At 70.5% G+C, this 57671-nt stretch carries 43 protein-coding genes; 17 read left to right on the top strand and 26 right to left on the bottom strand.

The features are described from left to right. Positions 1-77: 77 nt before the first annotated feature. The 9 genes from ABZX90_RS16920 to ABZX90_RS16880 form a co-directional block, all read right to left on the bottom strand. Positions 78-1040: a nitronate monooxygenase gene (locus ABZX90_RS16920; RefSeq protein WP_355205586.1), complete on the bottom strand. Its 963-nt coding sequence runs from the start codon at positions 1038-1040 to the stop codon at positions 78-80. A gap of 107 nt (positions 1041-1147) precedes the next feature. Next, a complete protein-coding gene (locus ABZX90_RS16915) occupies positions 1148-1765 on the bottom strand; it encodes a TOPRIM nucleotidyl transferase/hydrolase domain-containing protein (RefSeq protein WP_355205583.1) in 618 nt (205 codons plus the stop codon). Positions 1766-1909: 144 nt separating this feature from the next. Continuing rightward, the gene (locus tag ABZX90_RS16910) at positions 1910-2581 is read right to left on the bottom strand and encodes a DUF4232 domain-containing protein (protein ID WP_351121195.1); all 672 of its coding nucleotides are present in this window, start codon (positions 2579-2581) and stop codon (positions 1910-1912) included. Positions 2582-2977: 396 nt separating this feature from the next. Next, a complete protein-coding gene (locus ABZX90_RS16905; protein ID WP_351121197.1) occupies positions 2978-3565 on the bottom strand; it encodes a hypothetical protein in 588 nt (195 codons plus the stop codon). Between the two features lie 661 nt (positions 3566-4226). Further along, positions 4227-6209, bottom strand: coding sequence for a hypothetical protein (locus ABZX90_RS16900; RefSeq protein ID WP_355205579.1), 1983 nt, complete (start codon positions 6207-6209; stop codon positions 4227-4229). Further along, a complete protein-coding gene (locus ABZX90_RS16895) occupies positions 6206-9874 on the bottom strand; it encodes a DUF5682 family protein (RefSeq protein ID WP_355205576.1) in 3669 nt (1222 codons plus the stop codon). The genes ABZX90_RS16900 and ABZX90_RS16895 overlap by 4 nt, the downstream gene beginning before the upstream one ends. Continuing rightward, positions 9871-11031 (bottom strand): AAA family ATPase, encoded by a 1161-nt coding sequence (locus tag ABZX90_RS16890; RefSeq protein WP_351121202.1) that lies wholly within the window; start codon positions 11029-11031, stop codon positions 9871-9873. The genes ABZX90_RS16895 and ABZX90_RS16890 overlap by 4 nt, the downstream gene beginning before the upstream one ends. A 95-nt stretch (positions 11032-11126) precedes the next feature. Continuing rightward, on the bottom strand, positions 11127-16040 hold the full coding sequence (locus ABZX90_RS16885) for a DNA-binding protein (protein WP_355205573.1): 4914 nt from the start codon (positions 16038-16040) through the stop codon (positions 11127-11129). Further along, positions 16037-16903, bottom strand: coding sequence for a DUF4132 domain-containing protein (locus ABZX90_RS16880; protein ID WP_355205570.1), 867 nt, complete (start codon positions 16901-16903; stop codon positions 16037-16039). The genes ABZX90_RS16885 and ABZX90_RS16880 overlap by 4 nt, the downstream gene beginning before the upstream one ends. 385 nt (positions 16904-17288) lie before the next feature. Between ABZX90_RS16880 and ABZX90_RS16875 the strand changes: the two genes are divergently transcribed. The 3 genes from ABZX90_RS16875 to ABZX90_RS16865 all read left to right on the top strand — a co-directional run bounded on the left by ABZX90_RS16875 (position 17289) and on the right by ABZX90_RS16865 (position 19513). Beyond that, positions 17289-17858, top strand: a complete 570-nt coding sequence (locus tag ABZX90_RS16875; RefSeq protein WP_355205567.1) for a hypothetical protein — start codon at positions 17289-17291, stop codon at positions 17856-17858. 302 nt (positions 17859-18160) lie between these two features. After that, positions 18161-18976 carry a spermidine synthase gene (locus tag ABZX90_RS16870; RefSeq protein WP_355205564.1) on the top strand — a complete coding sequence of 272 codons (816 nt, stop codon included), beginning with the start codon at positions 18161-18163 and terminating at the stop codon, positions 18974-18976. 132 nt (positions 18977-19108) lie between these two features. Then, positions 19109-19513, top strand: coding sequence for a hypothetical protein (locus tag ABZX90_RS16865; protein ID WP_355205561.1), 405 nt, complete (start codon positions 19109-19111; stop codon positions 19511-19513). A gap of 112 nt (positions 19514-19625) precedes the next feature. On the opposite strand, the gene ABZX90_RS16860 is transcribed toward ABZX90_RS16865, so the two are convergent. From ABZX90_RS16860 to ABZX90_RS16840, 5 genes are all read right to left on the bottom strand, one after another. Beyond that, complete coding sequence (locus ABZX90_RS16860; protein ID WP_355205558.1) at positions 19626-20933, bottom strand: hypothetical protein; 1308 nt, start codon at positions 20931-20933, stop codon at positions 19626-19628. Continuing rightward, a complete protein-coding gene (locus tag ABZX90_RS16855) occupies positions 20930-26035 on the bottom strand; it encodes an AAA family ATPase (RefSeq protein WP_355205555.1) in 5106 nt (1701 codons plus the stop codon). The genes ABZX90_RS16860 and ABZX90_RS16855 overlap by 4 nt, the downstream gene beginning before the upstream one ends. Then, on the bottom strand, positions 26026-28104 hold the full coding sequence (locus ABZX90_RS16850) for a CHAT domain-containing protein (RefSeq protein WP_355205552.1): 2079 nt from the start codon (positions 28102-28104) through the stop codon (positions 26026-26028). Before ABZX90_RS16850 ends, ABZX90_RS16855 begins: the two co-directional genes overlap by 10 nt. A 19-nt stretch (positions 28105-28123) precedes the next feature. Then, positions 28124-28942 carry a hypothetical protein gene (locus tag ABZX90_RS16845; RefSeq protein WP_355205549.1) on the bottom strand — a complete coding sequence of 273 codons (819 nt, stop codon included), beginning with the start codon at positions 28940-28942 and terminating at the stop codon, positions 28124-28126. Positions 28943-29264: 322 nt separating this feature from the next. Continuing rightward, positions 29265-29810: a PH domain-containing protein gene (locus ABZX90_RS16840; protein ID WP_351121222.1), complete on the bottom strand. Its 546-nt coding sequence runs from the start codon at positions 29808-29810 to the stop codon at positions 29265-29267. 283 nt (positions 29811-30093) lie between these two features. Here ABZX90_RS16840 and ABZX90_RS16835 point away from each other — a divergent pair, with 283 nt between their 5' ends. From ABZX90_RS16835 to ABZX90_RS16815, 5 genes are all read left to right on the top strand, one after another. Next, complete coding sequence (locus tag ABZX90_RS16835) at positions 30094-30633, top strand: hypothetical protein (protein WP_351121224.1); 540 nt, start codon at positions 30094-30096, stop codon at positions 30631-30633. A gap of 288 nt (positions 30634-30921) precedes the next feature. Continuing rightward, positions 30922-31938 carry a GlxA family transcriptional regulator gene (locus tag ABZX90_RS16830; protein ID WP_355205545.1) on the top strand — a complete coding sequence of 339 codons (1017 nt, stop codon included), beginning with the start codon at positions 30922-30924 and terminating at the stop codon, positions 31936-31938. Then, complete coding sequence (locus ABZX90_RS16825) at positions 31935-33716, top strand: thiamine pyrophosphate-binding protein (protein WP_355205542.1); 1782 nt, start codon at positions 31935-31937, stop codon at positions 33714-33716. Before ABZX90_RS16830 ends, ABZX90_RS16825 begins: the two co-directional genes overlap by 4 nt. Next, positions 33688-34344, top strand: coding sequence for an SRPBCC family protein (locus ABZX90_RS16820; protein ID WP_351121227.1), 657 nt, complete (start codon positions 33688-33690; stop codon positions 34342-34344). The genes ABZX90_RS16825 and ABZX90_RS16820 overlap by 29 nt, the downstream gene beginning before the upstream one ends. Then, the gene (locus ABZX90_RS16815) at positions 34341-35360 is read left to right on the top strand and encodes a ketoacyl-ACP synthase III family protein (RefSeq protein ID WP_351121229.1); all 1020 of its coding nucleotides are present in this window, start codon (positions 34341-34343) and stop codon (positions 35358-35360) included. The genes ABZX90_RS16820 and ABZX90_RS16815 overlap by 4 nt, the downstream gene beginning before the upstream one ends. Before the next feature lie 68 nt (positions 35361-35428). Here the strand turns inward: ABZX90_RS16815 and ABZX90_RS16810 are convergent, their stop codons facing one another. The 5 genes from ABZX90_RS16810 to ABZX90_RS16790 are packed head-to-tail and all read right to left on the bottom strand — an operon-like array spanning position 35429 to position 40722. Next, complete coding sequence (locus tag ABZX90_RS16810; protein ID WP_355205538.1) at positions 35429-36328, bottom strand: STM4011 family radical SAM protein; 900 nt, start codon at positions 36326-36328, stop codon at positions 35429-35431. 7 nt (positions 36329-36335) lie between these two features. Then, complete coding sequence (locus ABZX90_RS16805; protein ID WP_355205536.1) at positions 36336-37691, bottom strand: STM4012 family radical SAM protein; 1356 nt, start codon at positions 37689-37691, stop codon at positions 36336-36338. After that, entirely contained in the window at positions 37688-38494 is an 807-nt protein-coding gene (locus tag ABZX90_RS16800; RefSeq protein ID WP_355205913.1) for an STM4013/SEN3800 family hydrolase, read from the bottom strand. Before ABZX90_RS16800 ends, ABZX90_RS16805 begins: the two co-directional genes overlap by 4 nt. A 58-nt stretch (positions 38495-38552) precedes the next feature. Then, the gene (locus tag ABZX90_RS16795) at positions 38553-39716 is read right to left on the bottom strand and encodes an STM4014 family protein (protein ID WP_355205533.1); all 1164 of its coding nucleotides are present in this window, start codon (positions 39714-39716) and stop codon (positions 38553-38555) included. 37 nt (positions 39717-39753) lie between these two features. Then, positions 39754-40722, bottom strand: coding sequence for an STM4015 family protein (locus ABZX90_RS16790; protein WP_355205530.1), 969 nt, complete (start codon positions 40720-40722; stop codon positions 39754-39756). Positions 40723-41052: 330 nt separating this feature from the next. Here ABZX90_RS16790 and ABZX90_RS16785 point away from each other — a divergent pair, with 330 nt between their 5' ends. Then, positions 41053-41379 carry a hypothetical protein gene (locus tag ABZX90_RS16785; protein ID WP_355205527.1) on the top strand — a complete coding sequence of 109 codons (327 nt, stop codon included), beginning with the start codon at positions 41053-41055 and terminating at the stop codon, positions 41377-41379. 140 nt (positions 41380-41519) lie between these two features. Then, the gene (locus ABZX90_RS16780; RefSeq protein ID WP_351121240.1) at positions 41520-42545 is read left to right on the top strand and encodes a DUF6745 domain-containing protein; all 1026 of its coding nucleotides are present in this window, start codon (positions 41520-41522) and stop codon (positions 42543-42545) included. Positions 42546-42686: 141 nt separating this feature from the next. Here the strand turns inward: ABZX90_RS16780 and ABZX90_RS16775 are convergent, their stop codons facing one another. Together ABZX90_RS16775 and ABZX90_RS16770 are read right to left on the bottom strand one after the other, a co-directional pair. After that, positions 42687-43487 (bottom strand): class I SAM-dependent methyltransferase, encoded by an 801-nt coding sequence (locus ABZX90_RS16775; protein ID WP_355205524.1) that lies wholly within the window; start codon positions 43485-43487, stop codon positions 42687-42689. A gap of 729 nt (positions 43488-44216) precedes the next feature. Then, positions 44217-44729 (bottom strand): hypothetical protein, encoded by a 513-nt coding sequence (locus ABZX90_RS16770; protein WP_355205521.1) that lies wholly within the window; start codon positions 44727-44729, stop codon positions 44217-44219. Positions 44730-45273: 544 nt separating this feature from the next. On the opposite strand from ABZX90_RS16770, the gene ABZX90_RS16765 reads away from it, so the two are divergent. From ABZX90_RS16765 to ABZX90_RS16750, 4 genes are all read left to right on the top strand, one after another. After that, positions 45274-46503 carry a glycosyltransferase family 4 protein gene (locus tag ABZX90_RS16765; protein WP_351121245.1) on the top strand — a complete coding sequence of 410 codons (1230 nt, stop codon included), beginning with the start codon at positions 45274-45276 and terminating at the stop codon, positions 46501-46503. A gap of 397 nt (positions 46504-46900) precedes the next feature. Then, positions 46901-47749: a calcium-binding protein gene (locus ABZX90_RS16760; protein ID WP_355205518.1), complete on the top strand. Its 849-nt coding sequence runs from the start codon at positions 46901-46903 to the stop codon at positions 47747-47749. A gap of 232 nt (positions 47750-47981) precedes the next feature. After that, the gene (locus ABZX90_RS16755; RefSeq protein WP_355205515.1) at positions 47982-49010 is read left to right on the top strand and encodes an endonuclease/exonuclease/phosphatase family protein; all 1029 of its coding nucleotides are present in this window, start codon (positions 47982-47984) and stop codon (positions 49008-49010) included. A gap of 507 nt (positions 49011-49517) precedes the next feature. Then, complete coding sequence (locus ABZX90_RS16750; protein ID WP_351135170.1) at positions 49518-50732, top strand: MFS transporter; 1215 nt, start codon at positions 49518-49520, stop codon at positions 50730-50732. An 89-nt stretch (positions 50733-50821) separates the two neighbouring features. On the opposite strand, the gene ABZX90_RS16745 is transcribed toward ABZX90_RS16750, so the two are convergent. The 3 genes from ABZX90_RS16745 to ABZX90_RS16735 form a co-directional block, all read right to left on the bottom strand. Beyond that, a complete protein-coding gene (locus ABZX90_RS16745) occupies positions 50822-52093 on the bottom strand; it encodes an aromatic ring-hydroxylating dioxygenase subunit alpha (protein WP_355205511.1) in 1272 nt (423 codons plus the stop codon). Positions 52094-52416: 323 nt separating this feature from the next. Beyond that, the gene (locus tag ABZX90_RS16740) at positions 52417-53454 is read right to left on the bottom strand and encodes an alcohol dehydrogenase catalytic domain-containing protein (RefSeq protein ID WP_355205509.1); all 1038 of its coding nucleotides are present in this window, start codon (positions 53452-53454) and stop codon (positions 52417-52419) included. 66 nt (positions 53455-53520) lie between these two features. After that, a complete protein-coding gene (locus ABZX90_RS16735; protein ID WP_351135164.1) occupies positions 53521-53892 on the bottom strand; it encodes a DUF2255 family protein in 372 nt (123 codons plus the stop codon). A 330-nt stretch (positions 53893-54222) separates the two neighbouring features. Between ABZX90_RS16735 and ABZX90_RS16730 the strand changes: the two genes are divergently transcribed. The 3 genes from ABZX90_RS16730 (at position 54223) to ABZX90_RS16720 (ending at position 55546) form a co-directional block, all read left to right on the top strand. Further along, positions 54223-54489 (top strand): TetR/AcrR family transcriptional regulator C-terminal domain-containing protein, encoded by a 267-nt coding sequence (locus ABZX90_RS16730; RefSeq protein ID WP_355205506.1) that lies wholly within the window; start codon positions 54223-54225, stop codon positions 54487-54489. 53 nt (positions 54490-54542) lie between these two features. Beyond that, the gene (locus tag ABZX90_RS16725; RefSeq protein WP_355205503.1) at positions 54543-54710 is read left to right on the top strand and encodes a TetR/AcrR family transcriptional regulator C-terminal domain-containing protein; all 168 of its coding nucleotides are present in this window, start codon (positions 54543-54545) and stop codon (positions 54708-54710) included. A 155-nt stretch (positions 54711-54865) separates the two neighbouring features. Next, entirely contained in the window at positions 54866-55546 is a 681-nt protein-coding gene (locus ABZX90_RS16720; RefSeq protein WP_351135160.1) for a hypothetical protein, read from the top strand. 119 nt (positions 55547-55665) lie between these two features. Here ABZX90_RS16720 and ABZX90_RS16715 read toward each other — a convergent pair whose 3' ends face one another. Next, positions 55666-57246 (bottom strand): hypothetical protein, encoded by a 1581-nt coding sequence (locus tag ABZX90_RS16715; RefSeq protein ID WP_355205500.1) that lies wholly within the window; start codon positions 57244-57246, stop codon positions 55666-55668. A 254-nt stretch (positions 57247-57500) separates the two neighbouring features. Continuing rightward, positions 57501-57671, bottom strand: a 171-nt coding sequence (locus ABZX90_RS16710) for a glycoside hydrolase family 19 protein (RefSeq protein WP_355205910.1), incomplete at its 5' end; no start/stop codon positions are given.

Genomic DNA, 57671 nt, shown 5'->3' with positions numbered 1-57671 from the left:
GTCGCGGGGTGGGCTCGGCCATCGCTGCTCCTGGAGTGCGGGCTCCTGGAGTGCCGGCTCCTGGAGTGCTGCTCCAGTCAGTGCCCTCTCGCTCGGGCCAGGGCGTTGTCGGCCTCGGACGCCAGGGCGGCGACAAGCTCGGCTGCCGGTGGCAGGTCGGTGATGAGGTCGACGGCCTCGCTCGCCCAGACCGGCAACGGCGGCACAGCCTTGCGTGCCACGTCAGCCTGATATTCCAGGCGGGCCGCCTCGGGCTCCGCCGCGAGTTCCGCTTCCCGGCCCCGCCATCGGTCGAGGTACGGGTGGCCCAGAGTGCGAGCCGTGTACTTCGACGGCCATCGGGCGCTTCGGACGATGTCGAGGATGCGGTTGCGCTCCGTGTCCTGCCCGCGTCCCTCGACGAGCGCCTTGGCGACCGAAGGATCGACGAGGGCCTCGGCCGTGGCCTGGAAGCGGGTGCCGATGACTGCCCCGGCGGCGCCCAGCGCCAGGGCGGCGGCCAGGCCCCTGCCGTCCGCGATCCCACCGGCCGCCAGCACCGGAACGGGTTCCGCCAGGTCCACCACGATCGGTACGAAGGTCAGCGTGGATCGCCCGTGCCGGGCGCCGTGGCCTCCGCTCTCGGTGCCCTGCGCCACGATGACGTCGGCGCCCAGGTCCACCGCCTGCCTGGCTTCCTCCAGATCGGTGACCTGAATGATCACCGCCGCACCAGCCTCACGGACCCGTTCAACCAACGGGCTCGGATCCCCGAAGGAGAACATCACCGCTCTGGGGCTGTACTCCAAGGCCTGCTCGATCACGTCCATGGTGGCAGCCCAGCTCTGGAACCCGACACCCCACGGTTTCCCGGCCCCCGCCACGATCGGCAGCTCGCTCGCCAACCAGTCCGGGTTGCCGCCTCCGGCGCCCAGCAGGCCGAGCCCGCCACCGTGCGAGACGGCCGCCGCCAGCTCGCCCCCGGCCGATCCGCCCATCGGAGCCAACGCGATCGGATGCTGGACACCGAACAACTTCGTGAACGCAGTCGACAATGTCATGGCTGCAATCATCGACGTTCTCGGTATGCGGGGACAGACCGACGCAGCGGCGCCGGGCGCGGCGAGCGACCGCGCGCATGGCTGGTGCCCCGGGGTACGCCCGCCGGTCAGAGGCTGCTGAACAAGTCGTCGAGCGGGGCGGGTACGCGGTCGGGGTCGAGGGCCTCGACGAGGACACGGCCGTAGCGGATCTTGCGCCCCTTCTTCGTGCCGAGGAAGCGCCGCAACTGCTGCTCCGAGGTGCGGCCCCGCTGCGCGGGCTGGCGCAGGAAGGTCCGCAGGGCGCGCAGGTCACCCTCCGCCCGGACGAGCTCCGCCACCCGAGTCACGCCCAGTGCGCGGATGAGCTCGTCCTCCAGATCCGCCGCGCAGACGAAGAACTCTTGCTGTGCCGCACTCGATTGCTCCAGGGCGCGGGCGTAGTAGGGACGCTCCCTCTCGTCGCACAGGCCCGTGAGGCGGAGGCCCAGGCCGGATGGCCCGAGGAGGCGGGCATAGCGCCCGACGCTCATCGCACCGCCCATCGGCAGGACGCAGACGCCTTCGGCCGCCAGGTCCCGGCCGCGTCTGTCGGCCAGCGCGTCGACTGCTGCGGCGTCGCTCGGCCCTTCGAGCAGAACCACTGTCCGGACGGACAGCCGCGCGGCCAGCTCGCGCGCGGGGTCACTGGGGCCACCCGCGGCCCATGCGGTGACCGCTTCCCGGAACGAACCCATGTCAGCCACGAGACGAGTCTGCGCCCTGCCCGGCCATCTCGGTAGGGAATTTCCGCCGGCGAGCAGAGCGTCCAGGCGGCCCGCGTCCAGGCGGCCCTGCCTGCTGGAGATCTCGTCTGGTCCAGGAGGCAGGGCCCTTCCGCCGCGGAGCGATCAGTAGGTGAGCGCGTCCTCGGCGGTGCCGAAGAAGCTGGTGACCTGGCCGTCGTTGACCGTGACGGGGCCACCGTTGATCGTTACCGTCGTCGGGCTCTCGGAAGCGGTGAGTGCGACCTCCATCTTGTCGGCACTCTTGCCGCCCGCGGTGTCGGCGCGCGAGAACATGATCCCGGCGTAGGCGCGCTCGCCGGTCTTCAGAATCCAGTCCTTGCCGTCAGGTCCCATGTGCTCGGCGGCGCCGTCGAGCCCCGGAATCGTGATCACCAGATCGTTCGCCGACAGCAGGCAGGGGTCGCTGCCCTTGTTGGTCGCGGTCAGCAAGGCGTGGTTGACGGGCCTGGACGCGACGGTGACGTTGTAGCTCAAGTCAGCCGTCTCGCACATGCCCACACCTCCGTCCTGACCGTCGTCGGACCCGGGCTCCGATGACGGCGGGGTGCTGGGGCTGTCGGAGGACTTCCCGCTGTCGCTGTCGCTGCCAGCGTCATCCGAGCTGGCAGCGGGCGAGGGCGTGTCGGCACCCTTGTCCGTACTTCCGGCCGACGGGCTCGCCTGCGCACCCGTGTCCTTCTCGCCGTCGCCGTTGCATGCGGTGAGTGCCAGGATGCCGAGCGACAGAGCGGCGAGTACGGCGGTGGTACGGCGTGAACGAGCTGCGTAAGCCATGAGAAGCCCCCCGGGATTCGGAATGTCCCGGTGATCGTGCCTCATGGGAGCGACACTTCCGCCCGCTCACACCGAGAGGGAACGGTCTTCGAACAGTGTTGTGACACTGTGACAGCGGCCATGGCGAAGGAGTACCGGGCAAGGAGCGGTGGCCGCGGCCGCAGCAGCCGACACGTCACGGCGCGGCCCCGAGCATGGAGTGCCTGGCGGGCACAGGCCCCGAGTGGCTGCTCGCCTTGCTGACTTGCTCTGGAGCGTGGTGCTCCGTCGCGGACGCGGAGGCAGTCGCCGAAGGTACGGCGACCGATTCGCACCAGAAGACCGTCCGGCGCTGGATGTCTCTCATCGAGGCATCGCCGACACTCTGGGCGCAATTTGTTCCGGACCGCCGGTGATTCAGATACCGCGGGCGTCGGCGAGGATGCTCGCCTGCTCCAGCATGCGTGTCGGTTCACGGCCGTTGGCCCAGGCGTCGTTGAAGGACGGTACCGACTCCACGTGGGGGCCGAAGCGTCTGCGGATCGCTTCCAGCAGCACGCCCATGGCCTGTGCCTCCAGGTGGCGGTCACCGTGGGACTCCATGCGGATCGCGCCCTGCGAACACAAGCGCCCCTCTTCGTCGGTGAGTGCTCCCGTGCACCAGCCACCTTCCTGTAGTCGCAGAGAGGCGCGGTGAAGCAGAGCCGCGATGGGCGTGGCGCACGGGCCCGGGGTCGGGACCGGTGCGGCGGGGGCTGGTGCGATGGGAGCCGACGGCGTTACGACGTGGAACCAGTCGACGGGGGTCGTCTCGATGTGCGCGGTGTTGACCTCGTAGGCGACGGCAGCCAACGCGAGCCGGGCGTCCATGTCGGTCATGACTGCGGCCATACGGGCCTCAAGCCCCTGGACGGGACGCCGTACCGGCTTCGCGTCGGCGGTTGGGGCGCCGTCCGGGGACTCGGCGGGGGCTTGTGCGGCTGCGGCGTGCGTCGAGGGCTGCATGACGGATGGATTCCTCGTGCACGGCTGCGCCCAGCGCCGCCGAATGGGTACTCGGCGCAGGAGGCGACAGAGGCAGGGGTGTGGGCGAGGCCCGTCCACGGTGCGATCGAGGCTCGGCGAGCGCCCGATCCCTTCCAGGGCACAGCCCGCTGTGGTGTGACGGGCTCGAGAAGGCCGCCGTCGAGGCCGGGTCCCCGCCCGTGTACCGGCTGTGGCGGCCGGCGCACTACTGCTCCGGCTGCGCCTCGGTGTTCTGCCCGGACGGCACCCCTGGCAAGGAGTTCTCATCCCGGAACAGTTCAAAAAGCTGATGTGGACCGAGGCCGGTCCGCTGGCCAGCTCCTGGTGGGGGACAGGGTGAAGGCTGCGGCGATATCACCAGGCGTGCTGCCCGAACGGTTGTAGGACCTCGGTTGACCGGACACAGGTCTGCTGTTCAGCGCCGGTCTGCTGTTCAGCGCCTGAAGCCATCGCACCGGCAACTGCTGGGCACCACCCGAAGAATCGACCGTGAGCCGCGTCCGCCGAGCGCGTGATGCCGAGGCTGTCCCCCGCTCGGCGGCGTGGGGGACAGCCTCGGTCCCCCGACAGGACGGACCAACGGAAGTTCTGCCGGTGGCAGTTGACACCGCCGCCCGGTGTCAGGCGCTTGCGCGCTTGATCACGAGCCGGCGGTCTCCGGCTGCCAAGTCGCCTTTACCAACGCCCGTTCGACGCCTGCCAGATACACGGCCGCGGCGAGCCACGCCCGTGCGTAGCGGTCCGGGTCGGCCTCGCCGATGCGGCCGAAGACGTCGCGGGTGCGCCGGTCGGCCTCCGCCGTGAGGTCGGCCGACAAGTCCGCGGCGGTGGGGAATCCGCTGCGTCGCATCGCTGCCTCGCCCCCGCTCCGGTCGCCGTCGCGGGAGGGTTCGGCGACGGCTCTGCGGCCACCCGACACGGCGACCTCGACCAGCCGCCGCAGCCGCCACAGGGGGGCCTCCGCCAGCGGGTCCGGCGGGACGTCGCTCAGCCCGCCCATGGCTGGCACGGCTGGCACGGCGGGCATGACGGGCATGACGTCGGGTGGTGGGAGGTGCGCGCCCTCCAGGCGGTCGTAGCCCAGGTCGGCGCGGCCCTGCCACTCCGCTGGCAGTCGCAGCGTCGCCTCGGTGTCCGCCAGTGGGGCGACCGCGAGAGGTCGGAGCGTGGCCGCGCGGTCGGGGTCCAGGCGGCCGATCACACGGAGCCGCAGGCCCGGCCGGGACGCGAGCCGACGGAAGTTGGCCGTGTGGGCGAGGCCGGGGTGGCCGTTGGACGGGGCCAGCCGGATCAGGAGGCCTTGAGCATCCGGCCGTCCGGGCGGCAGTTCCCGGGCGATCAGATGCTCACCGGCCGCCCCGACGAGGATCAGGTCGCAGCCCACCAGCTCGCGCGCCGCCTGTTCGGCCCGCTCCGGGTCGGCACCCGGAGCCACGGTGAGCCGTTCGGCGACAGCCTCGGCCAGGGGCCGGGCGAACAGCGCGGCGAGTGGGCCCGATGTCCACGACCGACCGGTGACCGGAGTCGCCCGTACCCCCTTGCCGGAGCCGAGGCGGCCGTCCGAGGAGACCGTCGCGCCGGAGATCAGCAGTCCGCCGCGGGCCAGTTGGGCGTGGTTGAGGCTTCCAGAGCCGAGCGTGACGGTGGCTGTGGCAGCGCCCTGCGCACGGGCCGGTCCACCGGGCTTGACGTCGGCGACCGAGAACCAGCGTCCGTCGTCCGAGACGACATGCGTGACGACACCGCCGTAACCAGTGGCCGCGATCACCGGTTCCCGGCACACCCCGTGGACCCGTAGGCTGCCGCCGGGCCGGTAGCTGCGGCGGGCGGTGCCGATCAGGGCCCGCTCCGGGTCGGCCGCGGCCAACAGGCCGGTGGTGAGCAGCAGTTCCCGCACCTGGACGACGAGGTCGGCCAGCCGGTGGCCGTCGTGGCGGGCACGCGCGCCACGCAGCCCACGTACGACCCGTAGCGCGGCTGCCTCGGCGCGGTGCAGCCCCGCGAGCCGGGCGGTGTGCGCGGCCCGTAGCAACTCGGCCTGGGGAACCGCGCCCGCGGCGGGCACCCCCGCGGCGAGCACGGCCGCCGCTGCCGCCCACAGCTCGGACGCGGCGGCTACCTGGGCCTCGGTGAGGGGGACCGTCTCCTCAGGCTCTGCGACGGCGTCCTCGGGCTCCGCGACGATTTCGCCGGTCGGCGGCGCACCGGGCCCCGTGCCGGTCCGAGCGTCGAACGCCGCGGCTGTCGCGGCTCTCCCAGCGTGGGAGTCTTCCTCCGGTGCGCTGCCGTCCTCCGGTGCGCTGCCGTGCTCGGTGTCGGCCTCCGTGTCCGTGTCGGCCAGGGGGCAGGCGCCGAGGACGGCGGCCCGGTGCAGGCACCGGGGGGCGAGCAGACAACTGCAGACCACCTGGTCCGCGTCCGTGACGGCGCCGGACGGACCAGGTGTGAGAGTGACCTCGGCGTCCTCTCCGCACCGCACGCGCCGGACCGTGCCGTCGGCGACGACCGGCAGGGCCGTGTACGACTCGATCGCGGCGTCCAGCTTCTTGCGCAGCCGGGAGGTCAGGCTCTCGACGGCGGCGGCGACCACATCGGGGGCCGCTGGGGGCAGTTCGGCGTTCATCGGGTCTCTCCGCGGAGGCGGTCGCCCACCCAGCGGGCGAGGGCGAGGGGGCTGAGCGCGGCGACGGGCATGCCGGCCGCGACGAGCTGCTGGGCGACGGGCACCGAGTAGCGCGGGGTGCCGGTGTCGTCCAGGGCGGCGCATCCCAGCAGGTGCACCCCGGAGCTCGCCAGGGCCCGTACCTCGCCGAGGAGTCCGCCCAGCGGGCAGCCCTCCTCGAAGTCGCTCACCACCACCACGAGGGTCCGGCTCGGCACGGTGACGAGGGAGCGGGCGTGGGCGAGCCCGGCCGCGATGTGGGTGCCGCCGCCGACCCGGACTTCCAGGAGCAGCGACAGCGGGTCGTCGACCCGGTCCGTCAGATCGATCACGTTGGTCGAGAACGCGAGGAAGTGCGTGGACAGGGTGGGGACGCCGCCCAGAACGGCCGCGGTCAGGGCTGACCAGATGACGGAGGCCTCCATCGACCCGGACACGTCGACCACGAGGATCAGGCGCCAGTCCGCCTCCTTGCGCGAGCGGGTGCTGAACACCGGTCGCTCCGGCACGACCACAATCCGCCCGTCGGCCGTTCGGCGCGTGTGGGCGAGGTTGGCCCGCAGGGTGCGCGGCAGGTCGAGTCGTCCGCCGGGCCGTCTGGTGGGGCGCGGTGTCGCGAGCCCGGTGAGGGCCGGGCGCATCCGGGTGGCGAGTTCCTTGGCCAGTTCGTCGACCAGACGGCGTACGAGCGGGCGCAGCCTGGCCAGTTGCGCCTCGGGCATCCCGCCGGCCAGGGACAGCACGGAGGTCAGCAGGCCGACCGACGGGCGAACCGCGGTGGGGTCGAGTTCGGCCAGTACGTCGCTGCGGCCCTGGTCGGCGGCGCGTGCCAGGACCTCCTCGCGGACCTCCGCGCCGAACAGCGACTCCAGTTCCTCGGCCCATTCGCGGGCTGTCGGGAAGGACGCGTCCTGGCCGCCGCCCTGGCCCGGGGCGCGGCCTTCCCGGCCGAGGTCCGAGGAGCCCTCACCGCGGCCCGTGCCGTACAACTCGTCCAGCGCGTGCGCGTATCGGCGGGCGCTCTGCGGGAGTCTGTCGGTCTCCCGGCCGAGCAGCAGCCGCCAGCGGTCGGTGGGGGTGATCCGCAGAGTGGCGGACGGGGGAACGGAGGAGGAGGCGGGTGTCGGCACGGGGCGCGGTACGGCAGCGGGTGCGGATGCGGGGTGCTCGGGCTCGTCGGGGACCGTGCGGGTCCCGGTGTCCGCGGGTGTCGCACCGTTCGTCCCGGTCGGCAGACGCAGAGCGCGGAGGGCCGCGAGCCCCGCCGCGTCCGCGGCCGTCCACAGCGCGAGGAGTTGTGGCGAGGCCGTGAGCGACAGGTCGAGGCGGTCGCCGAGTCGCTCGGTCACGGTGTGCAGCAGGCGGTCGCGGCCCGCCGGGCTCAGGGTGTCGAAGCCGCCGCGCAGGGCGGGCAGTCGGTCGAGGAAGCCCTGGTCGGTGAGCGTGTCGATCCGGTCGAGAAGTGGGTCCAGGGCGGTGGGCGCCGACTGGAGCAGCGCGGCCGCACCGCTGAGCAGCCCGCCGAGGCGGCGGCCCAGCGCATGCCGTGCCTCCGGGCCGGTGGCGGTGTCGATCCAGCCCGCCGTACGCGCGCCGAGCATGGCGGCGTCGTCGAGGTCGAGCAGGACGCGGGCGGCCAGGGCGGCGCCCTGGACGAGCGGGGAGCCCGTGCGAGCGAGGGTGTCGAGGGCGTCGTCCATCCGTAGTCCGAGGCGGTGTTCACCCGCCCGTGATGCCAGTTCGATGAGCGCGGCCGTGTCCTCCGGCCGGTCACTGCCCGCCAGCCCGGTCAGGGTGCGGACCGCCGACTCCAGGAGGTCGGTGGCCAGTTCGGAGGCGGCCTGCCGGCTCTCCGGTGTGGTGCCGGGCAGATGGCCGCGGCACAGGGCCTCCAACAGGTCGAGCGCGGTGAGGAGTTCGGGGAGTGTGGCGGCGGCGGGGAGCACGGTGGCGGCATCGGCCAGCCGCTCGGCCACCAGCGCGGGCAGATCACAGCGGGCGGCCGCACCGAGCGCGGAGAGAACGTGGGCGCACGTGGGCCCGCCGTCCGCCGACTCCTTGCGGAAGGTCTCCCGCAGGGTGCCCTCGGCGGCCAGGGCGGCGGTCACGCCCCGGATCCCGGCCAGGTCCAGTCGTACGGGGATGGCCGGGGTCCACGACACCCGCCATCGGGTGGTCAGGGCGGCCGCGTCGCCCGTGCCGGCCACGGCCACGGCCTCGCCGTAGCCCGCGCCGCACACGGCGAGGCGCTGGAGCAGGATCTCGCGGCGGCCGTCCAGGGCGGAGCGCAGCGGGTCCAGCCGTACCTCGCGCGACGCGGGGTCGTCCGGGCCCGGCAGCCGCAGTGCGGTGACCTCCGCCTCCACGCACGGGCCGAGGCCTGAGCGCGGTGTGCCCGGTGCGATCCTGCCTCGGTCGGTACCGACCAGGACGACTTCGAGCGCCCGCGCGAGAGCTCGGCCGCGGCCGAGCGGCTCGCCCTGGCCCATGACGGTCGTCAGCGCCTCGATGACCTCGCCGCGCCCCGGTGCCGCGAGTCCGCGCACCCTGGCGAGGTCGCATGCCATCCGCAGCGTCTCGGCGGCCTCGCCCGTCCCGGCGGTGTGCCCGGCCGCGCGGAGCTCGCGGCACACGTCGGTGAGCGCTCGCGCGGCGGCGGCCCGTACCTGCTCGGGATCGCCTCCGGACTTGAACACCGCCTGCTGCCAGCGCGGGTCCCGGATGCCGGCCGGGTAGCCGGAACGGGAGTCCAGCAGATCGAAGGCGTACGGGACGAGGGAGGTGACGACGCTCGGGTACTCCCCGACGACGCCGTGATCGACCACTGTCGCCACCGCTTCGGTGCCGCTCGCGTCCGGACGCGGACCCGGGACCGGACCCGGATTCGCATCGGGCGACAGGGTGACAGCCGTCAGCGCCGGGGCGTGGAACGCGCCGACGACGGCCGCGACCCGGCGCCCGCCGTCCGAGGCGCGGGCGATCGTCGCGCGCATGTGGGCCTCGCGGGCGAGGTCCACCGCCGGTATCCCGTCGGCCGCCGCGGCGTCGCTGCGCAGCGCCCATCCGACACCCAGGGCGGCGCGGCGGATCGCCTCGGGGGCGGATCCGGGGGCGAGGACTTCCACGCAGCGGTCCCACAGATCGTCGTCGTCACGGCCGGTCCCGGATGCGGCGAGCGCGTTCCCGAAGGAGACGGGTGGGGCCATGGACGCCGCGTCGGCGGCCGCGGTCCGTGTGTCGGCCGTCGGCAGGGTGGCTTCCGCGTGCCGGCGCGGATCGGACATCGGCAGATCGCAGCACACGACGTCCGCCCCTCGGTCCCGTGCCCAGCGGACCGCGGCCAGCTCCGGGGAGAAGTCGGCGAACGGATAGAAGCCGAGGCGCCCGTCCTCACCCGCCCCGGCGAGCGCCACCGGCGCGACGGTGCCCGGCGCGGCGAGATGGGTGAGCCACGGCTGGAAGTCGGCGGGCAGTTCCACGCATACGACGTCCGCCCCCGAGGCGTCGAGCAGGGCCGGCACCGCCGCGGCGAGCGCCGGGCTGTGGTGCCGTACGCCCAGCAGGTACGGCGCCACGGAGCCGGCGAGGGCGGTGACGGCCGCCCGCGGATCCTGGGTGTGCGTCACCGAAGGTTCTCCCGCAGGTCCCAGAGCCGGCGCCACAGGGCCGAACCGTCCTCGGCGCGGCGGCGCACCGGACCGTCCCAGTAGCCGAGCAGACGTGCGTGGTCGGCCGGGTCGTCCTTGCGGACCACGCCCAGAAGGTGACCGGGGACCAGATCGAGGGAGTCGTCGCCGGGGAGGTAGGCGGCGGCCACGCCGAGGGAGACGGCGACCTGTACGGCCTCGGCCGTCGACATCACCGTGCCGGGCCGTTCCACGTCCCAGCCCTCCGCGGACCGTCCGGCCCGCAGGTCACGGAAGACGGTGACCAGCACGTCCAGCACCGCGTCGTCGACGCCGAACACGGCGCCCGCCCGCTCGACGGCCGCCACGGCCTGCCGCCGTACGAGCGCGGTCTCGGCGTCGACGTCGGCGATCGGGTGCACGGTCTCGAAGTTGAAGCGGCGCTTGAGTGCTGCGGACATCTCCGAGACGCCTCGGTCGCGGAGGTTGGCGGTGGCGATGACGGTGAACCCGGGGGCGGCCGCTACCTGGGCGTCGTCCGTACCGGCCAGCTCCGGCACGCTCATCCGCCGGTCGGACAGGATCGACACCAGGGCGTCCTGCACTTCGGGCAGACAGCGGGTGATCTCCTCGACACGGGCCACCCGGCCGGCGCGCATGGCGGCCAGCACCGGGGAGTCGACCAGCGCCTTCGGCGTGGGGCCCTGGGCGAGCAGGAGGGCGTAGTTCCACCCGTAGCGCATGGCGTCCTCGGTGGTGCCCGCGGTGCCCTGCACGGTCAACGCGCTGGTGCCGCAGACGGCGGCGGACAGCAGCTCGGAGAGCATCGACTTGGCGGTGCCGGGCTCACCGACCAGCAGGAGACCGCGTTCTCCGGCGAGGGTGACCACACACCGTTCCACCAGGGCGCGTTCGCCGACGAACTTGGGGGTGATGACCAGCCGGTCCGGCAGTGTTCCGTGCCGCTCGGGGAGTTTGAGGGTCTCGCCGCCGCTGCCGCAGACGAAGGTGATCGCGGAGCGTGGAGTCAGCCGCCAGCCGGGCGGGCGGGGGCCCGCGTCGTGGGCGGCGAGGAAGGCGAGTTCGGTGGCGTGGCGCTCCTCGGCGGGCAGGGTCTGCCGGGCCGGAAGGGCCGTCGCCGTGTCGGTCGCGGGCATGCGTGTCCTTGTTCCGTAGGTCGTCAGGTCGGTCTGTCGTCGTAGCAGGGGCTGCCGGGGCGCCGGCCTGTCGTGGCCGGCGTCCCGGAGGTGCGTCAGCGGCGGCGTCCCCGCCGCACCTTGAGCGCCTCGAACCGGGGACCGCCGCCCTCCTGGACCACCTGCTGCCAGGCCCTGCGGTACAGCTCCGCGGCCGGTTCGGTCGGCACGATCACGGCCAGGAGAGCGTCCTCGCCGCTCAGCAGGCCGTCGAACAGCGGCAGTTTCCACCGCTCCAGCGGAACGCGCGGAGCCCTCGGGTCCACCCAGCCGCCGGGCAGGAAGAGCGAACGTCCGGCCCGGGTGCGGGTGGCCTCCACCACCAGCTCGGTGGCGGCCAGTTCGGCACGGGCCGCCTTGAGGCGGGCCGGCTTCCATCCCGTCCACCGGGCCGTCATTCGGTCGGTCGGGTCGGGCATGGCGAGCAGCATCAGATAGAGCGTCCCGGCATCCTCGCTGACGCCGTACTTCTTGGCGGCCTCGGTCACCAGATCCGGTACCGAGCGGCCCGGGTCCTGTGGCCACCAGGTGCCGTCCTTGCCCCGCTCGCCCGCCTGCGGGTCGCCCGGGTCGGCGAGGAGGGCCGCGAAGCGGGAGGAGCGGGCCAGGCTCAGGGCCGCTTCGGCCGGGAAGGGGCGTTGGCCGTCGACGCGGAGCGCGGGCAGGTACGGGTCCTGGCCCGCCTCGTCGAGCAGGGCGACCCGGATGCCAGGGGACGGCTGGTCGTCCTGGGTCGCGAGGATGACGGCGCCGTAGCGCTCGAAGCCCTTGCCGACCTCGGTCGGTGCGCCCGCGGTCTTCCGGAAGTCGGGGAGATGGACATACTCATCGAGGTCGAGCACCAGTCCGGGGTGGGCCAGCCTGTCACGTACGGCACCGAGCGCGGCCGGCAGCGCGGCGCGGACCGGATCGCCGACGGGCAGCCGGTGCGCGAGCCAGGCGGCGAGGCCGATGGAACCGACCAGCGTCTGCCCGGTGAATCCGACCGCCTCCTTGTCGACGGGCTTGACCCGGTCGCCGTCGACCGCCCACTCCAGGTCCCGGGTGAGCCGGGGCTCACCGGCCGGGTGCAACAGCGCGGGCAGCGCCTGGCGGACCTCCCCCTTCCTGTGCTTGAACGCGCGTGTCGCGTCGCTGAGCAACTCCTCGGGTACGGCCGTCCGCCGGCCGATCCTGCTGTTCCAGACCTCGGCCGCGGCGGCCCAGTCCGGTCCCTCGGTCCACAGCCGGACGGGCTCCGCGGGCAGCAGCGCGGCCATCACCGCGGCACGGACCGAGGGGTCGACATCGCGCAGCTCATCCTTGGCGACGGCCGCCGGTGCCGCCTTCACCCCGATGGCATCGCGCGCCTGCGTCGTCAGGAACGTCCGCTCGTAGACGTCGACCTGCGGCAGACCGGCCACGATCAGCCGGGCCATGGTCTCGGTGACGCCGGTGAGACGGGCGAACTCCTCGGCGGCCTGCGGGAACCAGGGCGCCGGTCCGCGCGCGGCCAGCTCCGTGAGAAACGCGCCGATCCGGCCGGCATGCCCGTCCTCGCCCAGCGGGGCCGAGGCGCGGAGCGTGTAGGGCTCCGGCGTCTCGAAGCGCCCGGCCGGATCGTGGAAGTATCCGGCGAACACGGAGCCGTCGTCGTCCTGCGAGCTGCGTCCCACGACGGCGATGAAGGCACCGTCGCCCAGAGGCAGCACCCCGTTCCACGCGCCCTCACGCCACTCGCCCGACGGCGTGCGCAGCGGGCCCTCCTCCAGATGCAGGTCCACCTTGCGCCAGCGCGCGGGCTCGGCCGCCGGCACCAGACCCAGGGCGTCGAACTCGGCGAGCAGCGAGTGCAGCGCCTCCCGGTGGTCCTCGGAAGTGGTGTGAGCCGCTGTCCTGAAAGCCAGGGCGCTGACACGGTCGAGCAGGGTCTCCAGGCCGGGCTGGCCGACGGGCAACCGGCGTCCGTCGAGGTGCAGGCGCATGGCCGGTCCCTCCACCGTGGTGGCGCCGGAGAGTCGGACCGCCCGCTTCAGCTCACGCAGGGCGCGAAAGACGGTGTCGGCCTCCTTGTCACGGTTCCACCAGTAGCCGGTGGATCCGCAGAGACCGCTCGTCGCGTCGAGGAGCACGGCGTCCGCCGGCCCGGCGGGGCCCTCGTCCTCCAGGCCGCCGTCGAGCGCACGGGTGAGCCGGGCGGCCACCGCGTCCAGGACGGACTGCTGACCGGCCGCGTGGCGCACGACTCCCGCGATGCCCGCCACCAACGCGGAGTGGGTGACCGGGAGAAGGGAGAGGATCGCGTCGGGCAGCACCTCCTTGTCCTCGTCCGCCGCGGCGGCCAGCAGGGCCGCCGCCGCGTCGCGGTCGATGTGCCGCAGTGCCTCCGAGCCCTGCGGGTCGCGGGCCGTCAGGCACTCCCAGTACTGCTCCGGCGGAAGCAGCAGCGAGCCCTCGCCGAAGACACCGGGCGCACGGTCGGTCTTGGCCACCGAGGTGATGACGCCGTCCGTGTCCACGATGGCGAGTTGCCAGCTGTTGCGGACAATGGCACGCGCTCCCTCGGCGCCGGGGAAGACCACGAGCGTGGCGGGCCGGCCGGCGTCCGAGGGCAGCGTGACGGTGTGCCCGGCGAGATCCTGGGCTCGCAGGGAACCGTCGGGCAGCCGCACCACGCGCAGACCGATCAGGCCGTCCACGGGCGCGGAGGCCGGCGCGGCACCGGCTGTCGGCGAGGGAAGCAGTCGACCGCCCTCGAAGCTGCTGCCCTCGGGGGCGTCGCGCAGTGCGTCGGAGAGGAAGGCGGGCCTGCTCATGCGGCCCCGCTCACCCGTCACCGGGTCGTACTCGTACCAGCCGTACGCCTGGTTGTCCTCGCCCTCCGCGCTCCACACCCAGTACGAGACGCCGTCGCAGAGCACCTGCCGCTCCGCGGGCAGAGTGGTGTCACCGGCGTGCAGAACGCCGCCGCCGGTGGTCCGGCCGCCGCCGGGCAGGGGCAGCGTGACCGGCATGTTGGCCTGGTACCAGTCCATCTGGGTGCCTCGGGTGTTCGAGGCGCCTTCCATGTTCTGCGGGCGGTCGGCGCGGGTGTGCCAGTAGCCGCGCAGGCCGTCGTTGCGGTCGTTCCAGTAGACGAGGAGCTCACCGTCCACGTGGTGGAAGCCGGGATCGCCCCAGGCTCCGTTCGCCGGGATCCGCAGGTCGTGGGTGAGGAGGGTGCCCTCGGCGCCGATAACCCGGGCCTGGGCGGCACCCGCCACGATGAGGTGGGGCCAGGCGTCGGCGACGATCACGTCCTCGATGTCGGCCTTGGGTATTAGGGCGGCGACCGCCTCCTCCCAGGCGGGCCAGCCGAGTTCGTCGAAGAGCCCGGCCCGCAGGGTGCGCTGGAGCACCGGCGCGAGGTCGGTGCCCGCGGCCTCACGCACCTCCTCCTCGGCCAGCGCCAGCGCCTCGGCGGGCAGCCACTTCAGCCGGGCGAGCGCCTCGGGCAGCTGAGGAAGACCGACCGCGGTGAACCGTCGTACGACGGTACGCACCCAGTCCGCGAGCAAAGGGCTGCCGCCCGGCGACGCGGCCAGGACCCTGATGGCCCGCAGCGTGTGGTCGTCGTGGCCGAACCGGTCGGCGCCTCGCCGGAAGGCGTCGTGGAAGCGGGTGTCGGCCGCCAGCGACATCAGGTCACGGTGCCCCTCGCCCGGGGCCCACTGCGTCAGCAGCAGAGCCTCGTCCTTCTTCGGGGCGGCGACCGGAACGTCCAGGGACAGCAGCAGGTCGATCAGGTCCAGGTCGTGGAGGACCCTCACCGTGCCACCGGACGCGGCGAGTTCGGTCCGCAGCCGGTCCGCAGCGCGCTCCACCAGCGGATACAGATCGGCCATGCGACTGGAGTCACGCCACGACCTGGCCCGCTCCCGGTAGGTCAGGAACCGCTCCAGCCAGCCCGCCGCACCGTCCCGCGGCCGCTGTTCCGCCGGCAGGGACACATCCCACAGTCCGGCCGTGGCACCGGAGGCCTCCAGCAGCCCCAGCCACATCGCGGGCATCTCGCTCTCGTGGCTGGAAGGGATCAGGTCGAGCAGGGTGCCGCGCATACACGGCTCACGCGCGGCCAGCGCAACCAGCGCCGTACGGTGTCCCTTCCACCAGCCGGCCGCCGCGCGCAGGGTGGCCGGCAGACCGAGGAGTTCGGACAGGTAGTCCTGTTCGGTGAGGTTCGCGTCCTGGCCGGCGGCTCGGGCCAGCTTGCGCAGGTCGTTCGCCATCTGCGCCGACGGCGGCAGCCCGCCCGCCGTGCGGCGCAGGCACAGGCGGGTGAAGCGCCGCAGCGCCTCCTCGGCCGGCACGCGCGCCGCCAGTTCCCTGGAGTAGGCCGACAACACCTTCACTGGGAGCGCACCCGCCAGCGCGAACTCCAGGAACACGGCGTCCAGCCGCTCCTCCTGGATCGTCAGCCCGTGCTGCGCCTCGGCCTTGCGGGCGCGGGTGAACAACTGGGCCGCGTATGTCGCGTTCTCCTCCGCGAGGAACACGCGCCCGGCCTGCTCGTAGAACGTCGGCAGGAAGTGCGGCACCGAGGCCGCCAGCCGCTCACCGAGTTCCACGAAGGCGTCCAGCGCGGCCTTCGGACGGGACTTGGCCTGCCGGGCCGCCCGCTCCAGGTCCGGCACGACGCCCAGCGCGTGGTGCCCGTCCTGCGGGTGGTGCACCAGCACCCACTCGGGAAAGCCGAGCGACTGGCGCAGCCCGAACCCGACGACTGCCGGCTCGGCGTCCTTCTCCAGGCCGAGGAACCCTGCGGCCAGGTCCTCCGCCGCCCCCAGTTCGCCCGCGACCAGCCGTACCACCACCCGGTCGTCGAGTCCCGGGTGACGGTACGTCCGCGCCGTCAGCGGCACCCCCCGCTCACCGACCTCTTCCGCGTCGGGCGGCAACACCGCGCCCGCCGTCAGCAGTTCCTCGTACGACACCTGCGTCCCCCCGCTCATGCGTTCTTGCCCTCCTCGATGACGCGGCCCGCGTACAGCGCCGCGGCCATCCGCATCCCCTCCGACCAAGCGACCGGTCCCACCTCGCGCAGCGGCAGGGCGTGGCCGTCCTGGTCCTGCCACGTGAGGGTTCCGGTCTCGACCTGGTCCTCCCAGTACGGCTCCCCGATCCACACCGAGGCATCGACGGTGCGTCCGGCGTCCCGCACCCGGGCGGTCGCGTAACCACCGGACACGCGGTAGCCCAGCGAACTGGCGCGCGCGGCGAGCGCGAAGCGGGAGCGGAACGAGCCCCCGGCGAAGTCCCGCACCTCGGTGGACTTGGTGTCGAGGTCCACCGGACGCCGCCACATCGCACGGTGGATCTGCTCGACGCGCTGGACCATGCCCAGTTCAGCAGCGAACTCACGCACGTCGTCGAGGTCCGGCAACAGCACCGGATGCGGCAGCGTCACCGTGCGCGGAGCCATCCGAACGGTCTCGCCGTCCAGGTTCACCAGGCGCAGCTCGCCGGCGTCGGTGGCACCCCGCAGGAAACCGACCTCGTCCGGGTCGTCACCGACCACGGCCAGATCGCGCAGCGCGGACTGCCAGGCCTCGTCGGGCCACACCCGGGCCAGCAGCCCGGTGGGGACGGGCAGCGACGACACCATCCACGCGTCGACCTGCGCGACACACGCTGTGGCGTGCCGGTCCAGCCATTCGGCGAACCGTCGCAGCCGGTCCACCTCCGGGTGGTCCTTGAGCGCACGCGGCAGCGACTTCAACTGCCGTCCCGCAGCCCGGCCCGAGGTGGCACGCGCCGCCACCCGCCCCTCCACAAGGGCGACTTCATACCCGTCACCCGCCGACAGCCAACCCACGAGCCACAGCCTTCCGCGTCAAGAACAACAAGAGGAGAGCACAGTTCAGCCGGGGAGTCCGTCCCGGGCCGAGTGCGACTATGAGCGGAACGCTAGCGTCGCCCACTGACAATCGATCTGGTGCCCTGTGGGCAGCTCCTGTCCGGAGCAACGGGGCAACGGGGCAACGGAGAGTTGGCAGTCCGCCGCCGAGTGCCGTGCCCGCCGCGTCTCCAGCGCGGAAGTGGAAGTGAGTACGGGTACTCACGACGGACGAGGAGATGGTTTCTACGATGAGCTTGATCTTGGGATGGGGGATGTAGAGGTGAGGGGGGAACTTATGGGCAAGGGTGCGTTAGCGGCGGCCGGTCGGTTCGGGTCCGGGCAGCGCGGCAGGGGTGCCGTGATGGCGGCCCTGGTCGTCCTGGCGACGGTGTCGCTCGGAGCCTGCGGCACGGAGCGCGTGACGACGGGGGCGACCGGAGGGACGACGGCCCAGGAGGGGACCAGCGCCACCCCGAGCCCCTCCGTGGCGTCTCCCTACGTGGAACCAGGGGCTGGCGAAGGCGCCCCTCACTACCGCGAGAACAACGGTTTCCGGATCCCGGGCGACATGTCCGCGGCGAGCGCCAAGGATGCCCAGCGGGAGGCCGCCCGCATCGAACCTGTGCTCAAGCGGCTGTGGCAACAGGGGGCCTGGGACCCGAAGACCGTCCGCGCTGCGGTCCTCAAGCTCGGCTACCAGGAGGAGAGCTTCGACGCCCAGGGGAACCTGCTCGGCGGGACACTGCTGGTCAAGCCGATGAACTCGCGCTTCGAGAACGGCCGGGAAGTCACACCGGAGGGCGCGCGGGTGGGCCTGCGCGTCCACGACGACGCCTGCGTCACCGCGTTCGTGCAGAAGACCAACTATCAGGTGTCGACCAACGGCCCCTACCCGGAGACGGGTTGCTTCGAGCCGATGGCCGGTCACTGAGACCGACGGACGCTCCTCTGGACGTCACGGAAGTCGAGCCAGAGCCCGAGGAATGACGTCACTGAGGTTCCGGAGACGGACCTTTTCCCGTGCCCGCCGACTCGACACGGCGTCGTACGGCCGTGTGACCGGTCCGTCGGAAGCGGTCCGTGTGAAGATCCTCCAGGGCATCGGGCCCCGAGCCGGACGGAATCGGCTTGCTCCAGGGTGTGGCACGCTTCGGCGCAGCCGTGGAAGCAGGTGGCCAGGGCGGATGTCCTGCGGCCCGCGGTGGTGGGACAACGTAGGGGAAAGGGCATCGGGTGAGCGCACGTTTCGAGGAACTCGACTGGCGGCCGACGGTTATGGGCGAGATCAGTCTGCGTCGGCGGCGGGATCCGTTGTCGGGCGATGATGTGTACGAGGTGAAGCTCGGCGACGAGTACCTGATGTCCAGTCTCTTCACCACGGGTGAGGTCGAGTTGGCGCGGCTCGGTCTGGCCGAACTGGCCGACGGTCCACTCGATGTCGCTGTGGGCGGACTCGGCCTCGGGTACACCGCCCGGACGGCGCTGGACGATCCGCGAGTGCGGTCGCTCATCGTCGTCGACGCCCTGGCCGAAGTGATCGACTGGCACCGGCGCGGACTTGTGCCGCTGGGCGCGGGACTGACGTCGGACCCCCGGTGCCGATTCGTGCGCGGGGACTTCTTCGCGATGACTGCTGGGAGTGCGGCCGCGGGCGAACCGCCGTCTGCGGACGGTACGAGAGCGGACAGCCCGGCGTCCGAGCGAGACAGCGCCGGCGTCGCCGGTGCGGCGCCGCGCGGCTTGGACCCCGAAACTCCTGGACGACGTTTCCACGCGATCCTGCTGGACGTCGACCACTCGCCGCGCCATGTGCTGCACCCCGACCATGCCGTGCTCTACCGACCGTCCGGCCTGAGGGCCCTGGCCGAACTTCTGTATCCCGGCGGGGTGTTCGCGCTGTGGTCGAACGACCCACCCGACGAGGAGTTCAACTCGGTGCTCTCGCAGGTCTTCACGGACACTGCCGCCCATGTCGTGGATTTCGACAATCCGCTTCAAGGCGGGACCGCGGCCAACACCGTCTATGTCGCCCGGAGACGCGATGGCTGAGCATGCCCGGTCCGGACGACGGCCGCTCCGGCGGATGGTGCTCCGCGTCTTCGAGCCGCCGGTCGTCGGATGTCGCATGTCGGATGTCGCCGATGCTCGGGCGGAGGCGAACTCCCTGTCATTCTGGTTGCCATGTCCGCGCGAAATCGAAGACTGCCCCGGCACCGTGCCTGGCCACTGACCACCACCGACATCAACGAATGTCTCGGCCCTTGGATGACCCACGTCTCGGACTTGCGGTTCCTCGCTGGGCATGGCGGCGGGAGCATCGTCCTCGGAGCAGCATGGGTCGCTCCGATCTCCCGAAACTACGGCCGCGGGATCCACCCGGACTCGGTCGGCTTCCGTATCGACGTCCACGCGGTCGATGCAACCGAACGCGCCGCCACCCGCGCCGTTCTACGCGCACATGCCCTTCCACAACTTCACGAGTGGGTCGCGCGGGCGATCGCTGCCGACGAGACCTGGCAACTGACTCCTCACCAGCACTACTGGCGACTCACGGACGGCCGCCTCACCGACCGCGACGAAGCGTGAACCGCTTCCGGCCCCCGCGCCTCACCTCTCCGCTGTATGACGCCTCACGGGTTCAGGGCCGTTCTGCGGATTAACCGGCCTGACGTACTTCGCCCGGGAGCCCGCGGGAGTGTCACTCTCCCGACACGAGGAGATCGAGAAGTTCTTGTCCGGCGGCGCTGTCGCGTTGAGCGAGCATGGCGTCGGGGAGCGTGGCAGCGCGCGGGCCGTCGGGCACGAGGGACAGGACTTCGCGGAGCGCGCGGTCGCCCACGCACTGTTCGTCGTACCCCTGCGGACTACGGACGAAGGCGAGGGTCGCCGCTGCCAGTACGCCCGTTACGTCGCCGCGTCGGGACTGCAGACCGGCGAGCAGCCTGTCGATCGACTCCTTCAGTCCAGCGGTTCGGCGCAGGCCGATCAGCGAGCTGAGCGTAGCCCCGCCCAGCTCCGGAAAGCCTTCACCCGTGAGCGCGGCGACCACCGCTTCCGCTTCCGCGTCTCCCGGCTGTGAGCCGCCGAGGGCGGGGAGTTGCGATGCCGGCGCGTCGGCACCGGCGGTGAGTGCGGCGCGGCAGACGAGCAGGCGCAGGTGGGGCGGCGGATAGGTTTTTGTGCCTGTCCCGACGCTCGGTCCGGTGGCGGTGATCATGTCCGTGAGCGTCCACAGATAGGCGTCTCCACACGCGAGTGTCGCGCACACATCGGCGAACACTTCGCCCAACCACGGCTCCCAGCGAGTGATGGCTTCCTCCGCCAGTCCGGAGTGCTCCCGCAGGCGGGTGCGCAATGCCTGCGTGAGGGCGAAGTCGTCCTCGATGTGATGACCGGTCTCGTGCGCGACGGCGAGGAGCGACGGCAGGTGGTGGCTCGCGGACCAGGGAATGCCGATGAGGGGGAACGGCAGATGTTTGCTGGCTCGACGTCCGCTGAGGGTCCGCTGCCTTCCCGCGGGCAGTAGCTCCTCGAAGTCGCTGCCGCGAGGAGCGGCGAAAGGCACGGGCTGCCGGTTCAGGAAGGTGAGCGGAGGCTCCTTGAGGGCCGTGCGGTTCGCGGTGGCGCCGCGCACGGGGTCATAGATGAACCAGGCGAGTTCGTCCGCCGCGTCGAGGAAGGCTTTGTAGCGCGGGATGTGGCGGGCCAGCAGCTTGGTGCGGAAGAAGTCCCACAAGTGATGCAGATCGAGGACGAGTTCGGGGGCGCGCTGTTCGTGCTCGGCGGGCGGCAGGTCCTGCAGGCGAAGGAGGGCTGAGGACACGACCCGTACGGCGCTCTCGATCTGGGACCGGTGCTTTTCCAGCGGGCCGTTTTGTCCAGCGGCGAGAGTCCAGTCGTCCAGCTCCACCCTCAGACCGCTGGTGAGGTGGCGTACTTCGGCCTCCCGCCGGGCGCGGTAGCCGGCGTCGGCCGTCAGGTCACCGGTGGAGGATGTGGCTGTCATGGGGTGGGGGGTGTTTCGGGTTCGGAGACTCTCAGGGCGGTGGGGCTCGCGAACAGGGCCACCGAGGCCGCCTCGAGGATGCCGTCGCCCCAGTCCGCGTCCGCGAAGCGGGAGGCCGTGCCGTTGGGCGCACGCCGCAGTTGCGTGCACAGGTTCAGCAGGGAGATGTCTCCGACGGCGGCCTGCGCCAGGAGCTCCGTCTGCCGGCCCCTCGCCGGGTCGCGTAGTCCCATACCGAGAACGGCCGGCGCGTAACCGGAGGCGAACAGGGTTGCCGCGAACAGGTTGCGGAGCACGAGCTGCAGGGGGATGTCGGCGGGCGATCCGGGCAGCGGGGGATCGAGGACGATTAGCGGCTGTGTGCCCGGCTCGAACTGTGTCAGCCACTCCGCGAGCCGGTCCGGTGTCAGATCGGCGCCCATGGCCGCCCGGTCGAGCCGCTCCCCGTGGCTGAGGTGGGTGGCGGACAACTCGAAGCAGGGGAGGGTGCCGCCCTTGAGGCGGAGCGGGGCACGCACATGCACCACTGCCGGCGGGGCTTTGAGCCTGGGCAGACCGGCCGACGAAGGGATCTCCCGGACGTCGAAGCCGTGCATCCGATAGCCGCCGAGTGCGAGACGTGCCGCGGTGGGGGAGACGTACGACGTATCGCCTTCGACCGGCTCGTCACGCAGCACCAGGACCGTTCCGGCTCCGGCCCGCTTCTGTGCTCTCCAACGCGCGATCTGTACGAGCCTCCACACCGTGGGCATGGTGCTGACCGCGGCGATGGGCCCGCCCACCGCGGTCAAGGCGACCCCGAGCGCACCGGCGGCCGCCGCTTGGCTCAGGCTTCCCCAAACGCCGTCGGTCACCAGTTTTCTGTCTGCTGTGGCCGTGTTGAGCACAGCCTGGACCGCCCGTACGTCGACGGCCTCCGCGGCCTCCGGCAGCGTGCGATACGGGGCGGCGTTCTTGGGCCTGAGCGCGAGTTCCCACGGGAAGGCGTGCAACCCTGCCTCGTCGGCCTGGATGCGCACGCTGTCGACCGGCGGGGTGGCCTGTGCCCGACGTCGCAAGGAGGAGGAATTGGCGGACACGGCATTGCGCCAGTTGGCGTACAAGGCATGGGCCGTGGGCAACGGCCCTGAGGTGATCCGGAACGAGGAGTCCACGTGGTACACGTCCTCGTGCTCGGCCCGGGCGAGGTCCACCGACGGCGCGGAGCCGTCCTCCGAGGGGTAGCCGAGGGACGCCGACATGCGCAGGGCAGCTCGGCGGGTCGACTCGTCATCGTTCACGAGCGCGATCGATCGCAGAATGTACTGCGCCCACAGCGACGGCCGGTGCACCTCGCTCAGATGCTCCGAGGCATGGATCAGCAAAGCCCGCTTGTCACCGACGTCGCTCTCCGTCAACGCCAGCAGCCAGTGCGCGCTTGCCCGCAGCAGGGGAGGGCGCGGTGTCGCGGCCTGGACACAGAGCGACCGGCTGAGCGCCCCCTCCGGGACTCCGTTGATGCGGATCTGGGCTTTCGCCCAGGTCCACGTGGGCAGAGGATCATCCAGGTCCGCCGATGCCGCGAGCACCGGGTAGGCCTGTGCCACCAGCCGAGTCGCCTCGTGGTGGCGACCCGACACACGCTCGAACTCCGCCAGAGCCGCGAGCCGAAGGCAGTGATCGACACTCTGCGGCGGTCCGTCGGCCAAGGGAGCGAAGAGCGGGCGAAGCAGCTCGAGTTCAGGTACGGGGTCACCTTCGGGAGCGCTGCACCCCGCCAGGCCGCTCAGCGCGCTGAGGCGGGCCTCGGCCGGCTCCACGGCGGCGAGTGCCTTCGCCAGGGCCTGCGCACGTGAGGGGTCGGCGAGGACCGCGGCCACACCGCCGTCGAGCAGGTCCATGCGCGAGCGCAGGGCGACGTCCAGGAGCGATGCGTCCGCTACGGCGTAGCCCTGGCGGGCGAGTTCGCGCCACAACAGCGCTGCGGGAACGGCGTATTCGCCTGTGGTGTCCACCGTCCGCAGTTGCTCGAGAGCGTTCGCGGCCCGGCGGAGATCACCGAGGGACTGTGCGAGGAAACGGGCGTAGTGGAGCAGCGAGGACGGATGCCCGTCCGGGTGTCCCAGGTCGCTCCATAGCCCGGCGGCCCGCGCGAAGGACCGCTCCGCGTCGTCCACCGCCAGCACCCGGCCTTCGATGATGCCGCGCAGCACGGCGCACTCCGCCAGACCGTGGTAGCGGGTGGAGTCGTGGACGTCGGACTGGGAAGTCTCCTCAGCTCTGCGCAGGGCCTCGAAGGCGCGGATCGAGTGCCCCATCAGGAGACGGGCCCGTGCCTCGGCCATACAGGCGTCGACCCGCTCGGCGGGACGCAGCGCCCCGAGGTCGATCTCCCGCAGCGTGCGCACAGCGGAACTCGGAGCGAACGAGGCGATCTCAGCGCCCGCTCGGCGCAGCAGCGCACGGTTGTGGAGCCTTCTGAAGGCATCACTCGACACGGCCGTCGCGCCGCTGGACACAGCCACCCGGTTGTGGAGTTCGACTGCTTGATCGATACGCCCCTGCTCCTGCAGGTTCCGAGCCAGTTCCAGGGAGATCCGCGCCTCGTTCTGCGGGACACCGCGAACGCGCGCGGTGTGGATCGCGGCTCGGTAGGTGGTCTCGGCCCGCGGATCGCTCGCCCGGACTTGGATGCGGGAGAGCAGCACCTGCAGGCTTTCCCGCAGTTCGTCCCCGACCCCGGCATCCAGAGTGCCCTGAACGACCTGCGCAGCCTCGTCGAAGTGGCCGCGGCCGTAGAGGACGAGCGCCTGCAGATAGGACTCGCGGTCCCGGGTGTCGAACGGTTCGTCCGTGGCCCGGCGCAGCTTGCGTACCCAGGCGAGACGGCGTTCGACCTCACTCCAGGCGGGGTCCGAGGGGTTGAGGGAGGGAACGTCCAGATAGCTGCGCGCCGCCACCGCGGCGATGGCCAGGTGGGCGTCCGCGACGGATCCGTGGCGAATCAAGGGCTGCCCGTCGAGGCGGAGCCTGGGGAACCCTTCGTCGAGGTACTCGTCGCCGAGGACCTCTTCGCACAGTTCCTGGATCTGTTCGGACCGGCTGCCGTCCTTGTTCACCTTCTGGAGGGCGCTCGCCCACATCCGGGCCGCCTGCGGGTCCCCTGCCTGAAAACGGTGATACGTCGCCTCCTTCATGTACGTGACCCACTGCTCGGGGTGTGCCGTGGCCAGTTCGTCGAAGTGCGCGATGAAATCCCGGTGCAGACGGCCGAAGACCTGATGACCCGAGACCAGCAGCCGCATCGGCGCCAGCACCTTCGCGTGGAAGATGACAGTGCTGTCGTCGCCCGCGTGCCGTGAAACCCACGCGGAACTGCCGGCGTAGTCGTGCAGCCGCTGCCAGGCACGGTCCAGTTCCTCGTCGGTGGGCTCGGCCGCCGCGAAAGGGAAGATGTCGTCGCTGCCGTGCAAGTGGTGGTCGTCCCGACGGGGATCATCGGCGTCGGAACGGTCGGTGATACCCCGGGCCAGCCAGGGGCGCATCACCGTGAACACGTCCTCTCGACGCAGCCGCCGGGGGATCACCCCGTAGCGCAGCAGCCAGCGCACCGCCGGGTCGTCGATGCGCCGCACCACACGGTCGATCAGATAGCGCACCAAGGGTTCTTGACAGGCCCTGAGCTCCTCGACGCCGATCGTCGGATCCTGTTCGATGAGATCCGCGAACAGGGCAAGCGTGAAGGGAAGCCCCGCCGCCTTGCGCGCGGCGACCCGCACCAGCGCGTTGTTCGTGATCCCCCGCAGACCCGTCAGGTAGGCGTGCGCCTGGGCCTGGCTGAACTTGCGGACCTGGATGTGCTGAACCTGTTTGCGTGGGAACGCCCTGAGCGCTTCGGGAAGTCGTTCCCGCAGGTTGTAGCGGCCGGCGAGGACCAACCGGAGGTTCGGGCAGCTCTTCAGAAGCCGGCCGAACATCCGCAGCGTCCGCTCTGTCTCACCGTGTCCGTGGAGGAGCAGTTCTTCGAGCGTGTCGACGACCAGCAGCACCGGACGGTCGGGGCGCGCCCGGTTGAGACGTTCCGCGAAGGTCTCCAGTACCTCCTTCTCCACCGCCTCACCGTCGAGCCTGTCGATGCCGGCGGCCGCGACCTGTGCGGGCGTGGAGGAATGGCGGTTGAGGAGAACCCTGTACGCGGCATAGGAGTCGAGCCGTTCGAAGGCGCGGCCGGGCAGCCTCAGGTCGAACTGCTCGGCGATCTCCAGCAGCAGGAGCCAGGGATGGCGGCCCACCGCATGGGTGTTGATGACGTCGAAGTCGATCCGGGCGCACAGGACATCGCGTTCCTCCGGTACGCAGTAGCGGGCGACCAGCCAGCGCAGCTGCATGGTCTTGCCGGCGCCTCCGGGGGCGTACATCTGCCAGACCCGGCGCTCTCCGGCCAGTAACCGTTCGGCGTTCTGGATCAGTCCGGTGGGTTGCAGGAACTGGGCGGAACGCGAGTAGTCGGCCGCCCAGTAGTCGCGGGCGCGCACGTATCCGGCGCGGTCCAGGCGCAGTTCGGAGATCGCCGGGTCGGCGAACGGAAGCCGGTCGGGGTCGCCGAGCGCGTCCACCAGGTCCTGGCACGCGGCGAAGTCACGCAGACCGTCCGCTGCGGCGAACCTCTCGCGAAAGAGGGCGAGGGCGTCCTTGGGGCGCGCCAGCAGCAGATGCCGTACCGCCTCCGCATGGTTGCGTGCCCGGCGATGGACAACGGCGATGTCGCCCTCCAGCGCCACGAGTTCGGCAGGCATCACCCCATCGGCCAACTCCTGGACCCAGTCGAGGAAGTAGGCGTTCCGGTTCGCTCCCGACAAGGCGAACCTGCCCGGTTCGGAGCCGACCGGCTCCACCGCACGAGCGCGAACAAGCTCCTCCAGCGCGGGGGTTGCGGGTTCCGCCGCGAGGGCGTGCGGGCGCAGCACTTCCTCGTAGAGGGCTGCGTCGAAGGTGCGGGCGACAGCGCAGGCGCGGAGTACCGCCGTCCAGTGCGCCGGGCGCAGCGCACGGCTGATGGCCTCCAGACTCTCGCCGGAGGCGAGCCGACGGGTGATCTCCGCGAGGACGTCGGTCATCGCCATGCCTCCTGCAGGTCGGCCGCACCCCACTGGGGCAGGATCCCTGCCAGTTGCGCGAAGAGTTCCACACTGAAGTGCTGGTCCAGGGCCTGGTGAATTCCCTCCAACGCTTTGACGACCGTGTCGTCGGTGGGGACACCCAGACGGCTGCCGTACAACCGGGCGAGCCGCATGAACTGTGCGCTGTCGAAGTCGCCGACCCTCACCCGGGTGATCATGTGCGAGTCCGTCTCGGGCAGAGTCGGGCCCACCCACGAGTCCGGGGCGACGAGAATGAGCCGCAAAGGTGGCGCCTGCCCGTACGCGATGGGGCGCACCAGCCATCTGTAGAGCACCTGTGTGAAGGCGCCCTGCATGATGCTCTCGGTGTGATCGAGGGCGACAACAAGAGGCCTTCCGTCACTCGCTTTCTGCAAAGCCTGGAGGAACGCGCTGACGATGCGCTCCTTGCGCCGGTCGTAGGGGTCGCCGATCTCGTCGTTGAACCGGCGTCCCTCGTCGTCGGCCGGCTCCAGCGTGCCGTTCGGCAGGACCGGCGCCTCGACCAGGTGATTGACCACGGCATTGAACTCACCGAAGGCTTGCGCGGGCAAGGGGCACAACTGCTCGGGAGAGGTGGCCTCCTGCCGGATCAGGCGGAGGGTTGTGAGCCAGTCCTTGTGCTTGGTGTACACATTCGTGTCGCCGGCCTGCGCCGAAGGAGCCGGCCGCTTGGCCAGGTTGACCGAGACCACGCGGTGCCCGCGCAGAAACCACGTGATCAGACACCAGTTGGTCAGCCAGCTCTTGCCGGTCCGCGCGAAATTGGCCTGGGAGTGGCCGCTGATCACCAGAACGGGGCGGTCGGTCCCGTCCGCTGACTGCCCGGGATTGTCGAGTGCCCACCAGGCCTGCCGGCGCTCGTCGGCGCGTCCCACGAACCGCCCGAGGTCGACGTACTGCTTGCAGCGCAGAATGTCCTGGACGGAAGCGGTGGGCGGCGGTGCGAACGCGATCGGCAGGACGGACTGCGGGTCGCCACAGGTTAACAGGACCGGCAGGGCCCACACCCCGCTCCGGGGTGCACGCCTGGCCAGTTCGGAGCGCGCGGCGGCCACCGCCTCGTCGACAGGCCGGTCGGCGCCGAGAGCCTCGTAGAACGTGTGAGAGAAGGTGACAGCACACTGCGAGGCGATGTCGTCCTGCATCGACACCACGGCCCTGGCTCCCGCGTCCAGGAACGCCTGGGCCATGCCGCCCACCCAGTCGGCTGGATCGGCCCTGCCCGAGTGGCAGGCGTTGAGTACCACCAGCAGGGGCTTCCACAGCGTCAGGTCGGCGATCGCCTCCGCTTCCAGTTCCCAGGTGTCGGGCCCCGAAGGTCCCGCCTCGGCCGGGGTGAAGGCGAGTACGGGACTGCCCCTTCCGGCGCGAGGCATCCCGTGGCCGATGTAGTGCACGACGTGCGGGCGGAGCTTGTCGATGCGCTCGGCCAGCACAGCGGCGTCCGCGGGAGCGTCGAGAACGTCCAGATACGTACGGCCGGGCGAACGCTCCAAGGCCCCCGAAATCGTGGCGAGTTCCTGCTCCGCGAGGAGACGGTCGTCGTGCGGCGGAGTGCAGATCACGACCAGAACCCGCAGCGGACCGAGCAGCGAGGAAGGGACGGCGGCAGCTTGTGAGTCGGCCGCACAGCCGCGTCTCCAGACCGCTTCGGGACGTCGCCACAGCCACCTGCCCTGGTGGCGAAGCAACTCCCAGGGAAGCGTCCGCAGTTCAGGAGGCTCCACTTCCAGGCTTATGCGCCTGGGCGGGCCCTCCGCCGCCACCGACATCCACTCCTGTGCGAGAGCCCCACCGAGCAGCGCCAAGTACAGGTGCTCGCCCGCCTGTTCGCGCTCGTCCTCGTCAGCGCCGTGCTCCAGGACCTTCGTGAGCTCGCCGGTCTCCTCCAGCGGGCCCAGGTCGGCCGATATCGGGGGACGGTCCTGCGCCGACAGGTGGACGACGTATCCAGGTGAGCCGTCCGTGGCCGGGGCGATCCGCAGTTCTACCTCGCCCGTACGGACCTCGGTGTGTGTGCCGCGTACCATCGTGATCCCCGTGAAGTGCCTAGGCCGTGGCGAAGCCGAGCGGCGGCTGCTCGCCCGGTGAGACGTCCTCCAACACCGCACCGGGATCGTCCTGAGCCTCCTCCAGCAGCACGGGAGGGACGGGGACGGGGGCGGCACCGCGCCCCGGTTGGCGAGGCCCGTAGTCCTTCTTCACCTTGCCGAACCACGCCTTGCGCAGGCGGACCACCTGGAAGAACGGGGTGAGTTCGGTGCCCAGCCACTCCAGTCCGAGCGCATGGCGGCCCTCGATGGACGCGCTGCCCGCTAGGTCGGCGAGGACAGGCTGTACCGGCCCGGCACCCACCTTCACCCGCAGCTCGGCGAAGGCTCCGCTCTCCGCGGTGGTGAGCACCGTCCCGGAGGCGGCCTCGACAACGCCGGTGACGGCGAGCAGAGTGTCGTCCCAGTCGTCCCAGCCGCGGGTCACCAACGCGGCGGCGAGCCCTCGTGCATCGGCGACGGTGGTCTCGGTCAGTCCGTCGTAGACGATGAACGCGGTGTCCCCCTTCGTGAACCGGATCCGGGCCCCGGCGTCAGCGACGGCGAGGGATGCGAAGCCGTCCGCGGCGGATCCCGCCGCCTTGAGAACCACGGAGACGGAGCCCCGTGCGTCGTGCTTGTACGCGTTGCGGGGCGTGCCGGGGCGCGGATCGAAAGCGATTCCCCGGCCGGTGAGCGTGCCCGCGGTCCGGACCCGGCCGTCCGCGTTCTCCAGCACGTCGCCGAGCGCGACGCGCTGCGACAGCGGCCAGGCCACCCACCAGCCCTTCCACACGTCGTCGACGGCGTCGCGGTACAGCTCGTAGGATTCCTTCATGTCGTCCCCCGTTGCCTGTGCTGTCCTTTCAGGGTACGCGCGGGCGCAGTCTCAAGAGTCAATTCCGCGTTGATCCGGCGCAGTTGGAGCCCGTGGGCTAGGGGCGGAAGTTGTGGGCACGGGCGGAGCCGTGGATCAGCAAGCCGACGGTCTGTTGCGTCATGCCGACGGGGCACCGCAATCAGCCTTGCGCACGCCTCGAATCGGCCGGGTCTGACTCCGAGGGCCGGCGCCGGTCACTTCGCGTCCCGCTGGTGGGCACCTCGGCGCCATCGCGTCCGTCATCCGCTGCGCAGGCGCCCGCGGTACGAGGCGATCGCGGTCAGTGCGAACACCAGCGGAGCCCCCACACCCCCATGACCGCGAAGGGCTGCAATATCGACTCGAGCCATCCGGGCAGGTCCACGAAGAGCGGCAGCAGCATCAGCACCGTCAGCGGGATGAACGCCAGCATCACCGCGACGAAACCGGCCACCACGGCCCCTTGGCGGGCATTGCGCCGGTTGATGAGGACGGCGGCCTCGGGGCTCGGCGCCCAGTCCGCACCGCGCAGCTCCTCCCATGCCTGCAGCAGCACCCCGAGTTCGCGCTCCACGTTCACATGCACGTCGTCGAGGAACGGAAGCAGCACCTTGCTGCCGTCGATGCCGTAGGCGTGCACGAGCACGTTGGCCGCACCGTTCTGCATCGCCGCGGCCGGATTGGCCTCGGCCCTGATGTCCTGGATGCTTTCCCAGGCCAGCCGTCGTCGCCTGACCATGCCGCGCACATGGATCGCCTTGATGTCCGCCGTGGTGGAGCAGCGCAGGGTGGCGGCAACCGCCGGGGCACCATGGTGTCGCTCCAACTCGCGGCTGTCGACGGCCATTTGGGGCAGCGCGTGCAGCCGAGCCGGTACGCGGGTCCAAGTCACGCCGGCGCCCAGCCCTCGGAGCCTGGTTCCTCGCGGCGCCACCGCTCCGCGCGCGCCCGGCGACTGGCATCTCCGGACCCGGCATCACCTGTTGTGGCCCTCCGGAGCGGGTCCGGTCTTTTGGGGATCACTTGGCCTGGGCACTATCCCGCTCACGATGTGCGTGACCCGCACATCGCACCTCGACCACCGGTGTCGTCGAGTGGAGGCTGATCCAAAAGACGGAAGAAGGGAACCAATGGATGGCTCCACCTACTTGAACATCGCCGCGATCAGCATATCGATCGCGGCGCTGGTAGCCGCTGTATGGTTCGCGCGCCAACAGGTTCGGATCGCCAGAGAAGCCAACCACCTGCCCGTACTGGTCGAACTGCTCGGCCAGTTCCGAAGCGTCGAACTCAACGACCACTACCTCTATGTCTGTACCAAGCTCCATGAAGAACACCCTCCGGAACTGGGGCAGGGAATCAGTGGACTTCCCCTCCACGCGAAGGAGGCTGTCTACGATGTCGCGTACTTTCTGCAGACCTTCGCGGGGATGACGTCGATGGGCATCACCAGCGAAGAGCAAGTGGTGGCTCTCCTACACACGAGAGTGCCGCAGGTCTGGAATGCCATTGCGCCTTACGTCGAGAAGGAGCGCGAGACGGGGCCGGTCGGACCTCACTTGCTGGCGTTGCTGGAAGCCTTTGCCGCACGAGCTGAGGAGCACAGGGAAAGAGCGGTCCGGGATCTTCTGGACCGAGCCCGCAACGGACAGCGTTCCCGCCGCCTCTGAGAACTCTCCGTCGACACGGCGACAGACGTTCCTGGTGGTGGCCCGCCGCACTGGTGGGCGACCGTGCGCCATGGACCGGGTGAACCTGCGGAAACGGCACCGCGCGTGTTCAGAGCGTCGGTCCCGAAGAGCCGCCCACCTGTGAGTTACCTCACCCGCCACGGTCGGTTGTCGCGGACAAGCTCCCTGGTCAACAGCCCTTCTCCCGCATGGGACGCCCGTCTGATGGCCGGATGCGTCACTAATCTGTCATTGCAGTCAGTGCGAGATCCGATACAGGCTGTGACCGTGTCTGAGCGACGTGTTGTTGTGGTGGTGTACGCGGGCGCCATGGCGCTGGACATCACCGGACCGATTGAAGTGTTCGATGTCGCCAACCGGCTCCTTGCCGCGGCGGCCGCCCCCTATCGGATCGACCTGGTCTCCGCCGACGCACCACTGGTGCGCACGAGTTCAGGAGTGGTCGTGGAGGCCTCGCCGCTGGAGGCGGGGCAGGGATCCATCGACACCCTCCTCGTCCCGGGCGGATGGAGTCTCGGCGAGGTGCTCGGGGACCAGGCGCTGGTCTCGTGGATCGGCAAGGCCGCGGCCCGGTCGCGCAGAGTCGCCTCGGTGTGCGGCGGATCCTTTCTGCTGGCCGAAGCGGGCCTTCTGGACGGCAGACGTGCCACCACGCACTGGGCGTACAGCGAGGCGATGGCCTGCCGCTATCCGGCCGTGACGGTGGATGCCGAGCCGATCTTCGTCTGGGACGGCCCCTTCGTGACCTCGGCGGGCGTGTCGACCGGGATCGACATGGCACTTGCCCTGGTGGAGGCCGATCACGGTGCGGCGCTCGCGTTGGAGACGGCGCGCTTTCTGGTGCTCTTCCTCAAACGGCATGGAGGGCAGTCCCAGTTCAGCGCGGTGCTTGACGCCCAGTTGGCCGACCATCCACCCATCCGGACCGCACAGGAGTGGATTCTGGAGAACCTGCACAACCCGTTGCCCGTGGCCGAGATGGCCATGCGGGCCAACATGAGCCCGCGCAACTTCGCCCGGGTCTTCAGGCGCGAGGTGGGCGCGACCCCCGGCCAGTTCGTGGAGCGCACGCGCATCGCCCGCGCACGCGAGCTGCTGGAGACGACCGATCTGCCGATCGGTCAAATAGCGGGCCGCTGCGGATTCGGCGCCCCCGAGACCTTCTTCCGCTGCTTCGGACGAAGCCTGGGACTCACTCCGAAGGAGTACCGGCACCGTTTTCAGGTCGTCACGCCATCCGGCCTCATCGACCGGCGCCATGAGACGGACAGGAGCCCCGCATGACCACCACCACCTCGGACTTACCCGAGGCAGGGACCGTACGCCTGGTCGACCATCTGGCAGCGGAGCTCGCCAGGGCCGGTGTCACCCACATGTTCGGCGTCGGCGGCGCGAACATCGAGGACCTGTATGACGCCGTTCACCGCGGCGGTGCCATCCGCGGTGTCGTCGCCAAGCACGAGTTCTCGGCCGTCACCATGGCCGACGGATATGCCCGAACCACCAGGCGCCTCGGCGTCGTTGCGGCCACCTCGGGCGGCGGTGCGATGAACCTGGTACCGGGCCTGGCGGAGGCGCACGCCTCCCGGGTGCCCGTGCTGGCGCTGGTGGGCCAGCCGCCGACCGGCCAGGAAGGCCACGGAGCGTTCCAGGACTCCAGCGGCAAGGGGGGTTCCTTCGACGCCGGGGAGGTCTTCACGCCCATCTCCCGGTTCTGCGCCCGCGTCGAGGACGCGGACTCCCTCATGGACCTGCTGCCGCGGGCGTTGGCGGCGGCACAGACCGATCCGCGCGGGCCGGCGGTGCTACTGCTGCCCAAGGACGTGCAGCAGGCGCGGATCCGGCTGCCCGGCCTCGGCTCGGCACCGACACCGGGCGTGCCGACGTCCGCGCCGACGGCATCGGCGGCACGGCTCGACGGCACGGCACTCGCCGAGGTGTCGGACGTCCTTCGTGGGGCCGACAGGGTCCTCGTCATCGCCGGTGAGGGCGTCGCCGCCGCGGACGCGCGTGCGGAACTGGCCGAACTGGCCCGGAGCCTCGGTGCGTGGGTGGCGGTCACCCCGGACGCCAAGGATGTCTTCGACAACCGTGATCCCCGGTTTGCGGGCGTGGCCGGAGTGATGGGCCACGCCAACGTCCAAGACTGCCTGCGGCGGGCCGACGTGTGCCTGCTGGTCGGTACCCGGCTGCCGCTCCTGGCGCGCGGCGGCCTTGAGCGGGCCCTGGCCGCCACCGAAGTCGTCTCCCTGGGCCCCGAGCGGCCGTTCGTGGCGGGCGCCGCACTGGGCGGGGACCTGCGGGACGCGCTGCGCGCGGTGACCGGCCTACTCCCGTCACGCTCACATGCCTGCCCCCAGCACTCCGGCCCTCTCCCCACTCCGATGCCGGGTCCGGTCTCCCCGGCCGCCGGCGGGCGAACCGTCCCCTACGCCCAGGCGGTCGCCGCGGTGGAGGCGGCACTCCCTCAGGACGCGCACGTCTTCGTCGACGCCGGTAACGCGGGTGCGAGCGCGATCCATCTCCTCCCGGCACCGCGCCACGGCCGTTTCGTGGTCGCGGTCGGTATGGGGGGCATGGGCTACACCTTCGGTGCCGGCATCGGCGCCGCGCTCGCCACCGGGCGACGCACCTACGTACTCGCCGGCGACGGCGCCTTCTTCATGCACGGGACGGAAGTGCACACCGCGGTGGAGTACGCCGCACCGGTGACCTTCGTCATCTTCAACAACAACGCCCACGCCATGTGCGTGCTGCGTGAGGAGTTCCTCCAGGGCGGTGTCCGCAGCGACGATCTGTTCGGCCGCACCGACATCGCCGCCGGGGTGGCCGCTGCCTTCCCGTCCCTCGACGTCACCGGAGCCGAGAACGCCGCGCAGTTGCGCAAGGCGCTGTCGCGCAGCAACACGGGCGGCGGCCCGGCTTTCGTCGCAGTGGACTGCGACCCGCAGGAGATCCCTCCGTTCCTCCCCTTTCAGTCCTTCGCCGAAGCCACCGGCAGTAATGAGAACGCCGACAGCAAGGAGAGTTCAGATGAGCGACGAATCGTCCCCGTTGGCTGACATCCCCGGTCTGATGCGGATCGAGAACCCGGGCAAGGACGAGCTGACCGCCCACTGCATGGAGCTCACCCACGCCGTCTACCCTCACCATCAGGTCTACGGGCAGTACTGCACCATCCATGAGTACGTCGACTGCCCCCCGGAACTGGCCTACGACTACCTGCGCCAAGGCCACCATCTGGAGGAGTGGACCTGCAGCCTGCGGGACTTCGCTCCCTCCGGCACACCCGGGCTGTGGGTCGGCCACGACCGACTCGAGGACGACACCAGGATCTACTGCAAGGTGGTCGCCAACCCCGAGGCCATGACCGTGGACTTCCACTGCTCCTGGGATCAGGCCGACAAGCTGTGGATGATCTACCTGATGCGCGTCGTACCGGCCCGCCAGGTGCTCGACAAGCCGGGATCGGTGATCACCTGGACCAACTGCCGGCATCCCTACTACGACAACAACCCGCACCCCGACCTGGCTCCCCGCCCGGACCGGCCCTGGGTGGGCGACTACTGGGACCTCTTCTACGCGGGGCACACAGTGGAGATGAACAACCTCAAGGTGATCCTGGAACACCGCCACCGCCACGGCCTGCCGGTCAGCGTGGCGCCGGCCAGGGCGGTGGCAGCACAGTGACCACGGTCAGCCTCACCGACGTCGCAAGCTACCTTCCCGGCGAGCCCGTTCCCGCGGAGTTCTACACCGACTACCCCGGAGCGGAGGACAAGCTCCGCGGCCACCCCATGTTCAAGGTCCCGCCGCTACGGCACCACGTGGCCGCGGACGAGACCAACGCGGAGATGATCGAGCGCGCCGTGCAGCCCCTGATCGAACGGCACGGCAGGGACGAGATCCGGGGTGTCGACGTGCTGCTGGTGCACAGCCAGTTGCCGGATCTGCCCTTCGTCGGCGCCGGCACCGAGGTGGCACGCCGACTGGGCCTGAGCCCGGAGTGGCTCGTCGATGTGGCCAACGCCGGCTGCGCCTCCTTCGTGTACATGCTGAAGCTGGCACGGCAGATCCTCACCACCACCGATGCCAAGTCCGCGCTGATCTGCAACGCGCAGAGCGCCGCCGGCCAGTGCTTCACCCAGTCCGAGGTGCGCAGGCTCGCCCAGGCGGCGATCCCGGGCGACGGCTGCGGCGTGGGATATGTGACGACGTCGGCCGACACCCCGGTCCTCGACGTGGAGACCCGGCACATCGGCGAGTACGCCGGGGACATGACCGTGGCGGTCGACGACGGCCGCAAGTACTGGGAGCCGGGAGAGTCCCAGCTGCGGATCGGGTTCACCGACGCCAGCGTCGCCAAGGTCCTGGCACGCGGCAACCGCTTGGTCCCGGAGGTTGTCACGGACCTTTGCCGACGGCTCGACGTGGCGACCGGCGACATCGACGTCCTCATCACCAACCAGCCGAACCGCACCTTCCTGCGGAACTGGCGTGAAGCGCTGCAACTGCCTGCCGAACGGCACCTGAACACCTTCGACCAGTACGGCAACCTCTTCGGAGCGGCGATCCCGATCACCCTGGACCGTGCGATCCGCTCGGGTCAGGTGAAGGGCGGTGACCTGGTGGTAGTGGGGGGATTCGCCCACGCCGGCGACTTCGCCGGTGCCGCCGCCGTCCGCTGGCACGGCGGGCGCGGGTGACCCAGGGGCGTTCCCGTGCTGCGCCGATCGGCCCTGAACGAACCGGCACCGCCCCGCGGAACGGACGGTCAGACGGAGCGAGTCGCCGGGATCGTCGGGATCAGGGGGAGAAGCGCCCGGTCCGGCAGCGCTCTCGGAACGCGTTCCAGGACACCGCCCGCGAAGACGTCGTACAGCGGCAGCGTCTCCAGATGTACGTAGCCGATGTGGCAGTCGCACACCGTCAGGGGGCAGGGGCGCGGGGCGAGCGCGGCCCGGTAGGAACCGTCGTACAGCCGGCCCAGCTCGCCGCGTACGAAATGACAGCGGCGGACCGTTCCGTCGCCGTCCACCGAGATGACGGACTCACCGGTGCGGCAGGGCAGGCCCGCCGACCGGTGCGGGTGGCGACTGAAGGGGAACAACGGGTCGAGCCCGGTCCATTCGGCGGCCTGCTCGTCGGTGTACGTGTGCCCTTCGGCGGCGTTCACCCACAGGTAGACCGGTTCCGGGAGTTCCGTCCGCAGTCTGCGCGCGGGCTCGATGTGCTCGGGCAGGCCGACGACGCCGACACTGAAGCGGACGCCCAGGGAGGTGAGTTGGCGGGTCTTGGCGACGAACCGCTCGTGCGGTGTCTGGCCCGGGTGATATGTGCACCACAGGGCCACCGTGTCCCGGTCCGCTTCCTCGAGCCAGTCCGTACGGCAGCTGAGATTGGTCTGGATGGCGACGCGTCGGATGTGTGGCTGGTGCGAGAGCTCCACGAGGGCGCGGCGGTACCAGGAGCGGACCAGCCCCTCACCCCACGGGGTGAAGAGCACCGAGAGCCGGTCCTCCCGCTGCTCGCCCGCCCACGCGGTGAACCGTTCCAACGCCGCGCGGTCGGCCCGCAGTTGTGCGGTGGTGTCGCGGCGCTTCGCGAAAGGACAGTACGGACAGTCGTAGTCGCAGGAGGCGAGCGGGCCGCGGTACAGGATCGTCAGGTCCACGGAAGCCTCACTTCGTCTCGTACGCGGCCATGGCGTCCCGCACCGCCGGGGAGAAGAACTCGGGCCCGATCGCGTCCGAGTGGGCGAGTCCTTCGGCGGAGAGGCGGAGCCGATCGTCCCCGGTGTGCGCGAGCCACCCCCGTGCGGCGAGCGTGTCCAGCTCGGTCGGGAAGTCGTCGTACGGATCGGACCCGAAGCGCAGGCGGTAGTCGGCGACGGGCAGGCCCTCGGCCTGGAGGAGGGACTGGAGGAGATGCCGGCGCCGTGCCTCGTCCTCGTCGACACGGCGGCCGTGCAGTGCGCGCGAGAAGTCCTCGGTGGCCGTGTAGTCGTCGATGATGCCGCGGATCTCCCGCATCGACACCGCGTAGTCGAAGGAGTAGTGCAGCGTCGAGGTGTACGAACGGGCACCGCAGCCGAGGCCGATCATGCCGTCGGTCTGGCAGGCGTAGTCGTCGGGTCCCTGCGGTGGTGCGTCGGCGCGCCGGAACATGCGCATCGACACCTGCTCGTAGCCGTGAGCCAGCAGGTGGTCGCGACCCTCCCGGTACCGGCGCAGGCGCTGCTCGTCCCATTCCCGGTCGGCCGTCTGCGCGTCGGTGTGCCGGCCGAGACCGGTGAGGGGGCGGATGTAGAGGGGGTAGAGGTAGATCTCCTCGGGGCGCCAGGCCAGCGCCGCGTCCAGGGAGTGACGCCAACTGGCCGCGGTCTGACCGTCGATGCCGTAGATCAGGTCGATGTTGAGGACGGGGACGGCCGCCTCGCGGATCCGTCCGAGCGCCGCCTCGACGTCGGAGCGCCGCTGCGGCCGGACGGCGGCACGGGACTCCTCCTCGACGAAGCTCTGCACCCCGAGACTGAGGCGGGTGGTGCCGCGCGAGACCAGCACGGCCAGCCGGTCGGCCGTGGCCGTGGAGGGCGACGCCTCGACGGACAGCGGGATCGCGCGGAGATCGGCTCCCATCTCCTGCTCGGCGATGTCGCACAGCCGCTCCAGCTCGGCGGCCTCCAGGAACGTCGGCGTGCCACCCCCGAAAGCGGCGTTGGCGAACCGCGGGGTCTCCTCGTCGCCGAGGGCCTCGCGCACCGCGGCGGCCTGGCGCCGCACCGCGTCCAGATAACGTCCCGTCAGGTCGCCGGGCGCGCCGATCCGGGTGAACAGGTTGCAGAAACCGCAGCGGACCTCGCAGAACGGGATGTGCAGATACAGCGAGAGCGACCGCCGGGACTCGCCCGCCCACAGGTCCTTCAGCGCGGGGCGCGGTGCGAGAGGCCGGTAGGCGGTCTTGTGGGGATAGGCGTAGGTGTAGCTCTGGTACGGGCGCGGCAGCCCGGTCGGGGCGGCCGGTGGGGCGACGGTCATGCGGTCGGCTCCAGGAAGAAGTGGCTGTAGGGCACGGTCCACACGGAGTCGTGGCCGAGGCGATGGCCGGTGTAGCCGTCGTCTCCGTAGGCGGTGCCGTGGTCGGAGCAAACGATGGCGAAACAGCGGCGCCGTGAGCTCATCGCGCGGAACAGCCGTCCGACGTGACGGTCGATGTACTCCAGGGCCGCCGCGTGGGTGTCCAGGCTGTCGCCCGCCTCCCGGGTGGCACCGGGGAGGTGGAACCAGTTCGGCTGGTGCAGCGCGGCGGCGTTCAGGAACAGGAACAGCCGCTGCTCCGCCGGAAGTTCGGCCACTGTCTTCTCAGCCCGCGCGACCTGGGCCTCGAACGAGGTCGGGGAAGCCACCGAGAACTCCGGCTCCCAGTGGCTCTCCTGGAAGAGTCCAGGCAGTACGTCGCCCAGCGCGCCCTGCTTGTTGAAGAAGCCGACGCCGCCGACGCACACCGTGCGGTAGCCCTGGGCGGCGAGAGCGGACACCAGGTCCGGGGTGTCGAAGACGAACGTGCGGTCCGCCGTCGTCTCGCTGCCCGCGAACCGTGCCGCGAACAACCGCGGATGCGGTCCCGGCGTCGCCGGGGTGGGCAGGAAACCCGCGAACATCGCCTGGTGGGAGGCGTACGTGAAGTTTCCCGGCGCGTGCCGCCGCTCCCAGGTGCCGCCGGGCAGATGCGCGGCGAGGTTCGGCAGGCGGCCGGCGGCGGCGAGTTCGACGGCAACGTCGTGGCGCAGGGTGTCGAGGGTGAGCAGGAGCAGGTCGTCCCGGCCCACCACCTCGTTCATGTCCGGCGTCCCGGCCGGGTTGGAGGTGGAAGGCGTCACGTCGGAGGCGCGGTCGGGTTCAGGCTGGAGCATGTGCTGTCCTCGGCGAGGTGTCGAGCAGGGGTGCGGGTCGTGCGGGGAACCGGTCGGGGGACAGGGAGCGGAACGCCGCGACCTGCGCCGCGTACGTGTCCAGTCCCTCCGCTCCACTGCCCGGCAGGCCGGTCAGACGGGGGAGCAGATCACCGAAGGCGTTGACCTCCCCGACGGCGAACCTGCGCCAGCCGACGGCGGGCAGCAGATCGACGCCCACGCACAGCGTCCCGGGGAAGCAGGCGGCGGCCCGTTCGCTGATGTCCAGGGCCTGCGCCCACCGGTCACCGGCCAGCGCGCGGACGGCCGCGAGATCACCGCGTGCACCGCCCAGATGCAGGTTGGTCAGGGGAGAGCGGCTCGTACGGACCACGGCGTGCGTCGCGCGCCCGCCCACGACCACGACCCGCAGGTCCGCCGACCTGTTGCCGAGCGAGGCCTTCGGCAGCCACCGCTCGATGTGCAGCCCGTCCGGCGCGAGCGTGTCCACGATCGCGGCGATCTCCGCCTCGTCCGTGTAGCGGCGGATCCGCAGGGAGTTGTGCAGGCTGCCGTCCACCGTGCGTTCCACCGAGGTGGTGGCCCGGATCCGGCCGGAGACGGTCGTCTCCACGGCCAGCACCCCCGACGCGGACGAACCGTGCGCGAGCTTCACGAAGGCCCTGCGCATGCCGGCCTCGTCCAAGAGGTCCCGGACGCCGCTCCAGCTCTCCACGGCCCGCAGGGCACCGGACGTGGGGGATTGCGGCACCGGCACGCCCGCAGTGTCGAGGCGGGCGTGGCACAGCCGTTTGTCGAAGAGCACGGCCAGATCCGCCGGGTCGTCGAGCCGACGGCCCCCGCGCAGCGAACCCACGCAGTCCAGGAAACCCGCGTACCAGCGCGCGGAACCCTCCACCCGGGTCGGCTCCTCGGCACCGCGCAGCAGACGGTCCACCTCCGCGTTCTCGCCGGGGGAGTCCAGCCGGACCACCTCGTCGTCGGCGAAGTCATGCCCGCCGTCCCGCAGGACGTCACGCCACTCGACGACACGAGGCGTGCCGCAGCCCGCCGCCTCGGCCGCCGTCGTGAACAGGCCCACCCGGCGGTTCTCCCCGTTGGCGACGACCGCCCATCTCACCGGCGCGCCCTGCGGCCGCATCTCGCCCATCCCGCTCCCTTGTCCGCCGTTCCGGCGCCGGTCGGCGCTACTCACCCACCGCGACGAAACGCCAGACAGTCCCGTCCTCCTCCTCGTCGGACTCCGCGTCGTCCTGGTCGACATCGACCAGCACACCGGCGGGCTCCAGCGTCTCCAGCAGGCGCGTCCGCAGGGCCGCGCTCAGGTAGTTGTGGTGCAGGTCGAGCTTCTTGAGGTGCGTCAGGGGCTGGCCCGACAGCAGGGCCGTCGCTCCGTCATCGGTGAGCACGCCCATGGAGACGTCGAGATCCTCAAGGCGCGCCACGACCGGGGCCGAGGCCAGCGCCCTGCAGATGTCGTCCTGGATCTCGCTGTTCCGCAGGCCGAGCCGGCTCAGGCTGGGCAGCCGGGTGCCCGCGAAGAACGGGTCCAGGTCGGCGACATCGGCGTCGCCTCCGTACTCGGAGGTGCCGAGCCACAGGTCGAGGGCCACCAGCGCGGGCAGGTCGCTGCCGGCGATGCCACGCACCGCTCCGACGGGCATGCCGCCGGTCTCGACGGTCAGACTGCGCAGCCGCTCGTGCCGTACGGCGGGGAAGACCAGCTGGCTGCCACCCCGGACGCCGAACTCCTCCAGGGCGGGGAAGGCCTCCAGAAGGGGCGACACATCACCCTGGACGATCCAGGAGACCTCGCACTCCTCCATCACGATGTCGGCGAGGAACAGTCCGCGCAGCGCGGGCAGCCGGTCACGCGCGGCCACCAGGGCCTCGATCACCGCGTCGGGACCGTTGTCGTAGACATCGCTCCACGCGCCGACGATCAGCGCCCGCACCCGCTGGGTGTCCACGGCATCGAGGAAGCGCGCGAAGGCGTCCTGCCACTGTTCCTGACTCTCGTAGGCGTCCACGCCGATGCGCCAGGCAACGGTTTCGGGCGCGGGAAGCTCCGTGGCCCGGGGCGACTTGTCGTCGGCGTCCGGGAAGGTGAAGGCCGGCAGGCCGTGGAACTCCTCGAGGTGTTTGTTGATGGTCATGCGCGCCCGCTCCTTCGTACTGGTTCCGCTGGATCGTCGTTCGTGGTGGCGAGTCCGGAGCGCGCGGACCGCACCCAGGTAGACGAGTTCTACCAAGTCCCACTGACATCACCGCGAACAGGGGTCGGCACTTGGGGACGGGAAGAGAAGAGGGGAGAGAAGGCGTCGGTCGAACCGTCCCGAGCGGCCCCTCCCCGGTATGACGCCCGCTCGCCCGGGTACGACGCCCCTCCGCCGGGGGTACGACGCCCGGACCGGAACTCGATTGTCAGTGGTCGCCCCTACGGTCGTTGTCATGGCACACCTCGTGCCGTGCCGGGAGGGAGACCCATGTTCCGCCAAGGAGACGTGCTGATCGTGCCGTTGGACGAGAAGGCGGTGCCGGACCACGCCCGCGACGCTGCGTCCGAGCCGCGTGACGGACGCGGGAGGCTCGTGCTGGCCCTCGGTGAAGTCACCGGTCACGCCCATGCCTTGGTCGGTCCGGGGCGACTGATACGGGAGGCCGGGGTGTTCGGCCCGATGCTGCTGCACGTTCCCGACGGCGCGCGGGTCGTGCACGAGGAGCACGGGGCGATCTCGCTCCACAAGGGCTGGTACCGGGTGATCCGCCAGCGGGAGTACGTGCCGGGCTCGGTGCGGATCGTCGCCGACTGACGTATCCGCCGACGGATCGCGCTCCGGATGCGCAGTGGTGCGCGGATACGCGTGGACAGCACGCTGCGAAGGCAGGACCGGCGTGTCACCAAGGTGCCGACGCCGCACGGACACAGGGGATTTCGGAGAGGAACGGTGTGATGGAACAGGGCAGTTGGCGTGCCGTGGCAACGCGGACGGGAATGGGCGACCGGGCGGCGGCCGAGGAAGGCGTCCGGCTCGCCTACCGGCAGGCCGGGCTGGACGCGCCGACGCGCATCGTCTGGGCGCGCTCGCCCCACGAGGCCGTGCGCATGCTCATGGGTACAGCACCCGCGGACGGCACGGGACTTGGGGACACCGGCCCCAGTGTCCGCAGCGCCGTCGTCGGCAGCCCCTGGGCGACGGAACGCGAGCGCGCGCACGAACGGCTGGGACCGGAGGGATGGAGCGGGCACTGGCGGGCCACGGGTGCGGCCCTGTGGGAGTCGACCCGCATGCTGGCCGACCGGGTGCGCTCGGGAGTGGTCGAGGACCTCGCCACCGACCGCAAGGAGGAGAGCCGGGTCCGGCTGCTGCTCCTCGACGCGACCCTGGGCCAGCACGACGCGGCGTGGCTGTGCGCCTTCGACCCCGACGACGCCGGCCCCCTGGCTGGAATCGCCGCGGTCGCGGGCGACGCGGGCTGGTGGTGGCCCTACGAGAAGGTGGCGGTCATCAGCGAACGGCCGCTGAGCCTGCACCGCGACGAGGCCGGACGTCTGGACCGGGGAGACGGTCCGGCACTGCGGTACGCGGACGGCTTCGAGCTCTACGCGTGGCGCGGGATGCCCGTCCCGCGCGCCTTCCTCGACGAACTCACCGCACTGACACCCGAGCGGATCCGCGGCGAGGAGAACGCGGAACTGCGCCGCGTGATGCTGGAGTACTACGGCTACGACCGGTACCTGGAGGAGTCGGGGGCGGTTCCCGTCCACCGCGACGAGACCGGGGTGCTGTGGCGGGTCGAACTGCTCGGTGACGAGGACGTGGTGATGGTGGAGGTCGTCAACTCCACACCGGAGCCCGACGGCACGAACCGTACGTACTGGCTGCGCGTCCCGCCGACGACCCGCACGGCCCGTGAGGGAGTGGCCTGGACGTTCGGCCTCGCCGCCGAGACGTACGAGCCTTCTCAGCAGACGTGACGTCCTGAGATCCCTGGCCCAGCTGTCTCACGGGACTGGATGCGGAACGGGCCACGCCGTGGGGCAGGATCGTGTCGAGGAGCCACCGCCCAGCAGGCGCCCTTCGACGACCCGCCGACGACACCGGCGGGCAGGCGCGGCTCAGAGCCGCTGTCCCCAGGCCATCACCATGCCGGGTCCGATCTCGGCGAGCCGGGGTGAGGCCAGATAGGTGAGGGCCTCGTCGATGACGGCCGAGTCCACTCGCCCGGTTTCCTCCAGCGCGGGCCGCATCCGGTTCCACGTCTCGGACCAGAAACGAGCCAGGGGGCCGCCCGCGACCAGCGGTGGGCAGAAGAGGTCCGCGGCGACGTTCTGGAGGCCCTCCTCTCGCAGGAAGTGCGGATACGCGGGGACGCCGGACGTGTCGGTGCCGATGGTCGACCTCAGTGCCTGCCACATGGCATCCATGGTCCGCCGGTAGGCCGACGAGGTGTCCAGGACGTTCGGTACCTCCACGGCATCACCGAGCACCAGCCAGCCCCCCGGGTTCAGCCAGCGCGCGAGACGTGAGACGAGCTGACGGCGTTCGGGCAGGTGCATGAGAACGAACCTGGCATGAATCAGGTCGAAGGTTCCCAGGTGCAGGCTCTCGTCCCTGAGATCGGCGGTCACCACCCGCACCCGCGGACCCGCGAGGCCGTCCAGGCCGCCGGTGTCCCGGTCCAGCGCGACCACCTCCACGGCGCCCGCCTCCTCCAGCAGCCAGCGAACCACCGTCCCGGTCCCGGCCCCCACCTCCAGGCAGCGGCTGCCCGGCCCTGCCCCCAGAGCCCGTAGACGACCTGTGGTGACCGGGTCGTAGACCAGCGCCGCGGCGTCGATGCGCCCCGCTTCTTCAGGGTGCTCAGGCTCGAACAGGTCCTGTCCGTAGTGGCCGCCGGAAGCTGGAGGGCCGGTCACGACCGGCCCTCCAGCTTCGGTCCTCCAGCACCTCTGCTGCCTGTCCGTGCCATGGAGAACTCCCTCAGCAATGATCACCGGCTGTTGCCAGAGTGACAGCTTTCGGGCCCGAACGCAGACCGGTGTCCGGCTTTCAGAACGAACCGCAGCTCGCCCCTATGTCGCCGCCCACTGGCGCAGGACACTGAGCCGATGGCGCGTCTCCCCCGCCTCCCAGCTGCGCCCGAGTGGCGGGCGGTCACCGCGCCTGCCCGCTGCCCGAACGACAATCGCGCCAACGTGAGGCCGTTCAGGGCCTCGCCAATACCGGAGCGGTCGCCGAGGTACCCCGGATCGGCCTGACGCGGCCAGGGCGATGCCCCGCCCGGTCAGTGCGTTGCTGACGGTGGCGAACTCGTGAGGACCGGCCGACACGATGATCCCCTGTGCGTCCACTATCTCGGCGTTTTGGATGCTGAGCAGGTACATGCCTGGGATGTCAGCGGGGGCACGGATCACTCCGCGTTGCTCCTGCCACTGAAGCGTGACGGTCCAGGTGTTGTGCGTTGGGAAAGGCGTCCTGGAAATTGTCCAAGGGGACGAGGCCGGCTGTCTGCGTGCTGGGAAACGTCAAGCTCGACACCCCTCCGATCGAACGGTCGGCGACAACGGCAAGGCCGAGCACCGGGGTTCTGCGTCGCGTCGGAGACCCAGCGCTCCTCTCCTCCCGGCCGCGGCCGCCGGAGCGCCTCATCGCGGTCTGCCGTCCGCGCGCTTCAGTCCCAGCCGCCGGTGCACGGCCTCGGGGTCCGTGCGTCGCGCCGTGGCGTACGCGTCCTCGAAGAACGGAAAGACCACACTGCCACGCCGGGCACGCTCGGCCTGGATGTACGGTTCCAGGACTTCCCACGTCCGCATCAGGCGATAGTGCGTCAGGCTGGTGAGGATCTCGGAGTTGACGATGTCGAAACGCATCATGATCGAGACGGCCTCGAAGACGAACGCCACATTCCAGGCCCGGTACTTGGCCTCGTCCGGCAGAAGATCGATTCCCTCGTCCGGGCTGTGGTGCGAGGCGAGTTCGAACAGGACCCAGCGCTGGTCCCGTTGAAATTCGGGGTCGCGTATGTGCGTCAGCAGCACTTCGGTCGTCATGGCCAGATCGCTGTCGGCACGTGCCCGCCCGATCTGCCGGCTGACCCCCCAGGTGGATGCCGCCAGGGCCATCACCGACATCACGAGCGAGATGATGTTGAACACCATGAGCTGCCTCCCCCTGACAGACCACACGGAATCCGCGTCCCCTGTTGATACCCAGGCGAGCGGACTCTCAGCACCCCGGAGGAGCGCGCCCGGGCGAACTCGGCGACTGCCCTCGCCTTGGTACCTGGGAAACAGGTGAAAGCGACGCCTTGACGGGCTGCCGCTGCCCATTCGACGCGATCATTGCCCGCCCCACCCCGCCCCGACCCGCAACTCGCGTATACGCGTACGCAAGGCCGCGGAAATGCGGGTGAGCAAGTCCTTGGCGCACACGCGTGTGGGGATCGTCACGGCCATGCAGTACATCAGGTCGTCGCCCAGACACTCGGCGACGCCGGAGAGCAGCGGTTTACCGGCCTACTGCCCCTTGGGAAGGACCTCGGCCACCCACTCACTGTGGGACCGCTTTGAAATTCGTCTCCCCGACCGGGCAACCCTCACCTTGGGTGAATCGTCTACAGCTGTGTAAACGATGTTGCGTCCGGGTTGCCCCGCGTCCTACCCGAAGCGCAAATGGTCCAGGACGCGAAAGGAGCCCCGCTGAGTGAAGGTCGTTTTTCTGATCCACAATGTCTACGGCATCGGCGGCACCATCCGCACCACGCTCAATCTCGCCTCGGCCCTCGCGGACCGCCATGAGGTGACGATCGTTTCGATGCTGCGTCACCGCACCACCCCCCGGTTCACCATCGACGAGCGGGTGACCCTGGTGCCGCTGGTCGACCTGCGGAAAGGGGCCGCCGACAAGAACGACCCGCGGATGCATCAGGCCGCCGAGGTATTCCCCGCAGCCGAGAAGCGGCACCATCAGTACAGTCGGCTCACCGACCTGCGGGCCGAGGCGTATCTGCGTACCAGTGACGCCGACGTGATCATCGGCACCCGTCCCGGCGTCAATGTCTACCTGGCGTCCTTCGCACCACGCCACGCGCTGCGCATCGCCCAGGAACATCTCACCCATGACACCCACAGCAAACGGCTGCGCAGCCAACTCGCCCGGCACTACGGCGAACTGGACGCCGTGATCACCACCACCGAGGCGGACGCCACCGCCTACCGAACCAGGATGCGCCTGCCCGGCGTACACATCCAGGCCATTGCCAACAGCGTGCCCGAACCCGATGTGCCGCCCAGCGACGGCAGCGCCAACGTCATCGCCGCGGCCGGACGGCTGGTCCCCGCCAAACGGTTCGACCTGCTCATCGAGGCCTTCGCCAAGGTCGTAGCCGAACGCCCCGAGTGGTCGCTGCGGATCTACGGCACCGGCGCAGACAAGGACCGGCTCAAAGACCTCATCGACGACCGAGGCCTGGCCGGACGGGCGAGGCTCATGGGCCCGACCGCGCGCATCGAGGCCGAGTTCGCCCAGGCATCGATCGTGGCGAGCGCCTCCGACGCGGAGTCGTTCGGCATGACCCTGGTCGAGGCCATGCGTTGCGGAGTCCCCGTGGTGAGCACCGACTGCCCGCTCGGCCCCGCCGAAATCATCCACGACCGTGTCGACGGCCGCCTGGTGCCGGTCGGTGACGCCGATGCGCTCTCCGCAGCCCTGCTCGAGCTCATCGACGACGAACCGGTCCGGCGTCGCATGGGTGACGCCGCGCGAGCCGCCTCCCGTCGCTTCGACCCCGTCCCCATCGCCGGGAGTTACGACGCGCTGTTCACCGACCTCGCCGCGACCCGTCGCTCCCGCGCTTGGCGGCGCGGACCCGGCAGATGGCGCGCCCGCCTCGGTCGTACCGTGCGCCGACTCCGCCCGTCACGCCGCCGCTGAACCCTGGGGAGTCGGCTCTGCCCTGCTCGGCTCGTTGCAGGCAACCGCCACCGTAGAAGAAGGACGCCCCACCCACACCCAGATCGGCATTCCGCCATCTCAGCCTCTCCCTGGAAAGGAGCCGAAGGGAACACTGCATTCCAGTGTCCCGCGGGTTAATGACAGGGAAATCTAGGTGACCTGCGAGAAGTGAGTGAAGTTCCGGTACAACCCCCGCCCCAGGTGCGGTGTCTAAGCGTGTGATCGGAAACAACACCCCGCGCGTAGGTGCGGGCTCACAACTCGATTGCCGATCACGGACCACCGGGACGACGGTGGCAGCGGTTGACGACGAATTCACCGGCGCCTTTCTTCGTCGGGCCTGATCATCACTGATTCCGCGAAGGGTTATTTCTGCATGCGCACGTTAAGGACCATTGGCGCCACAGCCACCGCCACCGCCTCTCTCGCCCTGGCCCTGGGCGGAGGCGTGTTCGCGGCGTCCACCGCCCAGGCCGCCACGGCGAGTTCGGCCTCTCTCGTCCACGCCGACGGCGAGCTCTGGTACAAGGCCGGCGCCGGACAGATCAACAACCTGACGGTCACCGCGAAGGTCGTCGACGTCGACCCCTCCCAGTTCGGTGAGGACTACCTCCTCACCTTCCGCGACAAGTTCGACATCACGATCTCCACGAACGCGTGCACCTACCCGTCGGCGACCGACCACAAGGTCGCCGAGTGCACGGTGGCCATCCCCCTGGGCTCAGACGATTCGGACGACTACGACGTCGACCTCGGTGACGGCAACGACACCGCGACGGTCACCGGCTCCGCGTACACCTCGATCCAAGGCGGCAAGGGCAACGACGCCCTCAAGGGCAGCGCAGCCGCCGTGTTCTACGGGGACGACGGCAACGACCGCCTCGACGGCGGCGGAGGCGTCTGGTCCATGGGCCCGTTCGGCGGCGCGGGCAACGACACGATCACCAACTGCGACGCCGAGTGCCACGGCGGTCCCGGCAACGACAGCCTCACGGGCACCGCCTCGGGGCAGGAGTTCGGCATGTACGGGGACGACGGCAACGACGTCATCCACGGCGGCTCCGGTGCCGACCTCGTCTACGGCGGCAAGGGCGACGACAAGCTGTACGGCGACAGCGGCAACGACAAGATCTACGGCAACAGCGGCAACGACCTGCTGCACGGAGGCACGGGTACGGACACGCTCTCCCGCGGCCCGGGCACCGACAGGGTCTACCAGAACTAGAGCAACCAGAACTCAGGGTCGGCAGGGGCGTGAGGGAACGGAGGTTCCCTCACGCCCCTGCCCGGCATCTCGGACAGTGCCCGGCCGGCCGGCCTCTACCTCGACGCGGATCTTCTGATGGTGACGAAGAACCAATTCATCTGGTGGTTCGTCCTGGGAAGCAAGCTCACGCGGACGGAAAGCCATGGTGAAAAAGGGGGACAGCGGTGTGACGCCGACGGTGGAGACAGGTGTGACGTCGACGGTGGAGGCAGCAGCGCCCTGGTGGGCACGGCGTCGTGCTGGGCAGCGGGATCCGGGCACGGAGGGGGACACGCTCGGTCGGCCGGCCCGGGACAGAGGGCGGGTCCTCGCTCTGCTCGCGGTGCTGACGGCCGGACTGCTGGTGTTCCACCGGGCGGTGCCCAATTCCGTGGGACACCTGGGAAGCCTGCTGGAAGCGTTCCTGCCCTGGCTCGGCCTGGCGGTCGTGCCCCTGTTCGGCTTGGCCCTGCTGCGCCGTTCGGTGATCGCTCTGGTGGCCCTGCTGTTACCGGTGGCGGCCTGGACGTACCTCTTCGGCGCGTTGATCATGCCTGCCGCGAAGCCAGGCACGTACGACAGGCAGCGCCTGGTCGTGGTGCAGCACAACGTCAGTGACGAGAACACCGACCCGGCCGGAACGGCTCGCACCCTGGCCGACGCCGAGCCAGACCTCATCGCGTTGCAGGAGCTGGTGCCCACGGCACTGCCGGTATACAAGAAGACCTTGGCCCGCCAGTACCCGTATCACGCCATTCGGGGCACGGTCGGGCTCTGGTCGAAGCATCCGCTCACCGGGGTCCGGTCGGTGGACATCAAACCCAGTGGAATCGTCGAGGAGTGGAGTCGTGGACTGCGAGCGGAGGTCCGCACACCGCACGGTGTCATCGCCGCGTACGTTGCGCACCTTCCCTCGGTCCGCTTCCGGGCGAGCGGCTTCGCAACTTCGTGGCGGGATGAGAGCGCCCGCCTGCTGGGTGAGGCCATCGCCGCCGAACAGCTCGAATCCGTGATCCTGCTCGGAGACCTCAACGGAACGGTCGACGACCGTGGGCTGGCCCCGCTGACCTCACAGCTGGACGTGGCGGAGGGGAGCTTCGCCTTCACCTTCCCGGCAGCCTTCCCGGTGGGACGAATCGACCAGGTCATGGCGCGCTCGGCAACCGTCAGCCACATGCGTACCCTGCCCGCCACCGGCAGCGACCACTTGCCCGTCAGCGCACAGCTCACGATGGATTGAAGTCCGTCCTGCATACGAGCCGCCATGCCTGGGTGCAGGCTCCGGCTCGGCCACGACCGTTCGGGGAGCTGCGGACCAACATCGCGGAAGTCGGGCCGCCACCCGCCCCGCCAGGCGGCAGCGCCGTCGGTGCACACGGTCAGGGTGCCCGCCATGGACAAAGGAATGACCGCGTCCAGGGGGCTCCAAACCGCTCGTGGTCGCGGCCGTCGATGTCGACGCGGCTGCAGCGGCCGAGGACGGCGCCGTCCCCGCAGCGGCTATCCTTCTCACCGGCCGGGGCCGACCGCCACAGCCTGGGGGACCGGGCCGGCCCGAAGCAGCAGCCACAGGTCGATCTTGGAATGGATGGACCTTCGGCGTTGCTGCTCCTCATGAGCTCCCCCTGTTCCAGGGGTGCTCCGGGCAATGGTGCTCGGCACGACCGGACACGAGAACCGCCAACGCTCTCGATCCCGCCTGCTCCCTCGTCCCCGGCCCGTTGTCTTCGAAAGGTTCTCCCGCACCATGCCCTTGGCTCTGCTGGCCCTGGCGGTCGTCGCGTTCGGTATCGGCACGACCGAGTTCGCCACGATGGGGCTGCTGCCCCAGATCGCCGACGGGATCGGTGTATCCGTGCCGCACGCCGGCAACGTCGTGTCGGCCTACGCGCTCGGTGTCGTAGTCGGCGCGCCGGTGCTGACCGGCATCGGCGCGCGCCTCCCGCACAAGCGGCTGCTACTGCTCCTGACCGGGCTGTTCGTGATCGGCAACGTCGCGTCCGCGTTCGCTCCCGACTTCGGCACGCTCTTCGCCGCGCGCTTCCTGGCAGGTCTGCCTCATGGCGCGCTGTTCGGCGTGGGCGCCGTCGTCGCCTCGCGACTGGTCGCTCCGGAGCGCGCGGCACGCGCCGTCTCGAAGATGTTTCTCGGACTCACCATCGCCAACATCGTCGGAGTTCCGGCCTGTACAGCCCTGGGACAGCAGCTGGGCTGGCGGTCGGCCTACGGGGCGGTCGCCGTCATCGGCCTCGTCGCCCTGGCCGCCCTGGCCGCCTTCGTCCCGCACCAGCCTCGCGGTGAGCAGTCCGGCATCCGCCACGAACTGCGGGCCATGGGCAACAAGCAGGTCGCCATCGGCCTGGCCACGGCCGTCATAGGGTTCGGCGGATTCTTCGCCGTCTACAGCTATCTCGTGCCCATGCTGACGCACGTGACCGGTGTCTCCGGCACTTCGACCACCTGGGTCCTCGCGCTCTACGGCGTCGGCATGACGCTCGGCACCCTGATCGCCGGACCGCTCACGGACCGCGCGCTGCGCCCGACGATGTACTGGGGGCTCGTTCTCCTCGCCGCGGCGCTGGTGACGTTCTACTTCACGGTCCACAGCACCGTGCCCGCCCTGGTGACCATCACGTTCATCGGTGCGATGGGTTCCCTCATCACCACGCCGATCCAGATGCTCCTGATGGCCAAGGCGAAGAACGCCCCGACGATGGCGGCGGCCTCCAACCACTCCGCCTTCAACCTGGCCAACGCCGGTGGTGCCTGGCTCGGCGGCCTGGTCATCTCGGCGGGCTGGGGCTGGGCCTCCCCCAACCTGGTCGGAGCGGCTCTCGCCCTGGCCGGTCTCGGCCTCGCCTTCACGGGAGGTCTCATGGAACGGGGCTACCGACGCTCCGAGGTGATCACGAAAGCGTCGCCCGCAGCCGAACGGGAGCCGCGCGTCCACACGGCGGACTGACCTTCTGGCCGATCCTCGACCTCAGGATCCCGGTCAGCGGTCGTCCGGAGTCGGCAGCGGGGACGCCGCACTTCGGTGGAGCGTCGGTGCTACTCGGACCCGGCGGCACCTTCCGCCACCGCGTCGGCGGACTGCGCAGATCCCGCATGGTCCGTGACACCGGCGCGGTGAGCTGGGGCGGCGAGCCCGCACGGTGCGCAGCCGGACGTCTGGTCCGGGCGCAACGGCACTCCGTTGCTGCGCAGTACGTCGCGGAGGTCGAGGATGAGCGGGAACACCTCGTGGTTGCGGTCCTCGCCCTGTTCGTCCCAGGCGCGCTGCTCGGCCTCGACCGCCGTCCGGTCCTGGGTGAAGACGCGCTCGGTGAAGCGGCGGATGAGCGGCCAGGCGAGGTGGAGTGCCCCGGGAACCGACGGTTTCGCGATCGTGAGCAAGCCGTAGGCGTGGTTGACGCGCTGCTCAGCATCCTCCGGGACGTAGGCGGCCCAGAGCGAGAACACCGGGAGATCGGTGCCCTCAGGGACGTCCCGCAGCGTCTGGTAGGGGTACTCGGTGCGGATGGTGATGACGTCGGGTGTGTCCTGGCCGCCGATGCCCTCCCGGGACAGCAGGCCCGCGCCCCGGTCCTTGCGGCCTCCGGCGGGGACGAAGAGGTAGCGGGCCTCGACGTGCCGAGGGCCGGTCTCGTATCCGAGCAGTTCGGGCCGGATCCTGCCGAGCACACTCCGGTGCAGGAACTGGTGGTTCATGTCGAGCAGGTTCTCGTGCATGAACGAGTAGTGGCACCGCACGGTACGGGAGAACGTCATGGTCCGGTGGGTGGCCGAATGGTATTCGGGCAGGGACGGGAACGGTGCCTCCGCGGCCAGAGCCGGGTCCCCCGGGAACACGAACACCAGGCCGTAGGCCTCGCGCACCGGGTAGGAGCGCACTCCGCGCGGCGGCCGCTCACAACCTTTGGGCAGGTAGGGGATCTGCGAGATGCGGCCGTCGCCCCGGTATGCCCAGGCGTGGTAGCAGCAACGCAGGATCTCGCCCTCCACCACGCCCATGCTCAGTGGTACCTGGCGGTGCGCGCAGCGGTCCTCCAACGCGTGGGCGGTGCCGCTGCGCCCCCGGTACAGCGCGATCCGCTCACCGGCGAAAGAGGTCGCGAACGTCCGGTTGCGCCGCACACTCCGGGAGGTCGCCACCGGATACCAGTGGTCCGGGGAGATACCGATCCGCCGGAGATCCGGGACCGGACCGGGGAGGGCCCTGAGGCGGCCGTCCAGAAGATGCGGCGGATACTCCGCCGGGTCGGCGGTGGCGTGCCGGTCCTGCTGGTCTGCTCCGGCGCGGTCGGCTCGGGCCTCGGTCATGTGCACTGGTCCCTTGCGCTCGGGCGGAAGGTCGTGTCGTGCGGCCGCGGGGGTTTCGCGCGTCAGGTGCACGGTGTCCCGCACGCCCGCGACGCCACCACGGACGGCCGCCGCAGACGCAGGTGATCCGCCCGCCGCCGCGGGGCTCCACCTCTCTACGGTCGCCGGGGGCACCTCGGTCGTCAACCGCGGAGGTGCATTGGTGTCGCAACCCCGGCGCGAGCATCAAGAGGAGCGGCAGCCGCTGGACGACCCCGCACACCGTGGCCGGGGAACAGTCGGCTCGTGCGTGACAGTGGCGGGGTCGCTGGGCTTGCGCGGGGTCACGGGCGTACTACGACCTTGAGGTTGGTGCGCGTGTCCATCATCCGGTAGGCGTCGGCGACCTGGTCGAGGCCGACCTCGGCGTCGAACACCTTGCCGGGTTCGATGCGTCCTTCCAGGACGTCCGGGATGGCCTGCTCGATGTAAGCGCGCACGGGTGCCGGGCCGCCGGTCAGGCCGGCGTTCTTTCCGAACAGCGAGCCGAAGCCGACAGGGGCCTCCTCGTACTGGGGCACGCCGACGCGGGAGATGATCCCGCCGGGGCGCACGATGCCGTACGCCTGTTGATAGGCGGGCATCAGTCCGACAGCCTCCAGGACCACGTGGGAGCCCTCGCCGCCGGTCAGCTCCATCACGTGGGAGATGCCCTCCTCGCCGCGTTCGGCGACCACCTCGGTCGCGCCCCATTCGCGGCCGAGGTCGGTGCGGTCGGTGTGGCGGCCCATGAGGATGATCCGCTCGGCGCCCATGCGCCGGGAGGCCAGCACCGCGGACAGGCCGACGGCGCCGTCGCCGATCACGGTCACGGTCTTCCCGGGCTCGACCCGGCCCATGTGGGCGGCGTGGTGACCGGTGAGGTAGACATCGCTCAGGGCGAGCAGCGACGGCAGGACAGCCGCGTCCACGTCACCGGGGATCTTCACCAGGGTGCCGTCGGCCTGCGGGACCCGGATGGCCTCGGCCTGCGCACCCCCGACGCCACCGACCCCGTACCAGCCCCCGTGCGGACAGGCCGTGTGGAAGCCGTCCCGGCAGATCGGGCAGGTGTTGTCCGAGTACGCGAACGGAGAGACGACGAAGTCGCCCCGCTTCAGACCGGTGACGTCCGCGCCGGTCTCCTCGACGACGCCGAGGAACTCGTGCCCCATCGGCACGCCCTCGTCCGTCTTGTCCATGGAGTGGTACGGGTGCAGATCGGAGCCGCAGACGCAGGCCAGGGTGATCCTGACGATCGCGTCCGTGGGCTCGACGATCCGCGGCTCGGGCACGTTTTCGACCCGGACGTCTCCGGGTCCGTACATGAAGGTGGCTCGCATCGAAGATCTTCCTCTCCCAGCTGTGGAGGGTTCTTGAGCCGGCAGATCGTGTCCGTGGCGGCGGCGTCAGCGCGGCTCCAGGCGGAGGGTGGAGGCGCGGGCCTGGTCGGTCAGGACCTGCGTGACGAGGCTCTTGTAGCGCCTGTACTTCGTCCGATAGGCGGCATCCACGCCCGGGTACTCGCCAGGGTCGGCCACGCGGAAGGTGACGTCCTGCCGGACGCCGCCGGCTTCGACGTGACCCTGGTGGCGGGAGCGCGTGCCTCGGTACCACGGACCGTCGGTCCCCTTGACGGAGCGGACGTAGAGCTCGTCACCGGAGCGGACCACCCACATGGTCACCGGAGCGCGCAGGGTTCCGTCGGCCCGCTCGGACGCGAGATCCAGCTCCTCGCTCGCGGCGATCTTGTCCAAATCCGTGCCGTTCCAGTCCGCCATCATCATTCCTTCCGGGTCTTCCAGATCTTCCGGGTAAATGCGGGACCGATGGCCAGGGCCTTGGGTCACGGCCGCGACGCGGTCCATCAGGCCCACCGTCGCGCGCCTGGGAAGGAGCCGCCAGCGGGACAGCGCGGTACCCAGGGACCGCGGACCGCCGCTGCCGTCGGCCTCGCCCGCCTCCGCACGGAGGGGGTGCGTCAACGCTGTCGCGGAGAACGGGTCGTGTCCGCAGTTTCGCGATTGTGTCGGCGCCGGTTCGGGGCGGCGGCTGGGGCGGCAGCTCGGGTCCGCCCCAGCCCGTGGTGGATCAGGAGGCGCGAGGTCGAGTTGCCCGATCTCGACGCTGCCGACTGGCGCACGGCCGCCGCCGCCCACGCCGTGGGCGTGCACGCGATGCTCGCCCGGCATCCCTGGCTCGTCCAGGCGTTCGGCAGCCACCTCATGCACGGGCCCGCCCAGGCCCGGAACAACGACCTCAGCCTGGCCATCTACGAAACGGCGGGCTTCGCCGCCGCCGACGCGGACCGGGCGGCAGCCGCCGTGTTCGCCTTCGTGCTCGGCAACGCGCTCGGCCCTGCCGCGCAGTCTCGCTGAACCGCCGGCTGAGCAGGAGCGGCGCAGACGCCGAGCAGTTGATGGCCGACGCCATGACACGCTCCACCGAGACCGCCAAGCAATTCCCGCACCTACGGGAACGCCTCGACACCGCGGAGTACGCCGCAGCGCCCGACAACTCCTTCGACTTCGGGCTCCAGGTCCTCCTCGACGGCTTCGAGGCCCGCCTCGCCGCCGACCGCACGGAGTCAGCCCGGTGAGGCAGCCGTCTTCGGCAATGATCCGCCTCGACTGAACGCCGCTTGGCGGCAAGGAGATGGGCCGTTGCGACGAGTGCTCCCCTTCCGAGCCTGTGTCGCTTCCCGGTACGGTTTCAGGCTAGAGATCGTTCGCGGGCAAGGCGGAGGGGCGGGCTGTGGGGGGACCGATCGAAAGCGCTGCTGTTGGTTTCATTGGGCTGATGGGGCTGTGGTTGGGGCACAACTATCGCCGTCAGTTACGCCTTCGGCTGACCGAGTACGTTCTTCACGCGTACGGAAAGCTCTGGGAGATCACGGCAGCGAGTCCTTCCGATCGACGGTCGCTGATGACGGAGGATGATCGACGGCAGTTGGCGATGGCGATGGAGCAGTGGTACTACTCCGAGGGAAACGGAATGCTGCTTCCGGTCAAGACCCGCACGCTCTTCTTCGTGCTGAAAGGCAACTTGACCGCCGGACAGGCTGACATGCGTCCTCCAAGTCTCGTTGACCACATGGGTGCTTTGCCGCCGGCGACGGCCGTTGAGGTTCAGGCTTGTTCATGCAACCGTCAACTGTCCCTTCTGCGCTCGCAGATGAAGACCGACCTCGCCTTCTATGCCGGCGGAAGTCACCTCAAGCGACTGCGTCGCGACGAGAGGGACCTTCTTGAGTCCTGCGGAATCTCGTCGTCCAACCTGTTCGGATTCTTCCGCTGGCTGAAACCGAGCAGGCCCGCTCTCAACCCGTGTGCGTGCGGGAGTTGCCCGGGGGCAGCTGATCGACCCGCGACAAGGGAGCGTCGGATGGCGATGCGACGCAATGAGCCGCAGGTTGAGGGAGAGGCGGGGACCTGAAGGCGGTCCCGCGACAATTCTCGCGGTGACGAGGAGGCGGTGACACCGCAGAACCGCAGAAGTGCGGGAGCTGGAGCTGGAGATACAGAGTCGCCGTGACGCGGCGTGCGGACGTTGGGTCAGTCCTCGTTCGGGTCGCTGGGTTCTGCCCTACGACGGACCGCCCTCGCGCGAAGTCTGAGGGCCAGCGCGCCACCAGCGAGGGCCGTGCCGAGCAGCACCGCCAGCGCCACCATGAGGATGGAGTCACCCTTGCCGCCGTGCTCCACGGTCGCTGCCCCTGTGGCTGCAGCCGACGGCTTCGGGTTCGGCTCGGAGGGTTGGGCCAACGGGCCGCCTGTGGCGCGTACTTCGATGGGCGCCACGTTGTCCGTCTTCTGCGGGTCGTTCACGGGCCGCTTGGGATCCTGGATCGCTTCGAGGAGACCCTTGGCTCCGCGGACGCGCCGGTCGATACGGAACTCGAGGGTCGTCTGCCAGGTGTCGCCCGGCTCCAGGGGGTTCTCGGGGCTGCAGATGTAGGCACGTCCTCTGGGCCCGAAGCACTCCCACGCCCACTCCAACTCGTTGTCGGGATCCGGCGGCGGAGTGGGCTCCACCACGCTCAGGCCCTCGGGCACGGTGATGCGCAGTTGTGTGCCCGACATACGGCCAGGTCCGGCGTTGTGCAGGCTGAACGTGGCCTTGGTGCTGCTGCCCGTCGTGCCTTCGATCGCGTCCGCGCTCACCTGCAGGTCGGCGGTCTGCGAGGTGTGGAGCAGGACCTCGCCGCGACGGTACCTGTCGGGGAAGGCGTCAGCCGCGGTGTCGACGGTGCGCACCCTCAGTTCGGGGCCCGTGCCCTGCCGCAGGGCCGGATCGGTGCCGGTGGCGCCCGGGTACTCCTCGACGTTTCCGGTCATTCCCTGGAGGTACGGCATGTAGCTGAAGCTGCCGTTCACCATCGTTTCCGGCACGTCGACGGAGACGGGCTCGACGAGCTCGTACGCCTGGCCCGGCTCGAGTTGCTGGTCGAACCAACAGTCCGCGAAAGTTCTGAACTGGATCCCGTACCGGCAATTGCTGTACTGCGCCGGGAAGATGACGCGTGAGCTGGTGAACCTTATGCCGAAGCCCTGAGCCGGGAACCTGCCCGCGTTGCGCACCTGCGGCTTGAAGCCGAAGGACGCGCCGGGCGCGTCTCCCTTGCGGGGCTTCTCCGCACGGGCGCGCAGCTCGGGGCCTTCGACCCACACATCGGTCTCGAAGGTGGCGTCCGCGGCGCCGGGGGCACTGAAGGTATAGCGGATCGTGCCATGGCTGCCGCGGCTCACGCCGTGCACGGCTTCGATGTAGATCGCGTCCGGGTAGTTGTCCTTGCCGCGCGTGAGGGTGCCCAGCCTGCAGGTGACGACGCCGGTCGCGCCGAATGGGTGGTCTCCGCACTCGCGCCGGGTGCGGAGTCTGGCGATGCCCTCCAGGTCCGACGCGTCGACCGTGAGGGTCACGTCGGCCTGCGTCGCGCGGCCCCCGCCCGGATGCGGTGCCAGCCAGACGCGGACGCCGCCGGTGGGGCTGATGCCCCGTTTGGTCAGATAGGCCGTGTCCGGCACGCTCAACTCGACGGCCGGCTGCGCCGCTGCTCGGGCCGGGACCGTCGGCGCGAGCAGGGTGCCGAGCAGAACAGCCAGGGCCGCGCCCAGGCGGCGTATGCGGTACACCTGTTGATCTTCTCATGGCCATGGAAACCATGTGTGACGTTCACTCGGTCACGAGACGCAGGCCCCATGTGTGGTGTCGCCTTCGGCAGAAGAAATGCGTGTCGGCGTTCTTCTGCCGAAGGGCGTGACGGCGTCCGTTCACGCACCGGATCGTGTCGCCCGAGCCGCCGAGCACCACAACGAGCCGAGCGCCTCTGGTGGTGACGGGGAGAGGCTGCCCGGCGTGACGCCGAACCGCGTCGTCACCGGTCCGTTCAGCAGTAGAGGTTGGCGCCGGGTGTGACGCCGAGGATCGATGTGAAGCGCTGGTAGGCGTCCACGCGGCTTTGTACCTGTGCGGGGTTCCTGCCGTCGCACTCCAGCGAGCCGTTGATGCTGCGGATGGTCTGTCCGAATCCGGCGATGTTGACCATCGCGTTGTGCGG

This window comes from Streptomyces sp. NPDC002935, assembly GCF_040611295.1.
Classification (GTDB): domain Bacteria; phylum Actinomycetota; class Actinomycetes; order Streptomycetales; family Streptomycetaceae; genus Streptomyces.
This window is presented reverse-complemented; position numbering and strand designations above follow the sequence as displayed.

Bases quoted from the DNA above. Each gene is read 5' to 3' on its own strand.
- ABZX90_RS16760 (WP_355205518.1), top strand. From the start codon at position 46,901: ATGCGCACGTTAAGGACCATTGGCGCCACAGCCACCGCCACCGCCTCT.
- ABZX90_RS16735 (WP_351135164.1), bottom strand. From the start codon at position 53,892: ATGGCGGACTGGAACGGCACGGATTTGGACAAGATCGCCGCGAGCGAG.
- ABZX90_RS16750 (WP_351135170.1), top strand. From the start codon at position 49,518: ATGCCCTTGGCTCTGCTGGCCCTGGCGGTCGTCGCGTTCGGTATCGGC.
- ABZX90_RS16855 (WP_355205555.1), bottom strand. From the start codon at position 26,035: ATGGCGATGACCGACGTCCTCGCGGAGATCACCCGTCGGCTCGCCTCC.
- ABZX90_RS16820 (WP_351121227.1), top strand. From the start codon at position 33,688: ATGAGCGACGAATCGTCCCCGTTGGCTGACATCCCCGGTCTGATGCGG.
- ABZX90_RS16785 (WP_355205527.1), top strand. From the start codon at position 41,053: ATGTTCCGCCAAGGAGACGTGCTGATCGTGCCGTTGGACGAGAAGGCG.
- ABZX90_RS16835 (WP_351121224.1), top strand. From the start codon at position 30,094: ATGGATGGCTCCACCTACTTGAACATCGCCGCGATCAGCATATCGATC.
- ABZX90_RS16860 (WP_355205558.1), bottom strand. From the start codon at position 20,933: ATGACAGCCACATCCTCCACCGGTGACCTGACGGCCGACGCCGGCTAC.
- ABZX90_RS16790 (WP_355205530.1), bottom strand. From the start codon at position 40,722: ATGACCATCAACAAACACCTCGAGGAGTTCCACGGCCTGCCGGCCTTC.
- ABZX90_RS16890 (WP_351121202.1), bottom strand. From the start codon at position 11,031: ATGCCCGCGACCGACACGGCGACGGCCCTTCCGGCCCGGCAGACCCTG.
- ABZX90_RS16905 (WP_351121197.1), bottom strand. From the start codon at position 3,565: ATGCAGCCCTCGACGCACGCCGCAGCCGCACAAGCCCCCGCCGAGTCC.
- ABZX90_RS16780 (WP_351121240.1), top strand. From the start codon at position 41,520: ATGGAACAGGGCAGTTGGCGTGCCGTGGCAACGCGGACGGGAATGGGC.
- ABZX90_RS16800 (WP_355205913.1), bottom strand. From the start codon at position 38,494: ATGAACGAGGTGGTGGGCCGGGACGACCTGCTCCTGCTCACCCTCGAC.
- ABZX90_RS16850 (WP_355205552.1), bottom strand. From the start codon at position 28,104: ATGGTACGCGGCACACACACCGAGGTCCGTACGGGCGAGGTAGAACTG.
- ABZX90_RS16725 (WP_355205503.1), top strand. From the start codon at position 54,543: ATGACACGCTCCACCGAGACCGCCAAGCAATTCCCGCACCTACGGGAA.
- ABZX90_RS16910 (WP_351121195.1), bottom strand. From the start codon at position 2,581: ATGGCTTACGCAGCTCGTTCACGCCGTACCACCGCCGTACTCGCCGCT.
- ABZX90_RS16745 (WP_355205511.1), bottom strand. From the start codon at position 52,093: ATGACCGAGGCCCGAGCCGACCGCGCCGGAGCAGACCAGCAGGACCGG.
- ABZX90_RS16825 (WP_355205542.1), top strand. From the start codon at position 31,935: ATGACCACCACCACCTCGGACTTACCCGAGGCAGGGACCGTACGCCTG.
- ABZX90_RS16805 (WP_355205536.1), bottom strand. From the start codon at position 37,691: ATGACCGTCGCCCCACCGGCCGCCCCGACCGGGCTGCCGCGCCCGTAC.
- ABZX90_RS16885 (WP_355205573.1), bottom strand. From the start codon at position 16,040: ATGAGCGGGGGGACGCAGGTGTCGTACGAGGAACTGCTGACGGCGGGC.
- ABZX90_RS16900 (WP_355205579.1), bottom strand. From the start codon at position 6,209: ATGAACGCCGAACTGCCCCCAGCGGCCCCCGATGTGGTCGCCGCCGCC.
- ABZX90_RS16865 (WP_355205561.1), top strand. From the start codon at position 19,109: ATGTCCGCGCGAAATCGAAGACTGCCCCGGCACCGTGCCTGGCCACTG.
- ABZX90_RS16770 (WP_355205521.1), bottom strand. From the start codon at position 44,729: ATGGTGTTCAACATCATCTCGCTCGTGATGTCGGTGATGGCCCTGGCG.
- ABZX90_RS16875 (WP_355205567.1), top strand. From the start codon at position 17,289: ATGGCGGCCCTGGTCGTCCTGGCGACGGTGTCGCTCGGAGCCTGCGGC.
- ABZX90_RS16740 (WP_355205509.1), bottom strand. From the start codon at position 53,454: ATGCGAGCCACCTTCATGTACGGACCCGGAGACGTCCGGGTCGAAAAC.
- ABZX90_RS16795 (WP_355205533.1), bottom strand. From the start codon at position 39,716: ATGGGCGAGATGCGGCCGCAGGGCGCGCCGGTGAGATGGGCGGTCGTC.
- ABZX90_RS16845 (WP_355205549.1), bottom strand. From the start codon at position 28,942: ATGAAGGAATCCTACGAGCTGTACCGCGACGCCGTCGACGACGTGTGG.
- ABZX90_RS16840 (WP_351121222.1), bottom strand. From the start codon at position 29,810: ATGGCCGTCGACAGCCGCGAGTTGGAGCGACACCATGGTGCCCCGGCG.
- ABZX90_RS16920 (WP_355205586.1), bottom strand. From the start codon at position 1,040: ATGACATTGTCGACTGCGTTCACGAAGTTGTTCGGTGTCCAGCATCCG.